Annotated in this window: 61 protein-coding genes, 4 tRNA genes and 1 pseudogene (1 of these 66 only partly in view); 31 read left to right on the top strand and 35 right to left on the bottom strand. The window is 69.4% G+C overall.

The window, feature by feature from the left end; translation table 11 throughout:
- From rpoB to ABZ833_RS42490, 10 genes are all read right to left on the bottom strand, one after another.
- Positions 1-399 carry the 5' end (the start) of a DNA-directed RNA polymerase subunit beta gene (rpoB, locus tag ABZ833_RS42535; RefSeq protein ID WP_249588337.1) on the bottom strand. 3,087 nt of this gene lie to the left of the window's left edge, so only the first 399 of its 3,486 coding nucleotides appear in the window; it begins with the start codon at positions 397-399; its stop codon lies beyond the left edge, outside the window.
- Between the two features lie 558 nt (positions 400-957).
- On the bottom strand, positions 958-1,338 hold the full coding sequence (rplL, locus tag ABZ833_RS42530) for a 50S ribosomal protein L7/L12 (RefSeq protein WP_249588338.1): 381 nt from the start codon (positions 1,336-1,338) through the stop codon (positions 958-960).
- A gap of 113 nt (positions 1,339-1,451) precedes the next feature.
- Positions 1,452-1,982 carry a 50S ribosomal protein L10 gene (gene rplJ, locus ABZ833_RS42525; RefSeq protein ID WP_361058782.1) on the bottom strand — a complete coding sequence of 177 codons (531 nt, stop codon included), beginning with the start codon at positions 1,980-1,982 and terminating at the stop codon, positions 1,452-1,454.
- A gap of 264 nt (positions 1,983-2,246) precedes the next feature.
- Entirely contained in the window at positions 2,247-3,209 is a 963-nt protein-coding gene (locus ABZ833_RS42520; protein WP_361058780.1) for a hypothetical protein, read from the bottom strand.
- Between the two features lie 65 nt (positions 3,210-3,274).
- Entirely contained in the window at positions 3,275-4,174 is a 900-nt protein-coding gene (locus ABZ833_RS42515; protein WP_361058778.1) for a hypothetical protein, read from the bottom strand.
- 156 nt (positions 4,175-4,330) lie between these two features.
- The gene (rplA, locus tag ABZ833_RS42510) at positions 4,331-5,053 is read right to left on the bottom strand and encodes a 50S ribosomal protein L1 (RefSeq protein WP_249588342.1); all 723 of its coding nucleotides are present in this window, start codon (positions 5,051-5,053) and stop codon (positions 4,331-4,333) included.
- An 86-nt stretch (positions 5,054-5,139) separates the two neighbouring features.
- Complete coding sequence (gene rplK, locus ABZ833_RS42505) at positions 5,140-5,574, bottom strand: 50S ribosomal protein L11 (protein ID WP_160506641.1); 435 nt, start codon at positions 5,572-5,574, stop codon at positions 5,140-5,142.
- Between the two features lie 175 nt (positions 5,575-5,749).
- The gene (gene nusG, locus ABZ833_RS42500; RefSeq protein WP_361058776.1) at positions 5,750-6,667 is read right to left on the bottom strand and encodes a transcription termination/antitermination protein NusG; all 918 of its coding nucleotides are present in this window, start codon (positions 6,665-6,667) and stop codon (positions 5,750-5,752) included.
- Between the two features lie 89 nt (positions 6,668-6,756).
- A complete protein-coding gene (gene secE / locus ABZ833_RS42495) occupies positions 6,757-7,044 on the bottom strand; it encodes a preprotein translocase subunit SecE (protein WP_190084400.1) in 288 nt (95 codons plus the stop codon).
- A 105-nt stretch (positions 7,045-7,149) separates the two neighbouring features.
- A tRNA-Trp gene (locus ABZ833_RS42490) sits at positions 7,150-7,222 on the bottom strand.
- A 191-nt stretch (positions 7,223-7,413) separates the two neighbouring features.
- Between ABZ833_RS42490 and ABZ833_RS42485 the strand changes: the two genes are divergently transcribed.
- Both ABZ833_RS42485 and ABZ833_RS42480 read left to right on the top strand, forming a co-directional pair.
- Positions 7,414-8,640: a pyridoxal phosphate-dependent aminotransferase gene (locus ABZ833_RS42485; protein WP_361058774.1), complete on the top strand. Its 1,227-nt coding sequence runs from the start codon at positions 7,414-7,416 to the stop codon at positions 8,638-8,640.
- A gap of 143 nt (positions 8,641-8,783) precedes the next feature.
- Positions 8,784-9,803 (top strand): adenosine deaminase, encoded by a 1,020-nt coding sequence (locus tag ABZ833_RS42480; protein ID WP_361058772.1) that lies wholly within the window; start codon positions 8,784-8,786, stop codon positions 9,801-9,803.
- Here the strand turns inward: ABZ833_RS42480 and ABZ833_RS42475 are convergent.
- A complete protein-coding gene (locus ABZ833_RS42475) occupies positions 9,793-10,392 on the bottom strand; it encodes a TetR/AcrR family transcriptional regulator (RefSeq protein ID WP_361058770.1) in 600 nt (199 codons plus the stop codon). The two genes, ABZ833_RS42480 and ABZ833_RS42475, sit on opposite strands and share 11 nt — an antisense overlap.
- A gap of 87 nt (positions 10,393-10,479) precedes the next feature.
- Between ABZ833_RS42475 and ABZ833_RS42470 the strand changes: the two genes are divergently transcribed.
- The gene (locus ABZ833_RS42470; protein ID WP_361058768.1) at positions 10,480-11,112 is read left to right on the top strand and encodes an NAD(P)H-binding protein; all 633 of its coding nucleotides are present in this window, start codon (positions 10,480-10,482) and stop codon (positions 11,110-11,112) included.
- 38 nt (positions 11,113-11,150) lie between these two features.
- On the opposite strand, the gene ABZ833_RS42465 is transcribed toward ABZ833_RS42470, so the two are convergent.
- The 8 genes from ABZ833_RS42465 to ABZ833_RS42430 all read right to left on the bottom strand — a co-directional run bounded on the left by ABZ833_RS42465 (position 11,151) and on the right by ABZ833_RS42430 (position 15,947).
- Positions 11,151-12,287 (bottom strand): UDP-N-acetylmuramate dehydrogenase, encoded by a 1,137-nt coding sequence (locus tag ABZ833_RS42465; protein WP_361058816.1) that lies wholly within the window; start codon positions 12,285-12,287, stop codon positions 11,151-11,153.
- Positions 12,284-13,729 carry a DHA2 family efflux MFS transporter permease subunit gene (locus ABZ833_RS42460; RefSeq protein ID WP_361058766.1) on the bottom strand — a complete coding sequence of 482 codons (1,446 nt, stop codon included), beginning with the start codon at positions 13,727-13,729 and terminating at the stop codon, positions 12,284-12,286. Before ABZ833_RS42460 ends, ABZ833_RS42465 begins: the two co-directional genes overlap by 4 nt.
- Positions 13,730-13,805: 76 nt before the next feature.
- Entirely contained in the window at positions 13,806-14,363 is a 558-nt protein-coding gene (locus ABZ833_RS42455) for a TetR/AcrR family transcriptional regulator (RefSeq protein ID WP_361058764.1), read from the bottom strand.
- A 152-nt stretch (positions 14,364-14,515) separates the two neighbouring features.
- Positions 14,516-14,944 carry a MaoC family dehydratase gene (locus ABZ833_RS42450; RefSeq protein WP_361058762.1) on the bottom strand — a complete coding sequence of 143 codons (429 nt, stop codon included), beginning with the start codon at positions 14,942-14,944 and terminating at the stop codon, positions 14,516-14,518.
- A gap of 4 nt (positions 14,945-14,948) precedes the next feature.
- Positions 14,949-15,413: a MaoC family dehydratase N-terminal domain-containing protein gene (locus ABZ833_RS42445; RefSeq protein ID WP_249588352.1), complete on the bottom strand. Its 465-nt coding sequence runs from the start codon at positions 15,411-15,413 to the stop codon at positions 14,949-14,951.
- Between the two features lie 84 nt (positions 15,414-15,497).
- A complete protein-coding gene (rpmG, locus tag ABZ833_RS42440) occupies positions 15,498-15,662 on the bottom strand; it encodes a 50S ribosomal protein L33 (protein ID WP_004571794.1) in 165 nt (54 codons plus the stop codon).
- Positions 15,663-15,753: 91 nt separating this feature from the next.
- Positions 15,754-15,826: transfer RNA gene (locus ABZ833_RS42435), tRNA-Met, on the bottom strand.
- A gap of 48 nt (positions 15,827-15,874) precedes the next feature.
- Positions 15,875-15,947: transfer RNA gene (locus tag ABZ833_RS42430), tRNA-Thr, on the bottom strand.
- Positions 15,948-16,289: 342 nt separating this feature from the next.
- Between ABZ833_RS42430 and ABZ833_RS42425 the strand changes: the two genes are divergently transcribed.
- The 3 genes from ABZ833_RS42425 to ABZ833_RS42415 all read left to right on the top strand — a co-directional run bounded on the left by ABZ833_RS42425 (position 16,290) and on the right by ABZ833_RS42415 (position 18,838).
- Positions 16,290-17,594: an amidohydrolase family protein gene (locus tag ABZ833_RS42425; RefSeq protein WP_361058760.1), complete on the top strand. Its 1,305-nt coding sequence runs from the start codon at positions 16,290-16,292 to the stop codon at positions 17,592-17,594.
- Between the two features lie 122 nt (positions 17,595-17,716).
- Positions 17,717-18,373: an SDR family oxidoreductase gene (locus ABZ833_RS42420; protein ID WP_361058758.1), complete on the top strand. Its 657-nt coding sequence runs from the start codon at positions 17,717-17,719 to the stop codon at positions 18,371-18,373.
- Positions 18,374-18,427: 54 nt separating this feature from the next.
- A complete protein-coding gene (locus ABZ833_RS42415; RefSeq protein WP_361058756.1) occupies positions 18,428-18,838 on the top strand; it encodes a nuclear transport factor 2 family protein in 411 nt (136 codons plus the stop codon).
- 58 nt (positions 18,839-18,896) lie between these two features.
- On the opposite strand, the gene ABZ833_RS42410 is transcribed toward ABZ833_RS42415, so the two are convergent.
- Entirely contained in the window at positions 18,897-19,133 is a 237-nt protein-coding gene (locus ABZ833_RS42410) for a hypothetical protein (protein ID WP_361058754.1), read from the bottom strand.
- 315 nt (positions 19,134-19,448) lie between these two features.
- Here ABZ833_RS42410 and ABZ833_RS42405 point away from each other — a divergent pair, with 315 nt between their 5' ends.
- Entirely contained in the window at positions 19,449-20,237 is a 789-nt protein-coding gene (locus tag ABZ833_RS42405) for an NUDIX domain-containing protein (RefSeq protein WP_266863224.1), read from the top strand.
- Here the strand turns inward: ABZ833_RS42405 and ABZ833_RS42400 are convergent.
- Positions 20,221-21,351 (bottom strand): helix-turn-helix transcriptional regulator, encoded by a 1,131-nt coding sequence (locus ABZ833_RS42400; RefSeq protein WP_266863226.1) that lies wholly within the window; start codon positions 21,349-21,351, stop codon positions 20,221-20,223. The two genes, ABZ833_RS42405 and ABZ833_RS42400, sit on opposite strands and share 17 nt — an antisense overlap.
- A gap of 700 nt (positions 21,352-22,051) precedes the next feature.
- Between ABZ833_RS42400 and ABZ833_RS42395 the strand changes: the two genes are divergently transcribed.
- The 18 genes from ABZ833_RS42395 (at position 22,052) to ABZ833_RS42310 (ending at position 35,810) form a co-directional block, all read left to right on the top strand.
- A complete protein-coding gene (locus ABZ833_RS42395; RefSeq protein WP_266863228.1) occupies positions 22,052-22,195 on the top strand; it encodes a hypothetical protein in 144 nt (47 codons plus the stop codon).
- Positions 22,192-22,440, top strand: coding sequence for a hypothetical protein (locus ABZ833_RS42390; protein ID WP_361058752.1), 249 nt, complete (start codon positions 22,192-22,194; stop codon positions 22,438-22,440). The genes ABZ833_RS42395 and ABZ833_RS42390 overlap by 4 nt, the downstream gene beginning before the upstream one ends.
- Before the next feature lie 218 nt (positions 22,441-22,658).
- The gene (locus ABZ833_RS42385) at positions 22,659-22,985 is read left to right on the top strand and encodes a hypothetical protein (RefSeq protein ID WP_361058750.1); all 327 of its coding nucleotides are present in this window, start codon (positions 22,659-22,661) and stop codon (positions 22,983-22,985) included.
- Positions 22,982-23,323: a hypothetical protein gene (locus ABZ833_RS42380; protein ID WP_266863234.1), complete on the top strand. Its 342-nt coding sequence runs from the start codon at positions 22,982-22,984 to the stop codon at positions 23,321-23,323. Before ABZ833_RS42385 ends, ABZ833_RS42380 begins: the two co-directional genes overlap by 4 nt.
- Entirely contained in the window at positions 23,313-24,167 is an 855-nt protein-coding gene (locus ABZ833_RS42375; protein ID WP_266863236.1) for a hypothetical protein, read from the top strand. Before ABZ833_RS42380 ends, ABZ833_RS42375 begins: the two co-directional genes overlap by 11 nt.
- Positions 24,167-24,550 carry an RRQRL motif-containing zinc-binding protein gene (locus ABZ833_RS42370; RefSeq protein WP_266863238.1) on the top strand — a complete coding sequence of 128 codons (384 nt, stop codon included), beginning with the start codon at positions 24,167-24,169 and terminating at the stop codon, positions 24,548-24,550. Before ABZ833_RS42375 ends, ABZ833_RS42370 begins: the two co-directional genes overlap by 1 nt.
- A gap of 24 nt (positions 24,551-24,574) precedes the next feature.
- Positions 24,575-24,886, top strand: coding sequence for a hypothetical protein (locus ABZ833_RS42365; RefSeq protein WP_266863240.1), 312 nt, complete (start codon positions 24,575-24,577; stop codon positions 24,884-24,886).
- A gap of 28 nt (positions 24,887-24,914) precedes the next feature.
- The gene (locus ABZ833_RS42360; RefSeq protein WP_266863241.1) at positions 24,915-25,148 is read left to right on the top strand and encodes a hypothetical protein; all 234 of its coding nucleotides are present in this window, start codon (positions 24,915-24,917) and stop codon (positions 25,146-25,148) included.
- Positions 25,149-25,241: 93 nt separating this feature from the next.
- Positions 25,242-26,918, top strand: a complete 1,677-nt coding sequence (locus ABZ833_RS42355; RefSeq protein ID WP_361058746.1) for a hypothetical protein — start codon at positions 25,242-25,244, stop codon at positions 26,916-26,918.
- Positions 26,919-26,920: 2 nt separating this feature from the next.
- The gene (locus ABZ833_RS42350) at positions 26,921-29,104 is read left to right on the top strand and encodes a hypothetical protein (protein WP_266863245.1); all 2,184 of its coding nucleotides are present in this window, start codon (positions 26,921-26,923) and stop codon (positions 29,102-29,104) included.
- A gap of 225 nt (positions 29,105-29,329) precedes the next feature.
- On the top strand, positions 29,330-29,521 hold the full coding sequence (locus ABZ833_RS42345) for a hypothetical protein (protein ID WP_266863247.1): 192 nt from the start codon (positions 29,330-29,332) through the stop codon (positions 29,519-29,521).
- Between the two features lie 31 nt (positions 29,522-29,552).
- On the top strand, positions 29,553-29,867 hold the full coding sequence (locus ABZ833_RS42340; protein ID WP_266863249.1) for a hypothetical protein: 315 nt from the start codon (positions 29,553-29,555) through the stop codon (positions 29,865-29,867).
- 17 nt (positions 29,868-29,884) lie between these two features.
- Positions 29,885-30,337, top strand: coding sequence for a single-stranded DNA-binding protein (ssb, locus tag ABZ833_RS42335; protein ID WP_266863251.1), 453 nt, complete (start codon positions 29,885-29,887; stop codon positions 30,335-30,337).
- 86 nt (positions 30,338-30,423) lie between these two features.
- Entirely contained in the window at positions 30,424-31,470 is a 1,047-nt protein-coding gene (locus tag ABZ833_RS42330; protein ID WP_266863253.1) for a DNA cytosine methyltransferase, read from the top strand.
- An 87-nt stretch (positions 31,471-31,557) separates the two neighbouring features.
- A complete protein-coding gene (locus ABZ833_RS42325; RefSeq protein WP_266863254.1) occupies positions 31,558-32,463 on the top strand; it encodes a bifunctional DNA primase/polymerase in 906 nt (301 codons plus the stop codon).
- Between the two features lie 364 nt (positions 32,464-32,827).
- Positions 32,828-34,084 carry a DUF3631 domain-containing protein gene (locus ABZ833_RS42320; protein ID WP_266863258.1) on the top strand — a complete coding sequence of 419 codons (1,257 nt, stop codon included), beginning with the start codon at positions 32,828-32,830 and terminating at the stop codon, positions 34,082-34,084.
- A 155-nt stretch (positions 34,085-34,239) separates the two neighbouring features.
- Positions 34,240-34,449, top strand: coding sequence for a helix-turn-helix domain-containing protein (locus tag ABZ833_RS42315; protein WP_266863259.1), 210 nt, complete (start codon positions 34,240-34,242; stop codon positions 34,447-34,449).
- Positions 34,446-35,810: a site-specific integrase gene (locus tag ABZ833_RS42310; RefSeq protein WP_361058742.1), complete on the top strand. Its 1,365-nt coding sequence runs from the start codon at positions 34,446-34,448 to the stop codon at positions 35,808-35,810. The genes ABZ833_RS42315 and ABZ833_RS42310 overlap by 4 nt, the downstream gene beginning before the upstream one ends.
- A gap of 154 nt (positions 35,811-35,964) precedes the next feature.
- Here the strand turns inward: ABZ833_RS42310 and ABZ833_RS42305 are convergent.
- A tRNA-Tyr gene (locus tag ABZ833_RS42305) sits at positions 35,965-36,046 on the bottom strand.
- Positions 36,047-36,247: 201 nt separating this feature from the next.
- Here ABZ833_RS42305 and ABZ833_RS42300 point away from each other — a divergent pair.
- Positions 36,248-36,736 carry a YajQ family cyclic di-GMP-binding protein gene (locus tag ABZ833_RS42300; RefSeq protein ID WP_249588357.1) on the top strand — a complete coding sequence of 163 codons (489 nt, stop codon included), beginning with the start codon at positions 36,248-36,250 and terminating at the stop codon, positions 36,734-36,736.
- Between the two features lie 132 nt (positions 36,737-36,868).
- Here ABZ833_RS42300 and ABZ833_RS42295 read toward each other — a convergent pair whose 3' ends face one another.
- The 13 genes from ABZ833_RS42295 to ABZ833_RS42235 form a co-directional block, all read right to left on the bottom strand.
- Positions 36,869-37,135 (bottom strand): GlsB/YeaQ/YmgE family stress response membrane protein, encoded by a 267-nt coding sequence (locus ABZ833_RS42295; RefSeq protein WP_361058740.1) that lies wholly within the window; start codon positions 37,133-37,135, stop codon positions 36,869-36,871.
- A 130-nt stretch (positions 37,136-37,265) separates the two neighbouring features.
- Positions 37,266-37,658, bottom strand: a complete 393-nt coding sequence (locus ABZ833_RS42290; RefSeq protein ID WP_361058738.1) for a YccF domain-containing protein — start codon at positions 37,656-37,658, stop codon at positions 37,266-37,268.
- Positions 37,655-38,518, bottom strand: a complete 864-nt coding sequence (gene htpX, locus ABZ833_RS42285) for a zinc metalloprotease HtpX (RefSeq protein WP_249588360.1) — start codon at positions 38,516-38,518, stop codon at positions 37,655-37,657. Before htpX ends, ABZ833_RS42290 begins: the two co-directional genes overlap by 4 nt.
- A gap of 187 nt (positions 38,519-38,705) precedes the next feature.
- The gene (locus ABZ833_RS42280) at positions 38,706-40,244 is read right to left on the bottom strand and encodes an NADH-quinone oxidoreductase subunit N (protein WP_361058736.1); all 1,539 of its coding nucleotides are present in this window, start codon (positions 40,242-40,244) and stop codon (positions 38,706-38,708) included.
- Positions 40,241-41,830 (bottom strand): NADH-quinone oxidoreductase subunit M, encoded by a 1,590-nt coding sequence (locus ABZ833_RS42275; protein ID WP_361058734.1) that lies wholly within the window; start codon positions 41,828-41,830, stop codon positions 40,241-40,243. Before ABZ833_RS42275 ends, ABZ833_RS42280 begins: the two co-directional genes overlap by 4 nt.
- 6 nt (positions 41,831-41,836) lie before the next feature.
- Positions 41,837-43,831, bottom strand: a complete 1,995-nt coding sequence (locus tag ABZ833_RS42270; RefSeq protein WP_361058732.1) for an NADH-quinone oxidoreductase subunit L — start codon at positions 43,829-43,831, stop codon at positions 41,837-41,839.
- Complete coding sequence (nuoK, locus tag ABZ833_RS42265; RefSeq protein ID WP_361058730.1) at positions 43,828-44,199, bottom strand: NADH-quinone oxidoreductase subunit NuoK; 372 nt, start codon at positions 44,197-44,199, stop codon at positions 43,828-43,830. Before nuoK ends, ABZ833_RS42270 begins: the two co-directional genes overlap by 4 nt.
- Positions 44,199-44,864 (bottom strand): NADH-quinone oxidoreductase subunit J, encoded by a 666-nt coding sequence (locus ABZ833_RS42260; protein ID WP_361058728.1) that lies wholly within the window; start codon positions 44,862-44,864, stop codon positions 44,199-44,201. Before ABZ833_RS42260 ends, nuoK begins: the two co-directional genes overlap by 1 nt.
- On the bottom strand, positions 44,861-45,421 hold the full coding sequence (locus ABZ833_RS42255) for an NADH-quinone oxidoreductase subunit I (protein WP_361058726.1): 561 nt from the start codon (positions 45,419-45,421) through the stop codon (positions 44,861-44,863). Before ABZ833_RS42255 ends, ABZ833_RS42260 begins: the two co-directional genes overlap by 4 nt.
- A complete protein-coding gene (locus tag ABZ833_RS42250) occupies positions 45,421-46,389 on the bottom strand; it encodes a complex I subunit 1 family protein (protein ID WP_361058724.1) in 969 nt (322 codons plus the stop codon). The genes ABZ833_RS42255 and ABZ833_RS42250 overlap by 1 nt, the downstream gene beginning before the upstream one ends.
- Positions 46,386-47,465, bottom strand: a complete 1,080-nt coding sequence (locus ABZ833_RS42245) for an NADH-quinone oxidoreductase subunit C (protein ID WP_361058722.1) — start codon at positions 47,463-47,465, stop codon at positions 46,386-46,388. The genes ABZ833_RS42250 and ABZ833_RS42245 overlap by 4 nt, the downstream gene beginning before the upstream one ends.
- Positions 47,462-48,112, bottom strand: a complete 651-nt coding sequence (locus ABZ833_RS42240) for an NADH-quinone oxidoreductase subunit B family protein (RefSeq protein WP_361058720.1) — start codon at positions 48,110-48,112, stop codon at positions 47,462-47,464. Before ABZ833_RS42240 ends, ABZ833_RS42245 begins: the two co-directional genes overlap by 4 nt.
- On the bottom strand, positions 48,103-48,486 hold the full coding sequence (locus tag ABZ833_RS42235) for an NADH-quinone oxidoreductase subunit A (RefSeq protein WP_361058814.1): 384 nt from the start codon (positions 48,484-48,486) through the stop codon (positions 48,103-48,105). The genes ABZ833_RS42240 and ABZ833_RS42235 overlap by 10 nt, the downstream gene beginning before the upstream one ends.
- 258 nt (positions 48,487-48,744) lie before the next feature.
- Here ABZ833_RS42235 and ABZ833_RS42230 point away from each other — a divergent pair, with 258 nt between their 5' ends.
- The 5 genes and pseudogenes from ABZ833_RS42230 to ABZ833_RS42210 form a co-directional block, all read left to right on the top strand.
- Complete coding sequence (locus ABZ833_RS42230) at positions 48,745-49,935, top strand: sensor domain-containing protein (protein ID WP_361058718.1); 1,191 nt, start codon at positions 48,745-48,747, stop codon at positions 49,933-49,935.
- Between the two features lie 162 nt (positions 49,936-50,097).
- Positions 50,098-51,453 carry a sensor domain-containing protein gene (locus tag ABZ833_RS42225; protein WP_361058716.1) on the top strand — a complete coding sequence of 452 codons (1,356 nt, stop codon included), beginning with the start codon at positions 50,098-50,100 and terminating at the stop codon, positions 51,451-51,453.
- 217 nt (positions 51,454-51,670) lie between these two features.
- Positions 51,671-52,330 (top strand): response regulator transcription factor, encoded by a 660-nt coding sequence (locus ABZ833_RS42220; protein WP_361058812.1) that lies wholly within the window; start codon positions 51,671-51,673, stop codon positions 52,328-52,330.
- A 308-nt stretch (positions 52,331-52,638) separates the two neighbouring features.
- Positions 52,639-54,570 (top strand): 2-oxoacid:acceptor oxidoreductase subunit alpha, encoded by a 1,932-nt coding sequence (locus tag ABZ833_RS42215; RefSeq protein ID WP_361058714.1) that lies wholly within the window; start codon positions 52,639-52,641, stop codon positions 54,568-54,570.
- Positions 54,563-54,711, top strand: a pseudogene (locus ABZ833_RS42210) (2-oxoacid:ferredoxin oxidoreductase subunit beta); the annotation flags it as partial. The gene ABZ833_RS42215 and the pseudogene ABZ833_RS42210, both read left to right, overlap by 8 nt.

Here is a 54,711-nt window from a genome sequence, read left to right as displayed (position 1 = left end):
GCCGGTCTCGTTGTTGGTGAACTCAGCGGTGACGAAGAGCGGGGCGGCGAACGTGAAGTCGCGCTCCTTGCACTCGTCGATGGAGTTCTTCGGAGGCTCAAAACGGTGGTCGCGGAACGTCAAGGACATCGACCCGGAGAAGTCCTCGATCGGAGAGATCTCCTCGAAGATCTCCTCCAGACCGGACTTGGTGGGGACGTCCTGTCCACTGTCGAGAGCCGCCTCGACACGAGCCTTCCACGCTTCATTGCCGAGCAGCCAGTCAAAGCTCTCGGTCTGCAGCGCAAGAAGGTTCGGAACCTCGAGGGGCTCCCTGATCTTTGCAAAGGAGATGCGCAGCGGGGCGGTGCTGGCGCCGTTGTTCGTATTCGCGGTCGAGGCAGTGCGCGAGGCGGCCAAGAGGGGGTCCTTCCGAGGGCTCGGACTCACTACGCGCGTACCGGTCCCAGGCTGGACACAGAGACAGAAATCCCCGGTCAGGGAAGTTTCGTTCCACAGTGCTCAAGCATGGGCATGCCCCTGGTGACGGGCAGGAGGCAGCTAACAGGCAGCGCAAAGGGTCAGTGTAGCCACTAGGCCCACTGATGTCCAGTGCGGGTTTTTGAAGACCCTCGTTGTTCTCAACCCCTGCTGCAAGCCACGCCCTCGATGCACATCGATACTGCCCTCTTCGCCGTCGATCCATGCCTCGGATGCGGATCGATGTGACGACGCGTCCTGAGAATTGCGCGCTGCGTGCGGTTCGTCAAGGCCCCCCTGCCCCGACTTGGCTCTCAGAGGTCGCCGTCACGGCTGTTCCGAGGCACAACGAAGATCACCATACTCGTCGCGGCGGGCTGCGCAAGGCAGCCGTCGGGGTGCGTTGGAGAACGCCGAAGGGCGACCACCCAGATGGGTGATCGCCCTTGGCAGGCGTCGCGTGAACGACGCTCAAAAGGAGTCAGACGACTCGCGAGGTTACTTGACCTCGACCGAGGCGCCGGCAGCCTTGAGGGACTCGGCAGCCTTCTCGGCGGCCTCCTTGGCGACCTTCTCGAGGACCGGCTTCGGGGTGCCGTCGACGAGGTCCTTGGCCTCCTTGAGACCCAGCGAGGTCAGCTCACGCACGACCTTGATGACCTGGATCTTCTTCTCGCCGGCGCCGGTGAGGATGACGTCGAACTCGTCCTGCTCCTCGACGGCCTCGGCGACGGCGCCCGGGCCGGCCGGGGCAGCGGCGACCGCGGCGGCGGCGGTGACGTCGAACTTCTCCTCGAAGGCCTTCACGAACTCGGAGAGCTCGATGAGGGTGAGCTCCTCGAACTGAGCAAGCAGGTCTTCCTGGCTGAGCTTCGCCATGATGGGCGATCCTTCCACTAATTCGGCTGGTGCCGGGTGTACATGAAGGCGGGCGTACGTTGGGCCCGCTGCGACCGTCGCCCTATCGGACGTCGATCAATGCGCGAGCCGAATTACTCGGCACCGCCCTGCTCGGCCTTCTTGGCACGAAGCGCCTCCGCGGTGCGGACGAACTTCGACGGCAGAGCCTGGAAGAGCTGCGCAGTCTGCGTCTGCTTGCCCTTCATGGCACCGGCCAGCTTGGCGAGCAGAACCTCGCGGGACTCGAGGTCCGCGAGCTTCTTGATCTCATCGGCGGACAGCGCCTTACCGTCAAGGACACCGCCCTTGATGATGAGGTTCGGGTTGTCCTTGGCGAAGTCACGAAGACCCTTCGCCGACACCACCGGGTCACCGGTGACGAAGGCAACAGCGGTCGGACCCGAGAACAGGTCGTCCAGCTGGTTGATCCCGGCCTCATTGGCCGCGATCTTGGTCAGCGTGTTCTTCACCACGGCGTACTCGGAGTTCTCACCGAGGGAGCGGCGCAGCTGCTTGAGCTGGGCCACGGTGAGACCCCGGTACTCGGTCAGCACGGCGGCGTTCGAGCTGCGGAACTTGTCCGTGAGCTCGGCTACCGCGGCAGCCTTGTCGGGCGTCGGCATAGAGCGTCGGCCTCCTTCCGGGTGATGAGGACCGCTCAAAAGGGGCTGACAAAACAAAACGCCCCGGCGCAGGCGCCGGGGCATGAGCTCGACCTGACGGAATTCCGTCCGGGAGCACTCACTTCCACAGTCACCTACGCGGGTCGTCCGCAGTTTCAGCGGATCCTTCGGCCACCGCATCCTCTTGCGAGCACACGGCAACGACCAGCGGTCTTTGGCTTCTGGGGAAGAGTACGCGAACGGGTTCGCGTCAAGCAAATCGGGTCAGATACCGCTGTCCGCGCCAGCACCGGCACCGGCACCGGCACCGGCACCGCTCTTCTCGAGCTCCTTGAACATGTCCATCAGGTCGAAGGTCTTACCCGCGGGCGGTGCGGTCACCTTGGCAGCGGCGCCGTACTCGGAGAACTTCTGGGACGTCTTCACCGTGCCCTCGGGGGACTTGATGTCGATGTCCATACGGACGGGGTAGTCGTCCTCGTTGACCCAGACCTCGGTGTCGTACCCCTTGATGCCCGACTTCTCGATGTTCTTGAACAGCTCCTCGCGCTCGCTCTTGCCGAGCACCTCGTCGAGGCCCTTGTTCGACTCCATCATTTCCTTGACGGAGAGGCGGCCCTTGTAGCGCTGAGTCTGAACGCCGTCGACCTTGGCCGGACCGGCGTGCTTCAGGTTCGGCGAGTCGAGGAGCATCGCGAGCTGCTGCGCCGGGTCCTGGTTCATGCTGTCCAGGCCGCCGGTCATCTGCTTGGCGAGCTTCTCGTCACCGGCCTGCTCGGCGATGGAGTTCAGGTCCATCTTGACCCACTGCTTGCCGTCCATGTCCTTGGCGGCGGCCGCCCCCATGTCCATGTACATGACATTGTCGAGCCAGAGCATCCGGATCTTCTCCGGAGCCTCGGGGTCGCCCTCGGTGAGCGCCGAGCCCGTCATCGTCATATCCATGACGGTCGGGTCCCAGCCCATGACGCCGGACATCTTCATCTCGCCGGCGTCGGCACCCATCGACTTCGGCGCCGTCATCGTCATCTCGACCTTGGCCGACTTGGCCTTCGCGGTCTTCTCGTACGCCGCCGTGATGACCTCGGTCACCTGCGACCGGGACTGGGTCTCCCCCGAGCCCGCCCCCTTGGCCTTCTTGCCGTCGTCCGAGCCTCCACAAGCCACCGCACCCGTACACAGCAGCGCGGTGGCGAGCACGGCGCCCGCAGCTCTCTTCACAGTCATGACCCCACCCCTAGGAACACATGATCGACACAATTCGGTCCGGCGAGAATACCTGACGTCCGAGGTCAGGCCTGCGGCTGCTGGTTCATGAGGTCCTTGAAGCTCATGGTGTCCCCGGCCGGCGGCTTCTCGGCGGAGACCGGGGTGCCGTAGTCGCTGTAGTAGACCGTCTGGGAGAAGGAGCCGGTCTTCATGTCGGCCTTCTCGGTCTTCTTGACCAGCAGGTCGTCGCCGTTGACCCAGATGTCGATCTTCTCGGTGCTCATGCCGGCCTGCTTGAACTGCTTCTTCAGCTCGTCCATCTGCTCGGCGTCGAGGTCCGTGTTCTTGCCGGTGAGGTCCGCGACGTCGACGGTCCCCGAGTAGTGGGTCGCCTTCGTGCCACGGACGCTCTCCTCGCCCACGCGCTTCACGTCGCCGGACGCGAGGAGCATCTTCACCGAGGAGTTGGGCGTGGTGTTCTGCATCTGGTCCTTGAAGGCCTCGCCCGCGGCGCCGCCCATCTCGGCCAGCGTGGCGTAGTCGTACTCGATCCAGTGCTTGCCGCCGGACTGGGACGCGAACTTGTCGCCCATGTTCGCGTAGTACGCGTCGGGCAGATAGCGGTAGTCGATCGTGGACTGGCCGAGCTGTTCCATCTGCTGGGCCGCGGTGCCGCCGGTGAGGGTCGCCGTCACCTCGCCGGTCACGCCGTCCTTCCAGCCCATGACGCCCTTCATGTCCATCGACATCTGGGCGCCCATGACCGTCTTGCCCTCGACCTTGGCCGAGTCGGCGTTGTCGGTCTTGTTCTCGATGGTGCGCAGGGCGGCTATCGGGCTGAGGGCCACAGAGCCCTTGTCCTTGCCCTTCCCGACGCCGTCGCCTCCTCCGGAGCCGCCGGAGGAGCCACAGGCCGCGACCCCGGACAGCGCGGCGGCCACCGCGATCGAAAGGCCCGCGCGTCGCATGGTCGTGCTGTTCATGACATCCCACCCCTTGCACTCGTGTGAATCCTGCACGCTAGCGCAGTCCCCCGACAGCTCTGACGGACATGCACGAATACGAGGACGGGCCCCGCACCTCGAAAGGTTGCGGGGCCCGTCATCACAAACGCGTACGCGACGCGACTGCCGTCAGATTCAGACGGCGGCCGGGTCCTCCTCGACGAGGAGGTTGCGGGTGCGGTTGCTGTCCAGCGGAATGCCGGGGCCCATCGTGGTGGCCAGCGCGGCCTTCTTGATGTAGCGACCCTTGGCGGCCGACGGCTTCAGACGAAGGATCTCGTCCAGCGCGGCGGCGTAGTTCTCCACCAGCTTGGTGTCGTCGAAGGACACCTTGCCGATGATGAAGTGCAGGTTCGAGTGCTTGTCGACGCGGAACTCGATCTTGCCGCCCTTGATGTCGTTGACAGCCTTCACGACATCGGGGGTCACGGTGCCGGTCTTCGGGTTCGGCATCAGACCACGCGGACCGAGCACGCGGCCGAGGCGGCCGACCTTGCCCATGAGGTCCGGGGTGGCGACGACGGCGTCGAAGTCCAGGCGGCCCTTCGCGACCTCGTCGATCAGCTCGTCGGCGCCGACGATGTCGGCCCCAGCGGCTTCCGCGGCCGCAGCACGGTCACCGGTCGCGAAGACCAGGACCCGGGCGGTCTTGCCGGTGCCGTGCGGGAGGTTCACGGTGCCACGGACCATCTGGTCGGCCTTGCGCGGGTCGACACCCAGGCGGAAGGCGACCTCGACGGTGCCGTCGAACTTGGTCGAGGAGGTCTCCTTGGCGAGACGGACGGCCTCGAGCGGGGCGTAGAGCTTGTCCCGGTCGATCTTGGCGTCCGCAGCGCGGAGAGTCTTGCTGCGCTTCACTTCTGCTCCTGTGGTTTCAGGTGTGGAGTCGTGGTGCGGACCAGCGCTTGGCCCTACCACTGAGAAAGGTCAGACGGGGAAAGCTCTTAGCCCTCGACCGTGATGCCCATGGAACGGGCGGTGCCGGCGATGATCTTCGACGCGGCGTCCAGGTCGTTGGCGTTGAGGTCTTCCATCTTGGTGGTGGCGATCTCGCGGACCTGCGCCTCGGTAATCTTGGCGACCTTGGTCTTGTGCGGCTCGCCGGAGCCCTTCTCGACACCCGCGGCCTTGAGGATCATCTTGGCGGCCGGCGGAGTCTTGGTCACGAAGGTGAAGGAGCGGTCTTCGTAGACCGTGATCTCCACCGGGATGACCCAGCCACGCTGCGACTCGGTCGCGGCGTTGTAGGCCTTGCAGAACTCCATGATGTTGACGCCGTGCTGGCCCAGCGCGGGGCCGACCGGCGGGGCCGGGTTGGCTGCGCCGGCCTGGATCTGGAGCTTGATAAGCCCCGTGACCTTCTTCTTCTTGGGAGGCATTGCTCTCTCCGGGTCCTAGTGAGAGTTTCCAGCCACCATCCAGTCATCCGGATGGAGGCATACCGCACCACGATAACGGGTATAGTCGCGCGGCCAAAAACCGAGCAGGTCAGACAGGCTTTGAGAGCCCGTCTGACCTGGTCGGAGGCGTATGTTCCAGAGGAAGCCGCGGAGGCTAGTTCTTCTGGATCTGGTCGAAGCTGAGCTCGACCGGGGTCTCGCGGCCGAAGATCTCGACGAGACCCTTGACCTTCTTCGAGTCTGCGTTGATCTCGTTGATCGTCGCCTGCAGCGTCGCGAACGGGCCGTCGGTGACGGTGACCGAGTCGCCCACCTCGAAGTCCAGGACCTGGACCTCGACCTTGCGGGACGGAGCCGGCTTGCCCTCGGCCTCGGCGGCCTCGCGGGCTGCCTTCTCCTCGGCCTCGGGGGCGAGCATCTTGACGATCTCGTCCAGGGTCAGCGGGTACGGGTCGTAGGCGTTGCCCACGAAGCCGGTGACGCCGGGGGTGTTGCGGACGACGCCCCAGGACTCGTTCGTCAGGTCCATGCGCACCAGGACGTATCCGGGGAGCTTGTTCTGACGGACCGTCTTGCGCTCGCCGTTCTTGATCTGCGCGACCTCTTCCTGCGGCACCTCGGCCTGGAAGATGAAGTCCTCGACGTTCAGCGAGACGGCACGCTGCTCGAGGTTGGTCTTCACGCGGTTCTCGTAACCGGCGTACGTGTGGATGACGTACCACTCGCCGGGGAGGGTGCGGAGCTCTTCGCGCAGCGCCACGATCGGGTCGACCGGCTCGGCCTCCTCCTCGTCCTCGGCGGACTCAGCGGCCTCGTCGGACTCGACGGCCTCAGCCTCGGCGTCCTCGTCGGACTCCGCGTCGGCGACGGCTTCGGCATCCTCGTCGGACTCGACGACAGCCTCGGCCTCGCCCTCGACGTGCAGAGCGGCCTCTTCGGCGGGCTCACCGGCGACGGCGTCGGCAGCCTCGGCCTGGTCCGGGTCCTCGGCGTCCGACGCCTCGACGATGTCGAGCTGGTCCTCCACGGACTCCGCCGACTCGATGGCGTCGTTCAGGTTCGGGTCAGACACGGTGGCTGCTTCTTCCTGGATACAGAGGGGTGGAACGCGCGAAACGGGCGCCGGGTACGGCGCCCTTCGCTCTCGGCTCAGCCATCGGCTCAGCCGAAGACGTACTTGACGGCCTGGTTGAACCCATAGTCAATCACGGTCACAAGGCCGATCATGATGACGACGAAGACAATCACCACGGTGGTGTACGTCGTGAGCTGACTGCGAGTCGGCCAGACGACCTTGCGGAGTTCCGCGACGATCTGGCGGTAGAAGAGCGCGAGACGGCCGAAGGGGCCCTTCTTGCCGCGCTTGCCGCCCTTGCGGGCCTTCTTCTTGGACTCCGGCGCCTCGTCCTGGGCATCAGGCATGTCGATGGAGCCCACGGCGTCCGTCACTCGTCCTCACCTGATTCCGGGTCGTGGCCGTGCCGCGCCCGGTATGAGCCGCACGGCGGTGCAATGCAGTACGTACATGCGCACACATCCGAGAGGAGTGTGTAGCAGGGCCGGAGGGACTTGAACCCCCAACCGCTGGTTTTGGAGACCAGTGCTCTACCAATTGAGCTACGACCCTTTGATTTCCCCCAACCTACCGCATCCGCCCGGGTGCACAGAGTGCGATGAGAGGGTGCGGCCGGTGAGGGCCAACGAGCAGTGAGTGTACGTGCTTCGCGGCCCTCCGTCGAACAGAATCGGCTCCGGCGGTGCCCGGCAAACACCGAAACCCCTGTGCCGGGGGCGTTTCGGGTCTGGAACGATGGGGCGATGAGCGCTTCCACTTCTCCCACCGAGCGCCGGGTCTCCGCCCGCATCGGCGCGATCTCCGAGTCCGCGACCCTCGCCGTCGACGCCAAGGCGAAGGCCCTCAAGGCCGCCGGGCGGCCGGTGATCGGTTTCGGCGCGGGTGAGCCCGACTTCCCGACGCCCGACTACATCGTCGAAGCCGCCATCGAGGCCTGCAGGAACCCGAAGTACCACCGCTACACCCCGGCCGGCGGGCTCCCCGAGCTCAAGGCCGCGATCGCCGCGAAGACGCTGCGCGACTCGGGCTACGAGGTCGACGCCTCGCAGGTCCTGGTGACCAACGGCGGCAAGCAGGCGATCTACCAGGCGTTCGCCGCGATCCTCGACCCGGGCGACGAGGTCATCGTCCCGGCTCCCTACTGGACGACGTACCCGGAGTCGATCCGTCTCGCGGGCGGCGTGCCGGTCGAGGTTGTCGCCGACGAGACCACGGGCTACCGCGTCTCGGTGGAGCAGCTGGAGGCCGCGCGCACGGAGCGCACGAAGGTCGTCCTCTTCGTGTCGCCGTCCAACCCGACGGGTGCCGTCTACAGCGAGGCCGACGCCGAGGCAATCGGCCGCTGGGCCGTCGAGCACGGCCTGTGGGTGCTGACGGACGAGATCTACGAACACCTCGTCTACGGAGACGCGAAGTTCACCTCGCTCCCCGCAATCCTGCCCGAGCTGCGCGACAAGTGCATCGTGGTCAACGGCGTGGCCAAGACGTACGCGATGACCGGCTGGCGCGTGGGGTGGATCGTGGGCCCCAGGGACGTGGTGAAGGCCGCGACGAACCTCCAGTCGCACGCCACGTCGAACGTCTCCAACGTCGCGCAGGTCGCGGCCATCGCGGCCGTGTCCGGCGACCTGACCGCCGTCGACAAGATGCGCGAGGCCTTCGACCGGCGCCGCAAGACCATCGTGCGGATGCTGAACGACATCGACGGCGTGCTCTGCCCCGAGCCGGAGGGCGCCTTCTACGCGTACCCGTCGGTGAAGGGCCTGATCGGCAAGGAGATCCGCGGCAAGCGCCCGCAGGACTCCGTGGAGCTCGCCGCGCTGATCCTGGAGGAGGCCGAGGTCGCGGTCGTTCCGGGCGAGGCCTTCGGGACGCCGGGTTACCTGCGTCTTTCGTACGCCCTGGGTGACGAGGACCTCGTCGAGGGCGTCTCGCGGCTCCAGAAGCTCCTGGCCGAGGCCCGGGACTGACGTCTCGAGCGAGTTTCCGCGCTCCACGCGCGCGTGCGGGCCGTCTCCCTTCTCCGGGGAGGCGGCCCGTTTCTTCGTTCGGGGATGTGCACGAAGGGGAAAGTGGCTACCGGGAGGCCATGTACGTGCGGCAAGATCCTTGAATGGAGCGTGTACGGGACGTAAGAGAGCTGCCGAAGGCCCATCTGCATCTGCACTTCACCGGGTCGATGCGGCCCACGACCCTGCTGGAACTCGCCGACAAGTACGGGGTGCGGCTGCCCCCGGCTCTGACCGGCGGCGAGCCTCCGCAGCTGCGGGCGACCGATGAGCGCGGGTGGTTCCGCTTCCAGCGGCTCTACGACATGGCGCGGTCCTGCCTGCGGGAGCCGGAGGACATCCAGCGCCTGGTGCGGGAGGCCGCCGAGGAGGATCTGCGGGACGGGTCGGGGTGGCTGGAGATCCAGGTCGACCCGACGTCGTACGCACCGCGGCTCGGCGGGCTCATCCCGGCCCTGGAAATCATCCTGGACGCCGTCGAGAGCGCCTCGCGGGACACCGGCCTCGGAATGCGCGTGCTCGTCGCCGCGAACCGCATGAAGCACCCTCTGGACGCCCGCACGCTGGCCCGGCTCGCCGTGCGCTACGCCGATCGCGGCATCGTCGGCTTCGGGCTCTCCAACGACGAACGCCGGGGCTTCGCACGGGACTTCGACCGGGCCTTCGCGATCGCGCGGGACGGCGGCCTGCTCGCGGCCCCGCACGGCGGCGAGCTCAGCGGGCCCGCTTCGGTGCGGGACTGCCTCGACGACCTGCACGCGGGGCGGATCGGGCACGGGGTGCGGGCGGCCGAGGACCCCCGGCTCCTGAAGCGGCTCGCCGAGCGGGGCGTGACCTGCGAGGTGTGCCCGGCGTCCAACGTGGCGCTGGGCGTCTACGAGAAGCCCGAGGACGTGCCGCTGCGCACCTTGTACGACGCCGGGGTGCCGATGGCTCTGGGGGCCGACGACCCGCTGCTCTTCGGGTCACGGCTCGCCGCGCAGTACGAGATCGCGCGCAAGCACCACGCCTTCGACGACGGCGACCTGGCCGAGCTGGCCCGGCAGTCGGTGCGCGGCTCGGCCGCCCCGGTCGACATACAGGCGAAGCTGCTGTCGGGGATCGAGGAGTGGCTCAGCGGCTGATGCCCGCGAGGAGGGTGCGGGCGAGGGCCGCGGCGAACTCCTCGACGGGCTGCGGGGGCTGCTTGCCGACCTTGGAGTCGTAGGCGAAGGCGCGCTGCGCACAGGCGCCCAGGAGGAGCGAGGCGGCCGCGAAGGTGTCGGCTCCGGGGGCGATGCGGCCGGCGTCGCGTTCGGTGCGGAGGTAGGCGTCGAGGGCCTCGATGGGCATGTGCGGGCCCGTGCCCATCTCCTGCATGGAGTCTTCGTGGCGGCGCTTGAGCTTGGTCTCGGCGTACAGGGACGCGGCGATCGGGAAGCTCTGGGCGTAGAAGTGGCTGGCCAGGCGGGCGATCTCGGCGAGGTTCTCCTCCACGGAGCGCTCCCCCGGGTCCTCGGCGAGGCGGCGCAGGAGCGGGCCGAGGCGCGGCAGCCGCTCCTGGAGGACGGCCACGAACAGCTCCTCCTTGCTCGCGAAGTGCTTGTAGAGCGCCGCTTCGGAGCAGCCCGCCGCCTTGGCGATCTCCTTGGTGGTGGCACGGGCGAGGCCGATGGTGCGCATGAGGTCGTGGGCCGCGTCGAGGATGCGGGCCCGGGTGGGCTTCTGCTGCATGTGCTGTCCAACCAACCTTGACGAATGGGTGAGTGAATACTCACTCTAAGGGTGAGTGAATACTTACCCACCTGGGGAGGGTGCGCAATGAAGCTCACAGTGTTCGGTGCGACCGGCGGTGTCGGCGGGGAGATCGTCCGGCAGGCGCTCACGGCGGGCCACGAGGTCACGGCCGTCGTGCGCGACCCCGCACGGCTGGGCGCGACGGGAGAGGCCTTGGAGGTGGTCCGGGCCGATCTGACCGACCCGGAGTCCCTGCGCGCCGCGGTGACCGGACGGGACGCGGTCCTGTCGGGGCTCGGTGCGCGCAAGAAGGCGGACGCGGGGATCGCGGCCGCGCTCACGCGCTCGGTGGTGCACGCGATGGAGGCCGAGGGGGTGCGCAGGCTGGTGGTGGTGAGCGCGGCGCCGGTCGGCCCTCCGGCCGAGCGTCAGCCGGCGGTCGACCGGATCACGGTGGCCCTGGTCAGCAAGATCCTGAAGCCCGTGTACGACGACCTGCGGGCCATGGAGGCCGGCCTTGCGGGCAGCGCGACGGACTGGACGTCCGTGCGCCCGCCGAGGCTGCAGGACAAGCCGGTGACGGGCGTCTACCGCAAGGTCGTCGGGGGCACGCCGGCCAGCGGCCGGTTCATCGGGAGGGCCGATGTGGCGCACGCGATGCTGTCGGTGATCGACGACCTGTCGACGGTGAAGCAGGGCGTGGGCGTCGCCTACTAGTCGCCTGCCAGAGGTCGCGTACTGGCCAGAGTCGCGTACTAGAGGGTGACGCCCACCGTCACCGGCTCATTGACCAGCGTGACCCCGAAGGCGTCCCGCACCCCGGCGACGACTTCACGGGCGAGGGCCAGCAGGTCCTCCGTGGTCGCGCCGCCGCGGTTGGTGAGCGCGAGGGTGTGCTTGGTGGAGATGCGGGCCCGGCCCTCTCCGTAGCCCTTGGTGAAACCCGCCTTGTCGATGAGCCAGGCCGCGGAGGTCTTCACGCGGCCGTCGTCCGTCGGGAAGGCGGGAGGTGCCACGTCCGGGCCGAGACGGTCCACCACGCGCGCGTGGAACGCGGCGAACTCGTCCTCCGTGAGGATCGGGTTGGTGAAGAAGGACCCGGCCGACCAGCTGTCGTGGTCCTCGGGGTCGAGCACCATGCCCTTGCCCGCCCGCAGCTTCAGGACGGTCTCACGGGCGACGGCCGCCGGGACCCGGTCGCCCGCGCTCACGCCGAGGGTGCGGGCCGTCTCCGGGTACTTGAGGGGGGCGCTCATCCCCTGGGCGTCCTCGAGCTCGAAGCGGACGCGCAGCACCACGAAGCGGTCGGGGTCGGCCTTGAAACGGCTGTGGCGGTACGAGAAGTCGCACTCGGCGTTCGTGACGGAGACCGTCTCGTGCGTCTTCCTGTCGTACGCGATCACTTCGGTGATGGTCGACGAGACCTCCTGGCCGTACGCCCCCACGTTCTGGATCGGCGTCGCGCCCGCGGAGCCGGGGATCCCGGCGAGGCACTCGATGCCCGCGAGACCGGCGTCCACGACGCGGGCCACCGCGTCGGTCCACACCTCACCGGCGGCCAACTCCAGCTTCGTTCCGTCGAGTTCGAAGCCCTTCGTGGCGATGCGCAGGGCGGTGCCGTCGAAGCCCTTGTCTCCGATGACGAGGTTCGAACCACCGCCGATGAGCAGCAGCGGGGTCCCGGATTCGTCGGCTTCGCGGACGGCGGCGATCACCTCGGCGTCGGTCGTCGCGGTGATCAGACGGGCCGCGGGACCGCCGAGACGGAAGGTGGTCAGCGGGGCGAGGGGGGCATCGTGGAGTTCCTGCACGTGCTCAAGGGTACGGTCCGTGGCCCCGCCGCTCGGGCGGGGCCACGGACCGTGGGAGTGAGAGGGGCGGAACCGGTTCAGACGCCGGCGTGGGTACGCGCCTCGGTCCCGGCCGCTGCCGGTACGGCACCGGCCTGCTCCCCGGCCCCGGTCCGCCCCGGGAGCAGCGCTGCCGCCACCGCGCCCACGCCGACCAGCGCGGCGCCGACCCACAGCGCGGGCGCGAGGCCGTCCACGAAGTACTGGGCAAGGCCGTAGCCGCCCTGGGCGGAGAAGACCGAGGCGAGGATCGCGATGCCGAGGGCGCCGCCGACCTCCCGCAGGGCGTTGTTGGCGCCGGACGCGATGCCCTGCTCGGACGGGCGGACGCTGGACATCACCAGGTTCGCGGCGGGGGCGAAGTACAGCGCCATGCCGATGCCGCTGATGATCAGGGCGGGCAGCTGGGCGGCGTACGACACGCCGGGGTCCACGATGACCGCGTACCAGCCGAGGCCGACGGCCTGGAGCGCGAGGCCCGCGGTGACGACGGGGCGGCCGCCGAACCGGTCGGCGAGATAGGCCGCGACGGGAGAGACGATCATCGGCATACCGGTCCAGGGGAGCATCCGCAGGCCCGCCTCCGTGGGCGAGTAGCCGAGGACGGTCTGCAGGAACTGGCTGAGCAGGAAGATCGCGCCGAACATCCCGACGAACATCAGCAAGCTCGCGGCGTTGATCGCGGAGAACGCGCGGTTGCGGAAGAGCCGCATCGGCAGCATCGGGTTCTCGCTGCGGATGCCGTGGCGCACGAAGAGCGCCAGGAGCACGCCGCCGCCGATCAGACCGGTGAGGACGGTCGCACTGGTCCAGCCGTCGATGTTGCCGCGGATCAGCGCGTACACGATGCCGAAGAGCCCGCCGCTGGCCAGCACGGTTCCGGTGGCGTCGAGCGGTGCGCCCGTGCCGTACGACTCCGCGAGGCGCAGCCGGGCGAGCGGCAGCACCACGAGGCCGAGCGGGACGTTCAGCCAGAAGATCCACTGCCAGGACACGTGTTCGGTGAGGCTGCCGCCGATGAGCGGACCGCTGGCCACCGCGAGGCCGTTGACGGCGCCCCATATCCCGTACACCATCCCGCGCTTGGCCACCGGAACGGCCGCCGTCAGCAGGGTCAGCGTCAGCGGCATCATGACCGCGGCGCCGACGCCCTGGACCGCGCGGGCGGCGACCAGCGCCTCGATGCCGGGCGCGAGGGCCGCGGCGGCGGAGGCTCCGGTGAAGATCGAGAGGCCGACGATGAAGAGCTTGCGGCGCCCGTAGCGGTCGCCCAGGGCCGCGCCGAACATCAGCAGCACGGCGAAGGTGAGGGTGTAGGCGCTCACCGTCCATTCGAGGTCGTGCAGCGCTCCCCCGAAGTCCTCGCGGATCGCGGGCAGGGCGGTGGTGACGACGAGGTTGTCGAGGGCCGCCATGAATCCGGCGACGCTGGTGATGGCGAGGGCCCAGGCCGCTTCCCCGCGCCGTGCTGTCTGTTGTGACATTGCTTTCCCCTGTGGTTAGTTATTGATGACTAACTTTCATGGGCGCAAAAAGACGCACCCCCTGACGCACGCGACTTCAGCTCTTGGGCTGAGACGAGTCGTAGAAGCCGGCCCACACCCGGTGATCGGACTTGAACCCCATCGACACCAGGACGTTGATCAGCATCCCGTCGGCGAGGAACTGCGCCGTGTCGCCGACGTCCGGCCCCAGCGCGAGGCGGACCGTGTCGTACATCTCCATCCAGCCGGCCCGCAGCGCCTCACCGAACTCGCGGTCACCGGACGCCTCGGCGGAGGCCACGGCGACGTACATCTGCATCTGCATGAGCAGCATGTCGGGGTCGTCGGCGATGAGCGCCTGATAGGCCTCACCCATCGCATCCAGGGCCTCATTCCCGTCGAGCCCCTCGGACGCCTTCCTGAAGACCTCGGCGACCTCCTGGCAGCAACGCCCGGACGCGGCGAGGAAGATCGCCCGCTTCCCCGGGAAGAGGCGGAAGAGATACGGCTGCGAGACGCCCACCCGCTTGGCGATCACCTCGGTGGACGTGCCGTTGTAGCCACCGCGGGCGAACTCGATCATCGCCGCGCGGATGACGCTCTCGCGCCGCTCCTCTGCGCTCATCCTGACCATGCGGCAAAGTTAGTGGCCAATCACTACCCAGTCAAGAGACCCGCGGCGAAGGAGCGGCAAGCGCGCAGCGCGCACAAGAAGGGGCACGAGTACACGAGTAAGGGGCATCCGCCCACGGCGGATGCCCCTTACTGACTTCCTGCGTGCGAAGGTCAGGCGAGCTGGACCACGGCGCGGGACATGCCAAGGACCTTCTGGCCCCCGCTCATCGCCACCAGGTCCACCCGGACCCGGTTGTCGTCGAGCTTCACGGCGACCTTGGCGCTGACCTCGATCAGCGCGCCCTTGTCGTCGTTCGGGACCACGACGGGCTTGGTGAAGCGCACGCCGTACTCGACGACGGCGGCCGGGTCGCCGACCCAGTCCGTCACCACACGGATCGCCTCGGCCATGGTGAACATGCCGTGCGCGATGACGTCGGGAAGGCCGACCTCCACCGCGAACTTCTCGTTCCAGTGGATCGGGTTGAAGTCACCGGAGGCGCCCGCGTACCGCACCAGCGTGGCGCGCGTCACAGGGAAACTCTGGGCCGTCAGCTCGGTGCCGACCTCGACGCTGTCGTACGAAATCTTGGCGGTCATCGACTCACGCTCCCTCTGCCGCGGGCTCCGCCGCACGCGCGACGAGCTTGGTCCAGGCGGTGACGACGTGCTCGCCCGCCTCGTCGTGGACCTCGCCGCGGATGTCCAGGATGTCGTTGCCCGCCAGCGACTTGATGGCCTCGATGGTCGAGGTGACCGTGAGCCGGTCCCCCGCACGCACCGGCCGGGTGTACGCGAACTTCTGGTCGCCGTGCACGACGCGGCTGTAGTCGAGCCCCAGCTGCGGGTCCTCGATGACCAGACCGGCGGCCTTGAACGAGATGGCGAACACAAAAGTCGGCGGAGCGATCACATCGGGGTGCCCGAACGCCTTGGCGGCCTCCGCGTCCGTGTACGCGGGGTTGGTGTCGCCCACCGCCTCGGCGAACTCACGGATCTTCTCCCGGCCGACCTCATAGGGATCGGTGGGCGGGTAGGACCGCCCCACGAAGGACTGGTCGAGCGCCATGGACTCGGTACCTCCTGCAGGTATGGGTAAACGACGCGAGGCCGCCCCCAGAAATCGGGGACGGCCTCGTGTACGAGCCTGTATCTAGCGCGTTTCGCGGTGCGCAGTGTGCGCGTTGCAGCGCGGGCAGTGCTTCTTCATCTCAAGACGGTCCGGGTCGTTACGCCGGTTCTTCTTGGTGATGTAGTTCCGCTCCTTGCACTCCACGCAGGCCAGCGTGATCTTCGGGCGGACGTCTGTGGCAGCCACGTGAGTGCTCCTTGACGGACGGATGGACGGATGAACGCAAAAAAAGAGTAGCCGATCGAAGGTCCGACCCCACAATCGGCTACCAATTGAGTAGCGGTGACCGGACTTGAACCGGTGACACAGCGATTATGAGCCGCTTGCTCTACCGACTGAGCTACACCGCTGTAGATGCCGGATCCCCTCGCCCGAAGGCGAGGATCACTCGACATCAGAGCCCCAATACGGAATCGAACCGTAGACCTTCTCCTTACCATGGAGACGCTCTACCGACTGAGCTATTGGGGCGAGCGATGAAGACATTACACGGTTGGTCGCCGATCGCCCAAATCCGTTTCGCCGGGGCTGTCCAGGGGCATCTCGGCAAGCGTCACGGGCGCCTCACCACGTCACTTCGACGCCATGCGCCACACCGGTTCGGCCCCTCCCGCCGTGCCCGTCCGGAGCCCGGCAGCACGCTTCTCCGGAGCCCCGCACCACGCCGGTACGACTATTTCGCTCCTCCTCGAAGAGGGCCGGTCGTCGCCCTAGGCTCGACCCACGCTGCGTGATCTTGGACGCCTTGGATCCGGACACCTCGGTGCCGCACGACGCCACGCCCCGCAGCCGCCCCCGAACCTCAGGAGCGCGATGCCCGACAGTCAGCCGCAGCCCCACTCCTCCGGCTCCTCAGGCTCTTCCGGCTCCTCAGGTGATGACGCCGACGCCACCGCGCTGCTCCTGAGCGGCGCCCGGCTGACCGACGGCAGGACCGTGGACGTGCGGCTCGGCTCCGGGCGCATCGAAGCGGTCGGCACGGCGGGCAGCCTGACCGCGCACGCCGCGCGCGTGGACCTCGGCGGCTACCTCCTGCTGCCGGCCGCGGCCGAACCGCACGCGCACAGCGACACGGCGCTCTCCGCCGACGCGGAGGGCCCGGTCTCGTACGAACTCGCCGACGTCCAGCGCCGGACCACCGAGGCCGCCCTGCTCCAGCTCGGGCACGGCGCGACGGCGCTGCGCTCGCACGTGCGGATCGGTGACGTCCCGGGGCTCACGTCGATGGAGGCGGTGCTGCAGGCGCGGCGTTCGCTGCGCGGCCTGGTCGACCTGACGACCGTGGCCGTGCCGCGGCTTCTGACCGGAGTGGCCGGCGCCGACGGGCTCGCGATGCTGCGGGACGCGGTGAAGATGGGCGCCTCCGTGGTGGGCGGCTGCCCCGACCTGGACCCCGATCCGACCGGGTACGTGGAGGCGGTGCTCGAGGTCGCCGCCGAGCACGGCTGCCCCGTCGATCTGCACACCGACGGCAGCGATCCGGCGCGGCTCGGGCGGCTCGCGGCGATGGCGGGCGGGCTGCGGCCGGGGGTGACGATCGGGCCGTGCGGCGGGCTCGGGCGGCTGCCGTCGGACGTGGCCGCGCGGACCGCGGAACAGCTGGCGGCGGCCGGAGTGACGGTGGTGTGCCTGCCGCAGGGCGGGTGCGGAAGCGTGGACCGACGGGGCGCCGTGGCGCCGGTCCGGCTGCTGCGGGCGGCCGGGGTGCGGGTGGCCGCGGGCAGCGGGGCCATGCGGGACGTGTCGAACCCCGTGGGGCGCGGGGATCCGCTGGAGGCCGCCTATCTGCTGGCCTCGCGGTGCGGGCTGCGCCCCGAGGACGCGTACGGAGCGGTGAGCGCGGCGGCGCGGGCCGCGATGGGGCTTCCCCAGGTGCGGGTGGAGGCGGGCTTCCCCGCCGAGCTGCTCGCGGTGCGCGGCGACCATCTCGCGGGGGCTCTCTCGCTCGCCTACAGCCGCATTGTGGTGCACCGGGGGCGCGTGGTGGCACGGACGAGCGCGGTGCGGGAGTACTGCGACTCGGCTGCCGCCGTGGCGCTCGACCTGCCGCGGCAGGGCCGCTCGAAGAAGGGCGGTCCTGGCGGCCCTGGGCGGTCGAAGGGCGCGGAACCGTCGTGAGGGCGGGCTTGAGAAGGGGATCGCAGAAGGGCTCGCAGAAGGGCTTGAGGGCGGGCGGCGGTTCCTGACGCGCCCCCGCGTGCGCGGGGCGATCTTGCGGGGGCTGCCGTACGGTCGGAGGCATGCGCATTGTCATCGCTGGAGGTCATGGTCAGATCGCGCTGCGGCTCGAGCGGTTGCTCGCCGCGCGGGGTGACGAGGTCGTCGGGCTCGTCCGCAGAAGCGGGCAGGAAGCCGATCTGCGGGACGCGGGTGCCGAAGCCGCGCTGTGCGACCTGGAGTCGGCGTCCGTCGACGAGGTCGCCGGGCTTCTGGAGGGCGCCGACGCGGCCGTCTTCGCCGCGGGCGCGGGGCCGGGCAGCGGGGCCGACCGCAAGAACACCGTGGACCGCGACGCCGCCGTGCTCTTCGCGGACGCCGCGGAGCGCGCCGGAGTGCGGCGCTATGTGGTCGTGTCGTCGATGGGCGCGGATCCCGCGCACAAGGGCGACGAGATCTTCGACGCCTATCTGCGGGCCAAGGGCGAGGCCGACGCATCCGTACGCGGCCGCAGGGCCCTGGACTGGACGATCCTGCGCCCCGGCATGCTGACGGACGACGCGGGCACCGGACTCGTGCGCCTGGAGGCCTCGACCGGACGCGGGCCGATCCCGCGTGACGACGTGGCCGCGGTGCTCGCGGAGCTCGTCGACTCGTCGGCGACGGCGGGCCTGACGCTGGAGCTGGTCAGCGGGTCCACACCGGTGTCCGTGGCGGTCAAGTCCGTTGCGGGGAACTGACGTCCGTACGGCGAAGTCGGTCTCCTGAGGGATGTCCCGCGCGGGGGGCGGTGCTTGGCTGTAGGCACCGCCTACGTGAGGAACACCATGCCCGCCGCCGATGTGCCCGCCGCGCACGAAGCTCTCCTGCGGCGGATGTACGCCGTCTTCAGTACCGAAGAGCGCGACGCGTTCATCCCCCGCTCCCTGGCACCCGACGTGGACTGGCCGAACCTCCTGGACAACACCCGCGCCCGCGGCATCCCGGCGGTCCGCGCCTACTGGGCACGGCAGTTCGCGGTGATGCACCCCCTGGTGCACCTGGAGCGGCTGCGGCTCGACGACGACGGACGGCGGGTCGTGGCGACCGTGCGGCCAGGGCTGCGGGACGGGACGGGCGACCACTGGGCACCGACGACGGTCGAGCACGTCTACACGTTCCGCGACGACGGCCTGGTGAGCCGGATGGACGTACGGCAGCCGTAGCCGCCCCACAGATGCCCCACAGATGCCCCAGGACGCCCTGGAGGGCCGTCACAGCGCCTCAGAACAGCGGGAGCTGGCCGGGGAAGTCCGGGACCGTGTAGCCGTCCAGAGCGGGCTGTGCGGCGCCCAGCAGGGCCTGCCTGCGCGAACCCGGACAGGAGACGAGGTCGCCGCTGCCGCGCTGCCCCGGCGGATCGTGACGGGCGAACCGGCCACCGACGACGGCGATTTCCCGGCGGCACTCGGGGCAGTTCCTGCGGCGCGATGAGGAAGGCATGGATGACATGGACGACATGGCCTCAGCGTACGAAAAGACCCCCTCCAGCTTGCGTTTCCGCAAGACCGGAGAGGGTCTCCTTCGTGTGGCGGCGCCAGGATTCGAACCTGGGAAGGCTGAGCCGGCAGATTTACAGTCCACCCAAGGTCACTCGTGCTCGAAAGTCCTGACCAGGCACTTTGGGTTCGGTGGACGACTCGTGGTCGAATCCCGTCCGCGTCTCGTCCTGATCTTGAAATCCTCAGGGGGTTTCCCATAGATACGGCCGAAGGTAGAGCGACCCTCCCCCGTTACGCTGGTACGCACCACCTCAGAATGGAGAGTGCGCCGCGGATGGGGCCGAAGACAGCCAAGGTTTACGAGACGATTCGTGCGCGGCTCGCGTCTGGCGAGTACGCCCCCGGCGACAAGATGCCCTCGGAGCGAACGCTTTCGGAGGAACTCAGCATCGGCCGGACGGCGCTTCGTCAAGTGCTGGCCCGGCTTGTGTCGGAAGGCGCATTGGAGGTTCGGGGCAGGAGTTCGTACCGAGTGCCCGGCTCGGTGAGTGTCGAGACTCCCGAAGGGCTGGAGCCGTGGCGCATCCACGGCGAACGGGACCTCTATGACAACCGTTGGGTCAAGCTCCAGCTTTGGGACGTAGAGCCTCCTGGCTTGAAGCGTTTCGAGCATCACGTGGTGAAACTCCATCACGTGGCTATCACCGCAGTTCTGGACGACCAGGACCGCGTCCTGATGCTGTGGCGGTACCGCTTTGTTCCCCAGCAGTGGGGTTGGGAACTGCCGGGCGGCATCGTGGACGAGGGAGAGGACCCCGCGACCACGGCACTCCGAGAAGTCGAAGAAGAGACCGGTTGGCGACCGAAGTCGGTGGAGCACGTCGTCAGCTATCAACCCATGGTGGGCATGGTCGACTCCCCCCACGAGATCTTCGTGGGGCACCAGGCGAAGCGGGTCGGCCCGCCGACGGACCTGGAAGAGGCAGGGCACATCGAGTGGGTGCCGCTCGCTGACATTCCGGGGCTGATGGCTCGTGGTGAGCTGATGGGATCCGGCACGCTCGTTGCCCTGCTTCACATTCTGGCAAGCCGCGGGCGACAGGGAGCTACAACCGCGCGCTGAGGAGATCAACGCGGCGACGCTGGCGTACTGAGCCGGTGCGGCTGGCCAACAGCCGCGCCTGCCTCAGGTGGGTGTTCGCATCGTCGTATTCAGCGCGCGCCAAGTGGGCCTGTGCGAGGTCGGTATGCAGGCCGCCTTGCGCGCGGACAAAGGTCGGGTCCACGGCCTCCAAGGCGCCGTACAGGCTGGTCACTGCCTCATCATCCCCGAGCAAGGCAAGGACGTTGCCGCGCCATCGGGTGAGGTGGGCGCCGTTCAGGAAGATGCTCAGCATGTCCGGGTCTCGATCTCCGGATTCGGAAGGGATGGTCGCCCCGGCTGCATCAAGTGCACGCCGGCAGTCATCCGGCATTCCGGCATGGGCACACATCTCGGCTTCAGCCGCATACAGCCACGCCCGGAGGCGGGGAGACCCGTCTCCGGCGAGGGTGCGTTGCGCGTCGCGGACCAATTCAACGGCGAGGGACGGCCGACCGGCCTCACAGAGTACGTACGCCTGCTCTGCCATCGCGTGAGCCAGGTACATCGGAGCCTCAGCGTCTCGCGCCGCACGCTTGGCGAGTTCGTAGTGACGCCAGGCGCGTTGGACCGCCCCGGAGTCAATCGCCTGCCATGCCGCGAGGGTCGACGCCCCCGCAAGCGCGAGAGCGACAGGCCGACGCGCGCTGGGGAGCACGGTGAAGTTCAGTGCGTCTTCAAGGGCCGAGAGATGCCCCGCCATCTGATCCACGAGACCAGCCGCGCCCATCTGCCGGTCCATCGTGCGCAGTAACTCGGTCTGGTCGTTGAACGCTTTCACCATTGGTTCACTGACGCTGCTGGCCGAATCGATCCGGTTCAGCAGTTCGTCGTATCCGTCGGCAGTTGCTGGAGCCGCCGCGACAGGGCCACCTCGCAACTCCGCGTCCGTGGCGCCGAGGAGCTGCCGCAGGATCACCGCGTAGCGGTCCGAGATGGTGCGCTTCCCGTTCTCCCACTCCGACACGTAGACGCGCAAACTCGCGGTCGAAGCGACATCGGTGACATGCCGTCGGGCGTACTGCTCGATCTCGCGAACCAGTCGCTCCTGAGACCAGCCCCGTGCCGTTCGCGCGCTCCGCAGTCCTGTGCTCACAGGCCACCGTCCGGTTAGTCCATGCACTGACTTCCCCAGGATGCCTCACATCACCGCAGGTCAACAGGGGTTAACAGGACGGGAGTTAAGTCCTGTTGGCTACCGACCCACCCACCCCAGCCGGTCTTCTAGAGATGCACCGGAGAGGACGAGTGCGGCTCGACTCTCCACAAGCCCTTGACTCTGGTGCGCACCAGATGCTTCTCTACTGGTGCGCACCAGATGGCGGAGTCGCCTCCGATCCAAGGTGCGCAGGCAGAGGGCGGGGACGCTGCAATCCCGCTAAAGGCCAGAAATCAGGGCTCCGGCCCGACTGGCGAGGTGGCCCGGTGACCGCGAGCAACGGCCGGAGGGTGGGGACTTGGTCCCCCTTGCAGTGCACATCCCCTGTTCAGCGGTCTGAAGGAGTGGCAGTGAGTCGACGAAAGCGTTGGGCGCGGCCGTGATTTGACCGGCATGGCGGCGCCGTTCCATCCCCAGCCCGCAAGCACCGTGGCGGGCGACCGGTCACTTCCACCGACGCGCGGCGAACAGCGCTGCGCCGGTTGCTCGCCCTGCCCGTCCGGGCGTTCTGCGGAGCGGTCCGTACGGGCGGGGTTGAGAGGAGCCGGAGTCGAGATCGGTTGGAGTTCGCATGCTTGAGATGCCGCACGTGCAACAGCGGATCCTCGTTCGCGCTGCTCAGCGCGATGACCACAGGGTGACGTCGAAGAATGCCGACGCCCTGATGAGCCTGTACGCGGCCGACCTGGTCGACCGCGAGCACCTCACCCCGTCCGGGCTCGCCCTCGCGAAGGCCCTGGTGCAGTCCGGAACGACGTCACGACTGGAGGCCGCCGCATGACGGAAGCCGAGTACGACCAGCACAAGGCCGAGTTGGAACAGATGAACGCCGGCTACGAGGCGCTGGACCAGGCCGAGTACGCGGCGTACATGCACGAGCTGCTGGCCAAGGCGATCGAGGAAGACAACCGGCGGGAAGCCGCGGGGATGCACGGCGACGACCGCCGGACGTGCTGGACGCATCAGTGCTGGGCCGATGAGTGCGCCGAACACCCGCTGCACACGCACCCGCTGTCCGCCAACTAAGCCCGGTACAGCCCTTCCAAGGGCTGGCCGCTCGCTGCATCACAGCCCCGGCGATCTGCCGCGAGGGTGCCGGATCGAATCCGGCCCGGGGCTCTCTGGTCGCCGTCGGCGGCCGTGCCGCTGTCATGGCGGCTTTCCCCTTCCACGGCGGGCGCCCCCGGAGCGGCTACTCCGAGGGCGCTGTTCGGGCCGTTGCACCGACTAAGGAGACACGACCCATGAAGTGCATCGTTGCTGGTCATATCGCTGTTACCGCAGGCGAGTTCGCGGAGCTGGCGTTGGGCTTCGCTGAGCGTTCGGCGGGGTTCGATGTGGAGCTGTTCATCGGCACGGCCACGGAGTCCGCGAAGGATCGTGCGGCCCGGTTGGACGTGGCCCGCGAAGTGCTCGCGGAGCTGCGGGAGGCGGACCCGATCGCCGCCGCGTACGCCAGGGAGCTGCTGACGGTGAGCGACCTCCCCAAGCGGGCGCCGCGGCCCCGCAGGTCCCGCAAGGGACGTCGGCCCTCCGTGTGCGCCTCGCAGGGCCTGGCGGTGGCGGCATGAGGTACGCCGACACGATGGATGGCCTGTCGCCCGCGCTGACGGCGCTGCGGGTCCTGTCCGTGGACTTCCCCGAGATGCCAGCGCCCACCGTGCGCGTCACGCCGATTTACCCGACGGTGCTGGATCTCGCCCTGCACGACGACTTGGGGGCGTTCGAGCCGTGGCGGATCGCACTGCGGATCGCCCGTGAGGACATCGACTTCCACACGCAGAGCGACGGCCGTACGTGGGTCCTGTGCGCCAGCACCGACTACGCCGGCGCCCGCGTGAAGCTGATCGCCTACGGCGACGTGCTGCGTCGCCCCCTCACCGTGGTGGGGGGCTGTGATGCGGCGTAAGACATCGCCCGAGGAACAGATCCAGGCGTTGCAGGACCTTCAGTCGAACCTGACGCGCGTCCTGGTCACGGTCGCGGTGGTGGCGATGGCCTTCACAGCGACGAACGTGACGCTGTTCGCCATCGAGCACCACATCCCCGCCGTGATCGCCTGGCTCCTGGATCCGATAGTGGCCGTCGCCCTGGGCGCCGTCCTGATCGTGGACGGCAGGCTCTCGGAGCACGGGGTGCACCCCTCGGGGTGGGCCACTGGGCTGCGCTGGTTCACCGGCCTGAGCACGTGGCTCATGAACTGCTGGTCCTCGCTGTGGCCCTCCGGGGCCCCGTTCGGGGTACCGCGGCAGGTCGACCCGGCCGGGCTGGTGCTGCACTCGATTCCGCCTGTCCTGCTGATCGTTCTGGCGGAAGCCATCACGTTCTACCGGCGCGCGATCCTTGACCGCATCGCCGTCCTGCGTGACCAGGTGGACACCCCGCACCCGACGGTGGACACCCCCGCCGGACACCCGGTGTCCGCCCCGTCCACCCCGCCCGCACCCGCTCCGGTGGAGCGGACGGCTCCGGCCGCATCTGCGCTGGTCATCTGCGGGGCACAGAACGTGTACACGCTGCCTGTCCCCCCGCGCACGGACGAAGAGTCCGACGGCGGGCGGGAGGTGGAGCGGCTGTCCACTGAACAGGCCCTGGACGTCATCCGCGTGTGCTGGATGCAGGGGGAGTCCATCCGGGCGGCTGCTCGGCAGTCCACCCGTTCACCGTCCTACGTCCAGACCGTCTACGCCCGGCTGAACGCCTCGCAGGAAGAGCCCGCGCAACTGGCTCTGACCGTCGGCGGTGGGGGCTGATGTCGGCGGCCTGGGGCAAGTGCTACGACCCCACCGGCGCCCGCTACGGCATCCCCACCTTCCTGTGGCGGCTGGCTCCCGATGGCCTGGCCACCCGGCGGCAGTTACGGGCCCGGGGCCTGCGGCCCGGCGGACAGCCGATCGCCGCACAGGTCATGGTCCAAAACCGTCGCGCCGGCGGAGTCCGGGTCGCCTACCTCTACCGCATCGACCGCGCGGCCAAAGTCCGTCCGATGACCTCGCGCAAGTGGGGTGCACTGGCGCTGGCGATGCTCGCTCGCCGCACCTGCCCGCGCTGCGAGCTGGATGTCGGCTACTGCATCCCGCGCTCGAAAGGCATCTGCGGCCTGTGCATCGCCACCGAGGAACAGCGCATCGCCTGAACCCACTTCACCTGGGAGTTTCCCGTGAAAACCACGTCTGTGCGCCGTCGCGTCATCTCGCTGCTCATCATCGGCATGGCCCTGACGGTCGCCGTCTCCATCGGTGTCCGGCTCGCCTCCTACGGCGTGCCGCTCGCCCTGATCATCCCGTGCGTGCTCGCGGTCCTGTCGTCCTCCGTGTGGCTGCTGATCCGCGTGGAAGAGGCCATCGGCGCGACGGTGCACCGCTGCACCGCGCACGGCTGCACCTTCCAGGTCCGCCTGCAGAACGCGGATGCGGTCGAGGAACGGCGTTGGCAGGAGATCGCCGCCGCGCACCCCGCCCACCGTGTCTGACCGGCCGATGCCCGTGAGGAGTCCCGCCGTGACCGCTCCGACCGCTGCTGACACTGCCGTTGGGCTGGTCAGCTTCCACTACATCCTGACCGCGCAGCTCCGTGACGGCGATCGGGCGACGCTCTCCGACGTCATCCAGGCCGACCCGGCGCGCGTTTCCCGCGCGGACCTGTACCAGCACATCCGCGAGTTCGCGGCCCGCAAGTTCGGCTACGGCGCCTTCCTCGTTCTGTTCTTCTCGCTCGAACGCAACGCGCTCTGACCTGCACGTTCCCGAAGCCATGCGCAGGGCCCGGCCGCCTCCCTTCGACCGGTGCGACCGGGCCCTGCCTCCTCCCGAAGGAGTGCACACAGCATGACCGACCTGAGTACCGAACCGGTAGTGGCCCCGGCCGCTCCCGAAGCACCCCCCGACACCCCACCCACTCCCGACACTGCCCCGGCAGACGACACGACGGGCGAGTTGGCGCACACACCGGGCGGCTACCCGGTGCTGCCCCTGGCCTTGTCCGGTGCGAACACCACCGCGGGCGTCATCGGCGCAGGTGGCTTGGCCGGTGGCCCGATCGGCGCCGCCGCTGCGGCTGGCGGAGTGGCGCTGCTCGGCAGCATCGCCGCCCTGACTCGGGCGCGCCGTCTGGCCGCCGAGGAGCGGAAGGCGGATCCGCGCGCGGCCACCACCGGCCGCACTACTACCCCCGCCAAAGGCGCTGGTACTGGCAGCGGTGCCCGCAAGCCCGCCTCGCCCGCCCCCTCGCAGGGCCGCGGCTCGCGTGCGGGCGGCACGAGCAGCAACGGCTCGCGCACCGGCGGCCCCGCTGGCCGGGGGAAGACAGGCAATGCGCGTACGGCGTCGCCCAGTTCGGGCCGCAGCGGTCCGTCCAAGGCGGGCGGGCGCACCGGCTCCGGACGGGGCGGCCTGGGCAAGCACAAGGCGCCCGCAGGCCGAACCGACCGTGCGGGCGGCGCCCACAAGGCCCCCAAGGGGCTGGGAGCCCGTTCCGGGACGGCCGGAGGCGGTGCGGGGAAGCTGAGCCAGGCGCGCGCGGCGCGCGCGGCCAACACCCGGCAGAACCCAACCCGTTCGGCCGCCCGCAACCAGGCCAAACAGGACCGGCGGGCGGTCGCCGATGCCCGCCGGGACGCCAAGACGGCTGCTCGGCAGGCCAAGGACGACCAGGGCCGCGGGCGGCTTGGCCGCGCCGCTGCCTGGGGTGGCCGCAAGGCCGCCTCCGGAGCGCGTGCACTGATCAACCGGGCGCGCGATCGCCGCGATCGGGCCACCGACGCCAAGCTCGCCGACCAGCGAGCCGCCGCGAGGAAGGCGCCTGCACGCAGGAAGGCCCGGTGGGCGCTGTGGCGCTCCGCGGCCCGGATGTTCGGCCGACGGGTGCTGGCCGGGGTCCTGGGCGGTGCGCTGGGACTGGTCGGCTTCGTGACCAGCCCGATCGGCCGCAAGCTCGGCATTCCCTGGCTCATCCACCCCGGCCGTCGCCTGTACCGGCGGATGGTCGATGCGGCCCGCATGGATCGCGCCCTGCGGGACGCGCAGATCCGCAAGACCCGTGGCGAGGAAGAGGCCAAGGCCGACGCCGACGCTGCGGGCCACGACGCGATCGGGGATCGCGTCGAACGCCCCGCCCGCCTCATCCCGGTGTCCTACCCGACTGCTTCGGAGGTTGTGAACGTGTCTGGTTTCAAGTTCGAAGAGGCCGCGAGCGAGATGCAGAACGCCGCGGCGACGTACGACCCGGACACCAACATGGAGGTCGTCGAGATGATCGACAACCTTCCCGCCGCGCTGGAGTGCGTCGCCAAGACCTTCCTGATCCTCGCGGAGCGCTCAGATCAGGAGTTCGCCTTCGAGAAGCAGGTCGCCGACGGCTTCGACGACATCTACAAGACCCTGCTCAACGCCGTGGACTCTGCGGTCGAGCTGGGCCCGTTCTTCCGCCAGGTCCACGAGCAGGACATCGCCCGCCACGAAGACCCCCGCAACGGGTCCGAGGCCGAGAAGAAGTGGAACGTCTGACCATGTCGACACACACCGAGGCCAGCGTGACCAGGAAGAACTCCAAGACCACGAAGGCCGATTCCGCGGTGGACCTGCCTACTGGCCCGGTGTGGGACTGGGCGGCCGGTCACGGACCTGTGACCGGCGCCCTGTCCGCCACCACCGGCGCCTTCGCGGTGGCCACCTGCGGCACCGCCACCGGCATGCCGCCCGGCTGGGCCCTGGCCGTCGGCACCGCCGGCGCACTGGGCCATGCTGCGGCCGGGATCCGGCTGCGCAACGCGGGACGCACCATCGCCGCCCGCGCCGCCTCCTGGCTCGTAGGAGGCGGCTGGACCACGTGGGCGATGACGCAGGGCCCGCTCACCTGGCAGGCCCTGGGCTCCCTGGCCGCTATCGGCGTGGGCATGGGCGCGGCCACCCGCTCAACCAACCTCTACGAAGAGGCCCGCGAGGAAGAAGCCCTCGCGGCCGGACAGCGGCAGGTCGTCGCGGAGTTGTCCGCCGAGCGCCGTGCGGTCGCTGAGGAGTGGGCGGCCCGCATCGAGCGCGTCTGTGGTCTGCGTATCCGGATCCTGGCCATCGAGAAGTGGGCGGCCGGGACCGGGTTCACCATCGACGCGGAGCTGCCCGGCGGTGCCACCTACGACGCGATCGCCAAGAAGTCCGCGGCCCTGTCTGCCGACGCGCAACTCCCGCACGGCTGCACCGTCACCTCCGGACCTGGTGTCCACCAGGGCCGCACCCTCATCGACGTGGGCACCGTCAACGTCCTGATGAAGGAATCCACCTACCCCACCGGGTATGGGCCGCTGTCCATCCACACCGGCATCCCGTGGGGGTATCGTTCCAACGCGGAGGAGATCCTCACCTACCTGCGCGAGCAGTGCGCGCTGGTGGTCGGTCCGACCGGGTCGGGCAAGACGAACATGGTGCACGTCATCCTGGCCGGGTTCGCCCGCGCCACCGACGTCCTGACGTGGGTGATCGACCTGAACGCCGGGTCGGCGGGCCTGCCTTGGGTGCTGCCCGCGCTCGAATCGAGCGGGTCCGGGCGTCCGGTGCGGCCGGGCATTGACTGGCTCGCCTCCACCTACGACGAAGCCCTCACGATGCTCGAGACCGCGCTCGCGGTGGCCCGGCATCGCAAGGTGGCCTACCAGGAGCTGCTCGCGCGGGAGAACACCGACCTGCTGCCGATCAGCCCGTCGATTCCGCAGATCGAGCTGGTCATCGACGAGGGCGCGGAGATCCTGGTCAGCACCGACCGCCAGATGCGCAAGCTCGCCGAGAAGATCCTGGAGACGATCCGGATCGCCCGCGCGATGGGCCTGCGCACCGTGCTCACCGCGCTGGGGGCCACCGGCTCCGTGCTCGGCAACCTGATGATCCGCCGGGAAGCCAAGGTGCGCGCCGCGCTCACCGGCGGCGAGACCGAGGGCATGGACCTCTCCAAGATGTTCCCCGGATCGCGCGGCCTGCGTCCCGAGCAGGCGCCGTACAAGGGCTCGGGGTTCATGGCCACTCCGGAATCACCGGCCGGGCTGTTCAAGGTGTGGCGGATCCTGCCTCAGCAGATCAGCGAGATCGTCACGGCCACCTCGGAACGGCACCCGCGCATGGATGCCGTGTCCGCCAAGGCCGCCGGAGAGGCATACGCGCGGCGCTGGGACGCCGACCGCATCGCCTGGATGCGCTCGCCCGACGCCGCCCCCGCCGACACCGGGCAAGGCCCGGCGGTGCCCGGTGTCGAGACACCGGGTGAGCGGCGCGGACTGAACCTGTCCGCGCTGCGCGAGCCGGACCAGAGCGCCGGATCCGAACCGAGCGCGGAGGACGAACTCGCCGCCCGCTTCCTGGAACAGATCGACAAGCAGTTCGGCACCACCGAAGAACCCCGCCCCAAGCGCGAGCCGCGCCCGGAGCGGCCGGGCCTGAACCTGTCCGCCTTCCGCAAGACCGACAACGACCAGCCCGCCGAGAAGGCCGCTGGAAGCGAGAGCGGCCCGGAGTGGCTCGGGGAGGCGATCGACGCGATCGAATCGGCCGGCGCGATGGGCATGCGGCCCTCCGCCGTCGCGGACCTGGTCCGCAAGGACCGCAAGACGGTCCGCGCCGCCCTGCAAGAGGCGGTCGCCCGCGGTGAGTTGGTCTACCGCGAGAACGGCCCGCATTCCGCCTACATCCACCCCGACCACGCCTGAAGCCGGTCACTCACCGCTACCGGGTAGTGGGTAGTGGGGCACACCCCACTACCCACTAGAACACCCCACTAGCGGGCCACATCCCGTGAACAGGCGTATTTCTACTCGGGACCCCACTACCCACTACCCAGTATCCCCACCCCACTACAACCACACACAGTAACCATCCGGCAGGCGGCATCACCTCAGTGATGCCGCCTGTTCTGCGTTCCCGGGAGGCCGCTTGTGCTCGTGACTCTGTCCGCCGTCGCCCTCTTTGGGGTGCTGACCTTCGTCCTGATGCGCGGTCGCTACGTCGGCCCGCTCGCCGCACTCGTGCTCTTCCTGTTCGGCTTCTTCACCGCCGACACCGGCGCGGCCGATGCCGTCCGCGCCATCTGCCGCGCGTTGGTCGGCGCCCTCAGCTCCGTCTCCTGACAACCCGGCACGGTCCGGAAGGGAGCACCCTATGCACCACACCGAACCGCCCGGAATCCTCGCCCCGCACATCCCCGCCGATGCCTACCGGCGCGCGGAAGCCACCGGGCAGCCCGTCGTCATCGTTGTCCAGTCCACCCCGCAGACCGGACGCCCGCTGCGCCACTACCTCTACCCCATCGCCGTCGCCACCGCCGGATCCATCGGCCTGCTCGGCACCGTCGCCATGTTCCTGGCCCTGATCGACTTCGCCGCCCACACCGCCGAACTCCTCGCCGGAAGCGCAGCGGGCTCCCTCGGCATCGGCGGGATCACCCTCAAACTCGCCCGCACCAAGGGCGAATGACACCAAGGAGAATCAGCATGTCGCTCGGAGAAACCCCGATCAGCATCGTCGGCAACCTGACCGCCGACCCCGAGATCAAGTTCACCACCGGCGGGGCCGCGCTCGCCAAGTTCACCATCGCCGCCACCCCGCGCGTCTTCGACCGCGAGAGCAATCAGTGGAAGGACGGCACGTCCACGTTCTTCCGCTGCTCGGCCTGGCGCCGCCTTGCTGAACACATCGCGGAGTCCCTGACCAAGGGCTCCCACGTCGTCGCCTTCGGGCGCATCCGACAGCACAACTGGGAGACCCCCGAGGGCGAGAACCGCTCGATGCTTGCCGTCGAGGTCGACGAGATCGGCGCCTCGCTGCGCTTCACCACCGTCGCCATCAACGGCAAGACCGCAGCCAAGGCCGGTGCGTCCAGCGACGCGTGGGCCACCGACGGCGCCTCTGCCGACGCGAAGTTCAGCGAGAAGCCCCCGTTCTAGATCCGCCCGGGGCGGGCCGCCCATCTCGCCAAAGACTTCGCGGCTCGCCCCGGTCTCCCGTTCTGATCACACAAGAGGAGACCCGTGTGGTGAACACTCCCGCCTTACCGCGGCTCGGTTCGCTGTGCACCGGCTACGGCGGCCTGGACATGGCCGTACAGCAGACCTTCGGCGGCTCCCTCGCCTGGGTCGCGGACAACGACGCCGGAGCCGCCCGCATCCTGGCCCACCGCTACCCGGACGTACCCAACCTGGGCGACATCACCGCCGTCCGCTGGGCCGCCCTGGAGCCGGTCGACATCGTCACCGGCGGCTACCCGTGCCAGCCCTTCAGCTCCGCCGGCCATCGGAAGGGAACCAAAGATGCCCGCCACATCTGGCCCGACATTGCCCGTGCCCTTGGCGTTCTACGACCCCGGCTCGCGGTCTTTGAAAACGTCGCAGGGCACCTTTCTCTCGGATTCGACACTGTCCTCGCTGACCTTGCCCGCATCCGGTTCGATGCGGACTGGATCTGTGTACGCGCGTCCGACATCGGCGCCGCCCACCAGCGCAACCGGCTCTTCCTGCTCGCCTGGCCTGCCGACCCCGGCCGCCAGGGACTGGCGCGGTGGCGGGCAGAGCGGACAGCTCCCCACCGCGGTCTCCCTGCTGCCGACGCCTTCTACATCCGAGAACACCGGTCCGGGGCACGCGGCGCAGGGCGGGATGAACCTGCGGCACGTCGTCTCCCTGCTGCCCACCCCCAGGGCGTCGGAGAGCGAGAACCGGCAGACCAAGCGCAGCCCGTCACAGGAAGCCGGGACACACGGCAAATGCCTGGCCGCAGAGGTGGCCAGCCTGCCGGTCCCGGCGGCGCCGACTGGGCCGAGTACGGCCCCGCCATCGCCCGCTGGGAAGCCGCCTGCGGACGCCCCGCTCCCCGGCCAACTGACGCTGTGGGACGCCTGAACCCGCCGTTCGTGGAATGGCTCATGGGCCTGCCCGCCGGGCACGTCACCGACGTGCCGGGACTCTCCCGCAGCGCACAGCTCAAGGCACTCGGCAACGGTGTGCTGCCGCACCAGGCCGTGCACGCCCTGCGGCTGCTGCTCGCACCTGCACGGGCCGAGCACTTCACGTCCGCCGCATAGACGCCCGGAGCGGGCCGCCCATCTCGCCAAAGACTTCGCGGCCCGCCCCGGTCTCCCGTCCTCATCACAGAAGAGGAGACCCCCAGCATGACCCATCCACCCGCCCCCACGCTGCTCTCCGCAGCGCTCAATGCCGCCGCCCGCGGCTGGCCCGTCCACCCGCTGCGCCCTCGCGCCAAGGGTTCGGCCCTGCACGGCGAACGCGCTTGCACCGGCCGCGGACCCTGCACCAACGGGCATGTGAAGTGGGAGCAGCGCGCCACCTGTGACCCCGAGCGCATCCGCCGAACCTGGCAGACCGGTGCGTTCAACGTCGGCATCGCCCCCGGCCCTGCCCGCCTCTTGGTCGTCGATCTCGACATTCCCAAGGGGAAGGACGGTTCGGACGCGCCTTGCGGCGCGACGAACTTCCAGGCGCTCTGCGAGCGCGCCGACGCCCGGTGGCCTGCCACCTACACGGTGCGGACCCCCAGCGGCGGCCTGCACCTGTACTTCCACACCCGCCACCACCTGCCGAGCACAGCGGGAACCCTCGCCGACCACATCGACACCCGCGCCTGGGGCGGCAACATCGTCGCCGCCGGAAGCCACACCCCCCAGGGTGCGTACGCGGTCGACGTCGACGGCCCCGTCGCAGAGTTGCCCGGCTGGCTCCACACACTCCTCCAGGCCCCGGCCGCGGCATCCGGTCCGGCGCGGCTCGCGCCGCTGCTCGTACCCGGCACGGCAAGTCGTCGCGCGAAAGCCGCCCTGGATCGGGAGGCCGACCAGGTCGCCCGGACCGGTGAAGGGGGCCGCAATCAGCGGCTGTTGGAGGGCGCCCGCGCGCTGGGTCGCTTCGTGGCCTGGGGCGAGATCCCCCGGCACGTGGTGGAGGAGGCTTTTCAGGCGGCCGGGGAGGCGGCCGGACTGTCCGTGTCCGAGTGCAGGGCCACCATTCGCAGCGCCCTGAACTGGTCGATTCGCACCGCCCGCCCGCGGGAGGCCGCATGACCACCTCACCCCGCGCGCGCCTGAAAAGCCTCCCCAGCACGCCATCCCCGCTCGACTCCGCGGACAGCGCCGGAGCCCCGGATCGGGTGGGCGGCCGAAAGGAAGTCGCCCGTCAGGGCGTCCTTTCAGCCCTTCCCCACGAACAGCACCGAAGCGGCCCGTCTGCCGGTGATGGGCGCTATCCCGTGGCCTGGCTGAGTGTCCGCGCGCCCCGCGGCGCCACCCCCACCGCCACTTCCAAGTGCCTGTGCGGCTGGGACCGCAGTGCCGTCGGCCACCGCAAGGTTCTCGCCCTCATTGACCACCACACCGCCCACCGCGACCACTGCCCGCTCCGCACCACTCAGGAAGGGAGGAACGCCGCATGACCAGCACCCCCGAGGCCGCGCCGTCCATCGACGGAGCCGCCCTGCTCGACGAGGTCGAAGCGTTCCACCGACGCTTCAACGTCTTTCCCCGTGAGGCCGCCTACGTCGCCGTCGCGCTCTGGGACGCGCACGCCCACCTGATCGACGCGTTCGACTCCACTCCGCGCATCGCCTTCCTTTCCCCGGAGCCCGGCTCCGGGAAGAGCAGGGCGCTGGAGATCGTGGAAACGCTCGTGCCCAACCGCATGGTTGCCGCACAGGCTTCTGCCTCAGCCATGTTCCGCTCGGTCGCCGGCGATGCCCGTCCCACGATCCTCTTTGACGAGGTCGACACGGTGTTCGGCCCCAAGGCAGGGGACAACGAACCCCTGCGGGGATTCCTGAACGCCGGGCACCGCCGCGGCGTTGGGATGTGGCGCTGCGTCGGTGACGGGGCCAACCAGACCGTGCAGGAGTTCTCCTCCTACTGCGCCGTCGCCATGGCCGGGCTCGGCTCGCTGCCGGACACGATCCTGACGCGCTCGATCATCGTCCGGATGCGCAAGCGCGCCCCCAACGAAACGATCGAGCCCTACCGGCGGCGCGTGCACGAGCAGCAGGGCAACGCGCTGCGTGACTCTCTCGCGCAGTGGGCCGACACCGTGCGCGAGAGCCTCCAAGATGCCTGGCCGGCCATGCCCGAGGGCGTGACCGACCGCCCCGCCGATGTGTGGGAGCCCCTGCTCGCCGTCGCCGACGCGGCAGGAGGCGACTGGCCCGAGCGGGCACGGGCCGCCTGCATCGATCTCGTCATCACCGCCAGAGAAGAGGACAAAGCCTCTCTCGGGGTGCAGCTCCTGACGGACCTGCGCGACCGCGTGTTCTGCGGCGCCGACCGGTTGGCCACCGCCGAGATCATCAAGGCGCTCTGCGCGATCGACGACGCCCCCTGGGCCGATCTGGACGGCAACGGCAAGGTCCTCACGCCGCGCGTGCTGTCCAAGATGCTCGGGGAGTACGTCACGGCCGACAACAAGGCCATCCGGCCCCGCTCGATCCGCACTCCACTGGGCGTCCCGAAGGGCTACTACGCCGAAGATCTCGCCGACGCGTGGCTCCGCTACTGCCCCCCACCCCCCGAGAAGTCCGCTACACCCGCTACATCCGCTACACCGCAGGTCAGCGGGGGTGAAAACGTAGCGGAAGAGCTTCCCGGCATCCGCTACATCTCCGCAGAAGCCGCTACATCCGCCGCAGCTCACCGCAGCGCGTAGCGCCACCTATCCGCTACATCCCGCCCATCCGCTACAGGAAACAGGCCCCTGACCTGCCCTGTAGCGGATGTAGCGGATGTAGCGGACCTGGGAGGGAGGGGCCCGAGCTCCTCCCTCCCTTCGTCTGTCCCTCCTTCTGTCCAAGGAGATCCCGCATGGCAACCGCTACCCGCCGGCGACGCGCCCCCATCGACGAATGGGTGCCCCTCACCGACGCGCTCGAAGAAATCGGCATAAGCCGCGCCACTTGGTACCGCTGGCGCGATCGGGGCTACGGCCCCCTGGCGAAACACACACCGACCGGCCGCGTACGGATGCGCCGCAGCGTTCTGGACGCCTTCCTGGAAGAACTGGACGCCGCGTGACCGAGTGGAGCTACACCGTCAAGATCTGGGCCATCCGGAAGCGCGACTACCGGAAGCCGTACCAACTCCGCTGGAAGGTGGGCCTACGCCCTCACTCGGAGTCGTTCCTGACGCTGGGCCTGGCGGAGAGCCGCCGGGCCCAGCTCATCACCGCAGCCCGCGAGGGAGAGCCGTTCGATGTCACCAGCGGGCTGCCTAAATCCCTGGTCGTAAAGGAACGGGACATCTCTTGGTACGAGCACGCCCGCCGGTACATCGAGATGAAGTGGACCCACTCCCCCGGCTCCACCCGGCGGACCCTGGCCGAAGCGATGGCGACCGTCACGCCCGCTCTGGTGAAGGACACGAAGGGCATGGCCGATGCCAGAGCCGTACGCACCGCCCTCTATAGCTGGGCGTTCAACAAGAACCGCTGGGACGAAGAGCCGCCGCCCGAGGTCGCCAAGGTTCTCGCCTGGTTCGAGCGGAAGTCCCTCCCCGCGTCGGCACTCTCAGACCGCCTGGTCGCGCGGGCCGCCCTCGATGCTGCCTCGAAGAAACTGGACGGCAAGACTGCGGCCGCCGGAACGATCCGCAGGAAGAGGGCGATCTTCTACAACGCTCTGGAGTACGCGGTAGAGGCCGATCTCATCTCGGAGAACCCGCTCCCCCGGCTCAATTGGAAGGCTCCCGAGCAAGTCGAAGAGGAGGTCGACCCGGCCTGCGTGCCGGACCCCGGGCAGGCTGCGAAGCTCCTGGCGGCCGTACGGGACCAGAGTCCCCGCGGTCGTCGTCTGGTGGGGTTCTTCGGTTGCATGTACTACGCCGCAGCACGGCCGGCGGAAGTCATCGGGCTCCGGCTCCAAGACTGCGACCTGCCGCGCCGTGGGTGGGGCATGCTGCGGATCCGCGAGACACGCCCACGTTCGGGTTCAGCGTGGACGGACAGCGGCGAATCCCACGAGAAGCGGGGACTGAAGCACCGCCCGCGCAAGGCGGTCCGGCCGGTCCCCATCCCGCCCGACCTGGTCGCTCTGCTCCGGTGGCACGTCACGGCGTACGGCGTGGCCCCTGACGGCCGCCTGTTCCGCACCCAGCGCGGCGGACTGATCCAGGACACCGGATACGGCGAAGTCTGGGCAGAAGCCCGATCACGGGCGCTCACGCCCGGACAACGTGAGTCGTCGCTGGCCAAGCGGCCGTATGACCTTCGTCACGCTGCCGTGTCCACCTGGCTCAGCTCAGGCGTGGAGCCTCAGCTCGTGGCCAAGCGCGCCGGCCACAGCATCGCCGTGCTGTTCCGCGTCTACGCCAAGTTCCTCAGCGGCGGAGACGAGGCCGCTAACGCCAAAATCTCCGCTCGCCTGGAGCTGCACGGCTGACCAGCCGCCCAAGTTCGTCCACGGCCCGTCCACACACTTCGAGACGGGGCGTTCGAATGCGAGACAGAGTGAGACAGAAAGCCTGTCGCAGGGAGACATGACGAAGGGCCCGTGACCTGGATTTCTCGCAGGTCACGGGCCCTTCGTTCCCGTGTGGCGGCGCCAGGATTCGAACCTGGGAAGGCTGAGCCGGCAGATTTACAGTCTGCTCCCTTTGGCCGCTCGGGCACACCGCCTGGGTCGCTGCCTGGAATCGTTCGCTTTGCGCGGCGCTCCGTGGCAACGACGTAAACGATACCTGATGCACAGGGGTGCTTCGCCACCCGATTGATCAGTACCCGGCGCTGGGGCGGTGGCTAGGCTTTGCGGATGCGGCCAGGGACCGAAGGCCGTGCACCAGCTGAGTACGCAGACCCCGATACAAGGAGCCACAGGACATGGCCGACTCCAGTTTCGACATCGTCTCGAAGGTCGAGCGGCAGGAGGTCGACAACGCCCTCAACCAGGCCGCCAAGGAGATCTCGCAGCGCTACGACTTCAAGGGCACGGGTGCCTCGATCGCCTGGTCCGGCGAGAAGATCCTGATGGAGGCGAACGGCGAGGAGCGGGTCAAGGCGATCCTCGACATCTTCCAGTCCAAGCTGATCAAGCGCGGCATCTCGCTCAAGTCGCTGGACGCGGGCGAGCCGCAGCTGTCCGGCAAGGAGTACAAGATCTTCGCCTCGATCGAGGAGGGCATCTCCCAGGAGAACGCGAAGAAGGTCGCCAAGATCATCCGCGATGAGGGCCCGAAGGGCGTCAAGGCGCAGGTCCAGGGCGACGAGCTGCGGGTCAGCTCGAAGAGCCGTGACGACCTGCAGGCCGTGCAGGCGCTGCTCAAGGGGCAGGACTTCGACTTCGCGGTGCAGTTCGCCAACTACCGGTAGTCGCCAGTAAGTACTGGTGATTTCTCGTCGTACGACGCCGAAGGGCGGGCACCCGGTTCGGGTGCCCGCCCTTGCTGCTGGCCGCAGATCGGGGGATCGGCGCCTCAGGGGGCGCGGAGCGTGCGGGCGGCCTCAGCGGCGCGAGTGGCCGAAGAAGATGCGGTAGGCGACGAGCAGGACGAGCGAGCCGCCGATCGCCGCCGCCCAGGTCGCGCCGTCGTAGAAGTCGTTGGCTATCGGGCGGTCGAGATAACGGGCGGAGATCCATCCGCCGATGAAGGCGCCTGCGATGCCGATGACGGTCGTGCCGATGAAGCCGCCCGGGTCGCGGCCCGGCAGCAGGACCTTGGCCACGGCACCGGCGAGCAGCCCCAGAACGATCCAGCTGATGATGCCCATGCGGTGTACCTGCCCCTCGTTGTGCTGTCCTCCTGGAAGACGTCACAGGGGCGGGGCGCGGTTGCGGTGATCGGCTCGGTGCGGTGTATGACACACGCTTACCGGGCCGCGCCGCGGCCCGGACGGCGCGCTAGCGCTGCGCGAACGGCTGGTCCGTGCGCACGATTTCGCGGCCGAGCGGCATCAAGGACACGGGGATCAGCTTGAAGTTGGCGACGCCCAGCGGGATGCCGATGATCGTGACGCACAGGAGGAAGCCCGTGACGATGTGGCCGAGCGCGAGCCACCAGCCCGCCAGGACCAGCCACAGGACGTTGCCGACGCAGGACGGCGCGCCCGCGTCGCGGCGCTCAACTGTCGTGTACCCGAAGGGCCACAGGGCATAGCGGCCGATGCGGAAGCTGGCGAGGCCGAACGGGATGCCGATGATCGTGATGCACAGGATCAGCCCCGCCACGAGATAGCCGAGGAACATCCAGAAGCCGCACAGGACGAGCCAAATGACGTTGAGGATTGTCTTCACTGGTGGCGACCTGCCATCTGCTCGAGCCGGGCAATGCGCTCCGCCATCGGCGGGTGCGTGGAAAACATCTTGGACATGCCCTGCCCCGGACGGAAAGGGTTCGCAATCATCATGTGACTTGCCGTCTCAAGGCGTGGCTCGGGCGGCAGCGGAAGCTGCTTGGTGCCCGCGTCGAGCTTACGCAGGGCGCTCGCGAGGGCCAGTGGGTCCCCCGTCAGCTGCGCGCCGGACGCGTCGGCCTCGTACTCCCTGGAGCGGCTGATCGCGAGTTGGATGACGGAGGCGGCCAGGGGTCCCAGGAGCATGATCAGGAGCATGCCGAAGATGCCGGGGCCTTCGTTGTCGTTCGACCTGCCGATCGGGATCAGCCAGGCGAAGTTGACCAGGAACATGATCACCGAGGCGAGTGCACCGGCGACCGACGAGATCAGGATGTCGCGGTTGTAGACGTGGCTGAGCTCGTGGCCGATGACGCCGCGCAGCTCGCGCTCGTCCAGGAGGCGCAGGATGCCGTCGGTGCAGCACACCGCCGCGTTGCGCGGATTGCGGCCCGTCGCGAACGCGTTCGGTGCCTCGGTGGGCGAGATGTAGAGACGGGGCATGGGCTGGCGGGCCTGGGTCGAGAGCTCGCGGACCATGCGGTACAGCTCGGGTGCCTCGAATTCGCTCACCGGGCGCGCGCGCATGGCACGCAGGGCCAGCTTGTCGCTGTTCCAGTACGCGTACGCGTTGGTGCCGAGCGCCACGAAGAGCGCGACGATCAAGCCCGTACGTCCGAAGAAACTGCCGATGACGAGGATGAGAGCGGACAGTCCCCCGAGGAGTACGGCGGTCTTCAGCCCGTTGTGCCGGCGGTGCACGGTACGCCCTCCTGTGGTGCGTGGGGGAACCCTCTGTCTACTGGTGCTTCCACTCTTCAGTGGACCCTCCCGTACTGGTCAACGCCAGGCGGGGAGCACTAGTTCCCTTGTGCGCGCAGGAGCGATGTGGGCCGCTCGGGTGATGCCCGAGCGGCCCTGTGGAGACCTTGTGGAGAAGGCGAACGCGTCAGAAGAGGCCGGTGTCGGAGAACCTCAGGACGAGCTGCGGCGCGCCGGAGAGCGCGATGCCGAGGACCGCGGTCAGGGCGATGGCCGCCGTCAGGGGCGCGGGGACGCGGTGCTTGACCGGCTCGCCCTCGGGGGCGCGGAAGAGCAGCGCGGTCCACTGGAGGTAGTAGAAGAGGGCGATCACCACGTTCACGGCCATCACCACGGTGAGCCAGCCCAGGCCCGCGTCGACCGCCGCCGAGAAGACGGTGACCTTCGCGAAGAGGCCGATGATGCCCGGCGGCAGGCCCGCGAGGCAGAGCAGGAAGAAGCCGAGCACCAGGGCCGCGAGGGGGCTCCTCGCGTACAGGCCCCGGTAGTCGCTGACGCGGTTCAGGCGCTGGGTGCGGCCGACGAGCGCGGCGACGGCGAAGGCTCCGAGGTTCACGGCCGCGTACATCAGGGCGTACGCGACGGTGGAGCCGATGGCCTTCTCGGCCTCGGCGGGGTTGTCGGCGTATCCGGCGGCGGCGATCGGCACCAGGAGGTATCCCGCCTGGCCGACCGATGACCAGGCGAGCAGCCGGACCGCGCTGTACGCGCGCGTGGACTGCTGGCGCAGCGCCGCCACGTTGCCCGCGGTCATGGTGAGGGCGGCGAGCACGGCCAGTGCGGGGCCCCACACGTCCGCGTACGAGGGGAAGGCGACGACGGTGACGAGGATCAGGCCGGTGAAGCCGACCGCCTTGCCGACCACGGAGAGGTAGGCCGCCACCGGCAAGGGGGCGCCCACGTAGGTGTCGGGCACCCAGAAGTGGAAGGGCACGGCGGCCACCTTGAAGGCGAAGCCGACCAGGGTGAGGGCGACGCCGGTCTGGGCGAGCGTGTCCAGCTGTCCGTCGACGTGCTGGAGCTCTTCGGCGATCTCCGTGAGGTGCAGGGTGCCGGTGGCGGCGTACACGAAGCTGACGCCCATCAGCGTCACGGCGGTCGCGGTGACCGAGGAGAGGAAGAACTTCAGGGCCGCTTCGGAGGACCGCTTGTCGCCGTGCCGCAGGCCCACGAGCGCGAAGGCGGGCAGCGAGGCGACTTCGAGGGCGACGATCAGGGTCGCCAGGTCACGCGACGCCGGCAGCAGTGCGGCACCCGCGGCGGAGGAGAGCAGCAGGAACCAGAACTCCCCTTCGGGGAGTTCCTTCTCCGTGCCGTTCGCGTCCTTGAGCGCGGTCATCGAGAGCAGCGCGGCCAGCAGGGCGCCGCCGAGTACGAGCAGCTGGATGACGAGCGTGAAGCGGTCGGCGGTGTAGCTGCAGGCGTCCGCGCCGCCGGTCAGGCAGAACGTCGAACGGTCGTCGTTCAGGATCGGCAGCAGGGAGAGCGCGGCGACGGCGAGGCCCGCCACGGAGATCCAGCCGAGCAGCGCCTTCTTCTTGTCGCCCACGAAGAGGTCGGCGACGAGCACGAGGAGACCGACGACGGCCGCGATGGTGGGCGGAGCGATCGCGAGCCAGTCGACGGACTGGACGACGCCGGCGGCGCTTTCGGCGGCCACGGTCACGACTTGCCTCCTGAGAGGAGCTGCTGCACGGCCGGGTCGGTGAGGCCGAGCAGAGCGGCGGGCCAGAGTCCGGCGAGGACGGTGAGGGCGACGAGCGGGGTCCAGGCGGCGAACTCATAGCCCTGGACGTCGGCGAGCGCCGGAGTATCGGTCGTGGCGGCGCCCTGGGGCATCGGGCCCATGCAGACGCGGCGTACGACGATGAGCATGTACGCGGCGGTGAGCAGGGTGCCGAAGGCGGCGATCGCCATGAAGGTGAGGAAGGCGGGGCGGCTGAGGTCGTCGGCGGGCTTGAACGCGCCGAACAGGGCGAGCATTTCGCCCCAGAACCCGGCCAGGCCCGGCAGGCCGAGCGAGGCGACGGCGCCGAAGGCGAGGAGGCCGCCGAGGCGGGGTGCCTTGCCGTAGAGCGCGGCGCCCGATTCCTGCGCGAGGGTGTCGAGGTCGCTGGTGCCGGTGCGGTCCTTGAGGGCGCCGACGAGGAAGAACAGCAGGCCGGTGATGAGGCCGTGCGCGATGTTGGCGAACAGCGCGCCGTTCACGCCGGTCGGGCTCATCGTCGAGATGCCGAGCAGGACGAAGCCCATGTGGCCCACGGACGAGTACGCGATGAGGCGCTTGAGGTCGCCCTTCGCGCCCTGCTTGGCGAGGGCGAGGCAGGCGAGCGAGCCGTAGATGATCCCGACGACCGCGAAGGCGGCGAGGTACGGCGCGAAGGTGTGCATCCCGTCGGGCGTGACCGGCAGCAGGATCCGGACGAAGCCGTACGTGCCCATCTTCAGCATCACACCGGCCAGCAGGACCGAGCCGACGGTGGGCGCGGCGGTGTGCGCGTCCGGCAGCCAGCTGTGCAGCGGCCACATCGGCGTCTTGACCGCGAGCCCGATCCCGATCGCCAGAACGGCGATGACCTGCACGGATGTGGTCAGCCCGCGGCCGTTGTCAGTGGCGAGTGCCACCATGTCGAATGTGCCGGACTTGAGGCCGATGAGAAGGAGACCGAGCAGCATCACGACGGAGCCGAGAAGCGTGTAGAGGATGAACTTCCAAGCCGCCTGCGTGCGTTGGGCGCCGCCCCAGCGGGCGATGAGGAAGTACATCGGGATGAGGACCATCTCGAACGCCAGGAAGAACAGCAGCAGATCGAGGACGGCGAAGGTCGCGAGGGTGCCGGACTCGAGCACGAGGATCAGCGCGACGAATGCCTTGGGAGACGGGCCCGACGGCATTTTGAAGTAGGAGTACAGCGCGCAGAGGAAGGTCAGCAGCGCGGTCAGGACCAGGAGGGGGAGCGAGATGCCGTCGATGCCGAGGTGGATGCGCACGTCGAGTGCGGGGATCCAGCTGATATCGGTCGTGGCCTGCATCTTTGACGGGTGGTCATGGTCGAAGCCGAGCGCCAGGACGATCGCCGCGATGAGGATCACGCCGGTCACGACCACGCCGTGGCGCAGCACCGCCTGGTCGGGCGACTTCCCCTTCAGTCCGGGCGGGGCCGGGAGCAGGGCGGCCACGGCGCCGATGAGCGGGCCGACCACGATCAACGCCAGAAGAAGCTGCATCACGGATTCACTGATATCGATCACGGCTGCTCACGCTCCGACGGTGGCGACGAGGACGGCGGCGACAGCCAGGACGACGGTGCCTGCGAGCAGCGCGCTCAGGTAGGTCTGCACGTTGCCGGTCTGCGCGCGGCGGACGGCCGCGCCGAGCCAGCGGGGTGCGGTGCCCGCGCCGCGTACGTACGTGTCGACAACCTCGCGGTCGAGGAACCGGACGAGGCGCGCGGCGGCCTGGACGGGGCGCACGAACAGCGCGGCGTAGAGGGCGTCGAGGTGGAAGCCGACGGCGGCGTGCCGGTGCAGCGGGCCGAGCAGGAGGCGGCCCGGGTCGGCCGGGTCGTGGGCTGCGGCCACGTCTCCGTAGGCCGGTTCGTGCGAGGCGATGGCCTCGGCCTCGACCAGGCCTCCGTCGGCACCCGCGTCGGCGGCGACCGCGCCCATCGGGTGGCGGACGGCGAGCGCCGTGGTGTGCCGCCACGCGCCGTACGTGACGAGCCCGCCGACGAGGGCGAGTCCCGTGCCGAGGACGGAGGTGGTGAGGGTCGGGGTGAGCGAGTGGCCGTCGAACCAGTCCGGCAGGACGCCGACGGTGAGGCCGAAGGCGAGTGAGGGCACGGCGAGCACCCAGAGCACGGCGGTCATCGTGACGGGCTGGCGGCCGTGGTCCGGGGCTTCTGGACCCTGGCCGTTGAAGGCGAGGAGCCACAGGCGCGTCGCGTAGGCCGCGGTGAGCAGGGCGGTGACGAGACCGGCGACGAGGACGATCCAGCCCGCCGCGGTGGGGGCGGTCTCGGAGTGTCCGGTGGCCGCGTGCTCGGCGGCGCCCAGGACGGCTTCCTTGGAGAAGAAGCCGCTGAACGGCGGGATCGCGGCGAGCGCGAGGAGCGCCACGGTCATCGTCCAGAAGGCGTCGGGCACCCGGTCGCGCAGGCCCTTCATGCGGGACATCGCGGCGAGGGAGTTGGTGCCGGCGGCGTGGATGATCACGCCCGCGCCGAGGAAGAGGAGCGCCTTGAAGGCGCCGTGCGACAGGAGGTGGAAGACGGCGGCGCCGCGGTCGCCGACGGCGAGGGCGCCGGTCAGATAGCCGAGCTGGCCGATCGTCGAGTAGGCGAGGACCCGCTTGATGTCGTCCTGGGCGAGCGCGGCCAGGGCCGATCCCGCCATCGTGACGGCGGCCATGACGGCGAGGACGACCAGGGCTGCCGACGAGGCGGCGAAGACCGGGAGGAGCCGGGCCACGAAGTAGACACCGGCGGCGACCATCGTCGCGGCGTGGATGAGCGCGGAGACGGGGGTCGGGCCGGCCATCGCGTCGGGCAGCCAGGTGTGCAGCGGGAACTGCGCGGACTTGCCCGCCACACCGGCGAGGAGCAGCAGGGCGATCAGCGTCGGGTGGTCGAGTCCGCCGTCGGCGACCTTCGCGAGGATCGTCGTGATGCGGAACGACCCGGCGTCGACGGCGAGCGCGAACAGGCCGATCAGGAAGGGGACGTCGCCGAGCTTGGTGACCAGGAAGGCCTTGAGGGAGGCGGCGCGGGCTTCGGGCGTCTCCCAGTAGTGGCCGACGAGGAAGTACGAGCAGATGCCCATGATCTCCCAGCCGACCAGGAGCACCATCAGGTCGCCGGAGTAGACGACGAGCAGCATCGCGGAGGTGAAGAGGGAGACGAGAGCGGCGTACGAGGGGTAGCGCGGGTCGTCGCGCAGGTAGCCCGTCGAGTAGATCTGCACGCAGGAGGCGACGACGCCGACCAGGACGGCGACCAGGGCGGCGAAGCCGTCGATGTGCAGGGCGAGTTCGATGGGGACCGAGCCGGTCGGGGTGAGCTCGGTGGCGGAGTCGATGTCGGCGCCGCCGCCGTGACGGGCCGCGGCCAGGACGGCGATGACCAGCGCCACCAGGGTGGGCAGCACCGCGAGGGGGCGTACGAGACCCGGGACGGTGCGGCCGAGCAGCAGTCCTGCGACCGCGCCGAGGAACGGCAGGAGGGGGACGAGTACGGCGAGGGTGGTCGTGGTCACGCGGTGGCCTCAGCCTTCTGTGCCGGGGCGGGCTCTTCGCCGACGGCGTCCTCGACGTCAGGGCCCTCGGCGGTGTCGCGGAGTTCGTCGACGGCGGAGGAGCCGCGGTTGCGGTAGACCGCAAGGACGATCGCGAGGCCGATGCCGATCTCCGCCGCGGCGATGGCGATGGTGAAGAGGGTCAGGGCCTGGCCGGAGTGGAGGGCGTCGCGGAGCCAGACGTCGAAGGCGACCAGGTTGAGGTTGACGGCGTTGAGCATCAGCTCGACGGACATCAGGACCAGGATCGCGTTGCGGCGTGCGAGGACTCCGTACAGGCCTACGCAGAAGAGGAGGACGGCCAGGACGGCGGGATAGGCGAGGTGCATCAGCGCTGCTCCTTGTCGCTGGGGGCACCGGTCGTGGGGCTGTCGCCGGGGGCGCCGTTCTGACGGGTCTGGCGAGGCAGGCGGGTCATGCGGGCGTTCCTGCGGGAGAGGACGATCGCGCCGACCAGGGCGGCGAGGAGCAGGACCGAGAGGGCCTCGAAGGGCAGCACCCAGTGCCGGAAGAGGAACTGTCCGGTCACGGCGGTGGAGCCCTGGGCCTCGTCGGCGGCGCGGTCGAGGTCGATCCAGGTCGTCCGGAAGGCGTCGACGACGACCCAGACCAGGGCGGCCGCCGCGAGGACGGCCACCGCGAGCGCGACGGGGCGGTTGCCCGAATCGGCGTCCGGGGAGCGGCCGATGGGGGCCCGCGTCAGCATCAGACCGAAGAGGAGGAGGACGACGACGGAGCCGACGTAGATGAGGACCTGCACCCAGGCGATGAACTCTGCGGTGAGCAGGAGGTACTCGACGGCCAGGCCGCCGAGCGTCGCCACCAGCCACAGGGCGGCGTGCACCAGCTGCTTGGTGGTGACGGTGACGATCGCCGAGCCGAGGGTGACGAGGCCGACCAGGAGGAAGGCGATCTCCACTCCCGTCGGGGAGAGGAAGCCCTGGGGGGCGTTGGCGGCCAGAGGGGCCAGAGGGGCGGTTGCTGCGAGGGTCACGCGTCTCCCTCCGGTCCGGCTGCTTCGGCTTCCTGGGCGGCGGCCAGCTTCTCCGCCGTCTTGCGGGCGGTGGCGATCTCCTTGGGCTCCTCGGCCGCGGGGTCAAGGGCCGGCGGGGCGGGGACCGTCCACATCCAGTCGCGGAGCTTGTCGCGCTCGTGGGTGAGTTCGTGGATGTCGGTCTCGGCGTACTCGAACTCCGGGGACCAGAACAGTGCGTCGAAGGGGCAGACCTCGATGCAGATGCCGCAGTACATGCAGAGGGAGAAGTCGATGGCGAAGCGGTCGAGGACGTTGCGGCTGCGCTCGCGGCCGCCTTCGACGGCCGGCGGGACCGTCTCCTTGTGGGAGTCGATGTAGATGCACCAGTCCGGGCACTCCCGGGCGCAGAGCATGCAGACCGTGCAGTTCTCCTCGAAGAGACCGATGACGCCCCGGGTGCGGGGCGGGAGTTCGGGCTGGTGCTCCGGGTACTGCTCGGTGACGGTCTTCTTCGTCATCGTGCGGAGGGTGACGGCGAGGCCCTTGGCCAGGCCGCTGCCAGGGATCGGAGGCATTAGTTGATCGCCACCTTCACGATTCCGGTGAGCGCGATCTGCGCGAGGGCGAGCGGGACGAGGAGGGTCCAGGAGAGCTTCTGGAGCTGGTCCTCGCGGAGACGGGGGTAGCTGACGCGCAGCCAGATCACGAGGAAGGCGAGTACGCCCGTCTTCAGGAGGGTCCAGACCCAGCCGAGGCCGTCGGCGCCCCAGGGGCCGTGCCAGCCGCCGAGGAAGAGGACGGTGGTGAGACCGCACAGGACGACGATTCCGGCGTACTCGGCGAGGAGGAAGAGGGCGAAGCGCAGGCCCGTGTACTCGGTGTACGCACCGAAGATGATCTCTGAGTCGGCGACCGGCATGTCGAAGGGCGGGCGCTGGAGTTCGGCGAGGCCCGCGACGAAGAAGACGAGGGCGCCGACGATCTGCCAGGGCAGCCACCACCACTCGAAGGCGTTGAGGATGCCGGGCAGCGACACCGTCCCCGCCGCCATCGCGACCGAGGCCGCGGCGAGCAGCATCGGGAGTTCGTACGCGAGGAGCTGGGCGGCGGTGCGCAGGCCGCCGAGGAGGGAGAACTTGTTGGCGCTTGCCCAGCCCGCCATGAGCGAGCCGAGTACGCCGACGCCCATGACCGCGAGCACGAAGAAGATGCCCGCGTCGACGAGTTGACCGACGGCGCCTTCGCTCGGGCCGATGGGGATGGCCACCAGGACGAGGAGGTAGGGCAGCAGGGCGACGGCGGGGGCGAGCTGGAAGATGCGGCGGTCGGCCTCGGCCGGTACGACGTCTTCCTTCTGCGCGAACTTGACTCCGTCGGCGACGAGCTGGGCCCAGCCGTGGAAGCCGCCCGCGTACATGGGGCCGAGGCGGCCCTGCATGTGGGCCATCACCTTGTGCTCGGTCTGGCCGATGACCAGGGGCAGGACGAGGAAGACGGCGAAGACGATGAGGAGACGCAGGGCGACGTCGAGCGCGTCGGTCACTCCGTGCCTCCTGGGCGGTCGTTGTCCTCGGGCTGGTCGTTGGCTTCGGGGCTGCTGTCTTCGGGACCGCTGTCTTCGGGACCGCTGTCTTCGGGACCGCTGTCTTCGGCGGTGTCGGCGGGCTTCTTGGTGTCCTCGAACGCCGGGCGGGCCTGGTGCCATGGGGCGTCGGAACTGGCTGAGGGTGCCTCGGGCTTGGCCTCGGCATCCGGTGCGGCCTCTGGCTTCGGCTCGGGTGCCGAAGCAGCCTCAGGCTCAGGCTTCGGCTCGGGCTTCGGCTCGGGCTTCGGCGTTGCCTCCGTCGCCGGTCGCTGTGACGCCGAGCCCTGGCTCACGCTGCGCGACCTGCGCGGAGCAGGCGCCTCCGGCTGCGCGCCCTCGGGCTGACCGGTGGCCGGCTGTGCACCCGCCGCCTGGCTCGCCGAGCCCTCGCCCGCCGTGCGTGCCCTGCGGACCGGGCGGTCGCCTGCCGCGCGGGCGGCGCCGCGGGCCGGGCGGGCCGGGGCCGCGGGGAGTTGGCCCTTCAGGGGGCCCCATTCGTTCGGGTCGGGTACGCCGGGAGGCAGCATCTGGCGGCGCTTGGGACCGCCGTGCTCCGACTCCCCCGGCTCCTTCGCGCCGGGCCACGCCTTCGCGACCCGCGCCGCCAGGACGAAGTCCTTGCGCAGGGGGTGGCCTTCGAAGGTGTCCGGCAGGAGCAGCGGCACCAGGTGCGGGTGGCCCTCGAAAGCGACGCCGAACATCTCGTGCGTCTCGCGCTCGTGCCACGCCGCGCCCGCGTAGACGTCGACCGCGGTCGGCAGGACCGGGGCGTCGTGCGGGACGGTCGTACGGATGAGGAGGCGACGTACCGGAGAGAGGGCGACGACGTGGGCCGAGACGAGAAAGCCCGTGCCCGGTTCGTCGACGGCGCTCAGCCAGTCGAAGTAGGTGCAGGTCAGGGTCGTGCGCGCGGTTTCGAGCGCCGCGATCCACGAGCTCGGCGGGACGTCGACCGTCAGGAGGTCGTACGACTCGTCCGCCGTGGCCTCCGTGCCGAAGAGCTCCTCGACGGGGCTCGGCAGCCAGCCGGTCATGCCTTCCCCTCCCCTGCCACGGACCCGGACGCGGACTCGGACGCACCCGGCACCGGCGGCTTCACGAGTCCGCTCTGCAGAGCCGCCGCCGAAGGGCGTCCACCATTGCCGTACCGCTCCGCAAGCGACTCCCGAGCGATCTTCTCCTGGAGCTTGAGGATGCCCTGGAGCAGCGCCTCGGGACGGGGCGGGCAGCCGGGTACGTACACATCGACCGGAATGATCTGGTCGACGCCCTTGGTCACCGCGTACGAATCCCAGTACGGACCGCCGCAGTTGGAGCAGGCGCCGAAGGAGATGACGTACTTGGGCTCGGGCATCTGCTCGTACAGACGCTTCACGGCCGGGGCCATCTTGTCCGTGACCGTGCCCGACACCACCATCAGGTCGGCCTGGCGCGGGCCGGGCGCGAACGGGATCACGCCGAGCCGGATGAAGTCGTGCCGGGCCATGGAGGCGGCGATGAACTCGATGGCGCAACAGGCGAGGCCGAAGTTGAAGACCCACAGCGAGTACCGGCGGCCCCAGTTGAGGACCACCTTCATCGGCTCGGGTGCCAGGCGCGAGAGCACGCCCAGCTTCTGCGGCTCGGGCGTGGGGAGCAGGGTCGGCTCGGGCAGGAGCACGGGCTCCGGGGTCACGTCCATGTCAGGACGCCCTTCTTGTATGCGTACAGCAGGCCCACGGTCAGGAAGCCGAGGAAGATGAACATCTCCACCAGCGTCGTCGCACCGTAGCCGGGCGCGGCGAATACCGTCGCCCAGGGGAAGAGGAAGATCGAGTCGACGGCGAAGATGACATAGAGGAACGCGTAGACGTAGTAGCGGACCTGGGTGTGGGCCCAGCCGTCGCCGACCGGGTCGACGCCGCACTCGTACGTCAGGAGCTTCTCGGGCGTCGGCACGACGGGCCGCAGCAGCCGCCCCGCGCCGAAGGCGACGGCGACGAACAGCACGCCGACGACGGCGAGCAGTCCGACGACGGAGTACGACTGGTAGTAGCTCGCCGCGACGTCTCTCACGTGCACGTCAGCCCCTCACTCCCTGACCGCCTCTGACACTCATCACTGTTCGACGATCTGTACGCACGGGAGTCTAGGGCCTGCTAAAGACGAGGTAAGCAGAGCGTCACGCATCGGCAAGGACTGATCGGCCGTGATGGGGCACCTCGGGTGAACCGCGAGTGCACCGCGGGTGCACCGACGGGTGGGGTTATCCCCCGGGAGTCCGGGCGGCCCTCCTCATGGCATCGCGGCGACAAGCCGTGCACTCTGGCGCGTATGACCGCAAGCACCAGGCCCTCGTCCACGCCACCGCCACCGCCCGCGCGCTTCGCGGCGTACGACCGGCAGACCTGGAAGGAGATCGCGCACCTCCTCGCCAACCTGCCGCTGGGCGTGGCCGGTTTCGTCTATGTGGTCGTGACGCTCGCGGCCGGCGGCGGTCTCGCCGTGACGGTCGTCGGCCTGCCGCTGCTCGCGGGCGCGCTGCTCGGTGCGCGCCTCATCGGCACGTGGGAGCGGGCGCGGGCGCGGAAGCTGCTCGGGCTGCGGATCGACGAGCCGAGTCCGATGCCGAGGCAGCGGGGGCACGGCTTCTTCAGCTGGCTGTGGACGAGCCTGAAGGATCCGGTCGGCTGGCGCACGATGCTGTACTCGTTCATGCGGCTGCCCTGGGGCGTGGTGACCTTCACCGTCAGCATGGTCGGGCTCTTCGTGCTGTGGCCGGTGCTCCCTTACATCGTGCGCGGACTGACCAACGCCGATCGCGCGATGGTGCGCGGACTTCTCTCGCCCTCCGACGAACTGGAGCGGCGCATCGTCGAGTTGGAGTCGGACCGCGGAGTCGTGGTCGACACGGCGGCGGCCGACCTGCGCCGCATCGAGCGCGACCTGCACGACGGGGCACAGGCCCGCCTGGTGGCGCTCGCCATGGGGCTCGGTCTGGCCAAGGAGAAACTCCTGGAGGGGCAGGCCGACGACACGGTGGCGGCGATGGTCGACGAGGCGCACGGCGAGGTGAAGCTCGCCCTCCAGGAGCTGCGCGACCTCGCCCGCGGCATCCACCCCGCGGTCCTCACCGACCGCGGCCTGGACGCGGCGCTGTCCTCGCTGGCCGCCCGGTGCACGGTCCCGGTGAAGGTGACGGCCGATCTGCCGTCGCGCCCGGCCGCGGCGATCGAGGGCAGCGCGTACTTCACGGTCTCCGAGCTCCTGCAGAACGTCAGCAAGCACAGCGGGGCGCGTACGGCGTCCGTGGAGGTGTGGCGCGCCGATCAGCGCCTCCTCATCCAGGTGTGGGACGACGGCCGGGGCGGCGCGAGTCTGGACGGGGGCACGGGCATGGCGGGGCTCGCGGACCGGCTCGGCGCGGTCGACGGCCTGTTCGTGATCGACTCCCCGGAGGGCGGGCCCACGACGATCACGGCGGAGCTGCCGTGGCGGGACCGGGACCACGCAGCCCAGGGGTGACGCCCGGGATGATGGCCGGGGTAGGGAAAACCCCCGGTCCAAGACACCTACGCACCACATGGTCCGGATCAGCCTCGGCCAGCACTCTGGAGATACCGCGGGAACCGCGGACCGCAGACCACGAACCGCGAACCGCAGACCGAGCAGAAACGGACGACACCGATGGCCACGGAGTACGGACAGGAGTACGGACGCATGGACCGTTCGGAGTTCCGGGGATCCGACCTCGACGAGCGGCGGCCCCGCGTCCCCGCCGGGCTGCGCGCGCCGATCGAGGCCCGTGCCTGGAAGGAATTCGGCTATGTGCTCCTGAGCCTGCCGATCAGCATCGTCACATTCACGTTCGCGGTCACGATGCTGTCGCTCGGCGTCGGCCTGCTGATCACGTTCATCGGCATCCCGGTGCTCGCCGCCGGGCTCGCCGCCTGCCGCGGCTTCGGCTCCCTGGAGCGGGTGCGGGCACGGGCGCTGCTCGACGTGGAGGTGGCGAACCCGGAGCCGCTGCGGCCCAAGGGCGGCGGCCCGATGGCGTGGATGGGCGCCGTGCTCAAGAGCGGCGTCTCCTGGCGGCACGTCCTCTACTCCGTCCTCCACATGCCGTGGGCGGTCTTCTCCTTCACCGTGTCGGTGGCCTTCTGGACGTACGGCTGGGCGATGCTCACGTACCCGCTGTGGCAGTGGCTCTTCCCGCTGTACGGCGGCCAGGGCGGCATCCAGCTCTACGGCGACGACAACCACCGCATCTATCTGGACAACCCCTTCGAGATCGGCGTCACCGCCCTCACCGGCCTGCTGATCACGCTGGCCACGCCCTGGATCATCCGGGCCCTGACCACCGTCGACCGCGTCATGGTCGTCGGTCTGCTCGGCCCCTCCAGCCTGGCGACGCGCGTCGTCGAGCTGGAGTCGGACCGCGGAGTCGTCGTCGACACGGCGGCGGCCGACCTGCGCCGCATCGAGCGCGACCTGCACGACGGCGCACAGGCCCGCCTGGTGGCGCTCGCCATGGACCTGGGTCTCGCCAAGGAGAAGCTGACGGAGGACCCGGAGGCCGCGGCCCGCATGGTGGGCGAGGCGCACGGCGAGGTGAAGGTCGCCCTCCAGGAGCTGCGCGACCTCGCCCGCGGCATCCACCCCGCGGTCCTGACCGACCGCGGCCTGGACGCGGCGCTGTCCTCGCTGGCCGCCCGGTGCACGGTCCCGGTCCAGGTCGAGGTGGACCTGCCCGCGCGGCCCGCCGCCGCGATCGAGGGCATCGCGTACTTCACGGTCTCCGAGCTCCTGCAGAACATCAGCAAGCACGCGCGGGCGACCCGTGGCTCGGTCGACGTCTGGCAGGTCGAGGACCGGCTGATGCTCCAGGTCTCCGACGACGGGGCCGGGGGCGCGGATGTGACCGGTGGCTCCGGTCTCGGCGGCCTGGCTGAGCGCCTCGACGCCGTCGACGGGATTCTGGTCGTGGACTCCCCCGTGGGCGGGCCCACGACCGTGACGGCGGAGCTGCCCTGGCGGGCGTAGACCGTCCCGCCGCCTCGCGGCGGATCTTTCCCACTCACCCACCCGATTGCCCCGCAGCACAGGGCCATCGGGTGGGTTCCGCCGCGTCGGCCGCGAGTGAACACAGGCAAGCGGTATCTCCTCGAACCCCGTAACGCCCCTTCGTACGCGCGATACTGAGGTGCCGGGGGACAACCAGAATCGAATATGCCGGGGGGCCGTGAACGTGGAGGACAAAGTGCGGGTCGTCATCGCCGAGGATTCAGTGCTGCTGAGGGAGGGCCTGACCCGGTTGCTGACCGACCGCGGGCACGACGTCGTCGCGGGGGTGGGCGACGCGGAGGCGCTGATCAAGACGGTCAACGAACTCTCCGCGGAGGGCGCGCTGCCCGATGTGGTCGTCGCCGACGTGCGGATGCCGCCGACCCACACCGACGAGGGGGTGCGGGCCGCGGTGCATCTGCGCCACCAGTTCCCCGGGCTCGGGGTGCTCGTCCTCTCGCAGTACGTCGAGGAGCAGTACGCCACCGAACTCCTCGCCGGATCCAGCCGTGGCGTCGGCTATCTGCTCAAGGACCGTGTCGCCGAGGTACGCGAGTTCGTGGACGCGGTGGTGCGTGTCGCGCAGGGCGGCACCGCGCTCGACCCGGAGGTCGTGGCGCAGCTGCTCGGCCGCAGCCGCAAGCAGGACGTCCTCGCGGGGCTTACACCGCGCGAACGCGAGGTACTCGGTCTGATGGCCGAGGGGCGGACGAACTCCGCGGTCGCCCGGCAGTTGGTGGTGAGTGACGGGGCCGTCGAGAAGCACGTCAGCAACATCTTCCTGAAGCTGGGTCTCTCCCAGAGCGACGGGGACCACCGGCGCGTACTGGCGGTTCTCACCTACCTCAACTCCTAGCAATCTGACACCCTGTCAGATATTCGTTGCGGCGAGAGCCGGAGCGGGAGCCGGAGCAACGACAGCGCAAGCGCACGGAGAGCGAGTACGGAGAACAGTCCTAGAACCAAAGGATGAGTGGGGGGCGTCTTCCATGTCGGGCCGGGGGGCGAGGCACACCATGGCAAAACGGGGCATATGCACGTCTCAAAAGTGCGTCCGTCATGCGATCTACCCCGGGAAGGCGACCCTTACAGACGTAGGGTGGGCCTTGGGAAGGCCGGTCGCCCAGCCCTTCCCGCTCAGCCGCCCGAGGGAGGTCCAGTTCAGTGACCAGCCAGGTCAGTAGCCCAGCCGAGCAGGCCGATGGGGCAGTCGTCGGAGAGCAGCGCAAGCCTGCTGGTGAGAAGGACGTACGCCGTCTGGACCGGGTGATCATCCGCTTCGCGGGTGACTCCGGTGACGGTATGCAACTCACCGGTGACCGGTTCACTTCGGAGACGGCGTCCTTCGGGAACGACCTCTCGACACTGCCGAACTTCCCCGCCGAGATCCGTGCTCCTGCCGGGACCCTGCCGGGCGTCTCGTCCTTTCAGTTGCACTTCGCCGACCACGACATCCTCACGCCGGGCGACGCGCCGAACGTCCTCGTCGCGATGAACCCGGCGGCGCTGAAGGCGAACATCGCCGATGTGCCGCGGGGCGCGGAGATCATCGTCAACACGGACGAGTTCTCCAAACGGGCGATGCAGAAAGTCGGCTACGAGGTCTCGCCGCTGGAGGACGGCTCACTGGACGGCTACAGCGTCCACCCGGTGCCGCTGACGACACTCACGGTCGAGGCGCTCAAGGAGTTCGACCTCTCGCGCAAGGACGCGGGGCGCAGCAAGAACATGTTCGCCCTGGGGCTGCTGTCGTGGATGTACCACCGTCCGACCGAGGGCACCGAGAAGTTCCTGCGGGCGAAGTTCGCCAAGAAGCCGGACATCGCCGAGGCCAACATCACGGCCTTCCACGCCGGCTGGAACTTCGGCGAGACGACGGAGGACTTCGCGGTCTCGTACGAGGTGGCTCCGGCGACCAAGGCCTTCCCGGCGGGCACGTACCGCAACATCTCGGGGAACCTCGCCCTGTCGTACGGGCTGATCGCCGCGGGCCAACAGGCCGATCTGCCGCTCTACTTGGGCTCGTATCCGATCACTCCGGCCTCGGACATCCTGCACGAGCTGTCCAAGCACAAGAACTTCGGTGTCCGGACCTTCCAGGCCGAGGACGAGATCGCGGGCATCGGCGCCGCGCTCGGTGCGGCGTTCGGCGGCTCGCTCGCGGTGACGACGACGTCCGGGCCCGGTGTGGCGCTGAAGTCGGAGACCATCGGGCTCGCGGTCTCGCTCGAACTGCCGCTGCTGATCGTGGACATCCAGCGCGGTGGGCCTTCCACCGGCCTTCCGACCAAGACCGAGCAGGCGGATCTGCTCCAGGCCATGTTCGGGCGCAACGGCGAGGCACCGGTGCCGATCGTGGCACCGAAGACTCCCGCCGACTGCTTCGACGCCGCGATCGAGGCGGCCCGCATCGCGGTCACCTACCGCACGCCGGTCTTCCTCTTGAGCGACGGCTATCTGGCCAATGGCTCGGAGCCGTGGCGCATCCCCGACACCGATGAACTCCCGGACCTGCGCGTGCAGTTCGCCTCGGGGACCAACCACACCGAGGACGACGGCACCGAGGTGTTCTGGCCCTTCAAGCGCGACCCGCAGACACTGGCCCGTCCGTGGGCTATCCCCGGCACGCCCGGTCTCGAACACCGCATCGGCGGCATCGAGAAACAGGACGGTACCGGCAACATCTCGTACGACCCGGCCAACCACGACTTCATGGTCCGCACCCGCCAGGCCAAGGTCGACGGCATCGAGGTCCCGGACCTGGAGGTCGACGACGCGACCGGTGACGCCAAGTTGCTCGTCCTCGGCTGGGGTTCGACCTACGGCCCCATCACCGCGGCGGTACGCCGTCTGCGCGCGGTCGGCGAGAGCGTCGCGCAGGCCCATCTGCGCCACCTCAACCCGTTCCCGCGGAATCTGGGCGAGGTCCTGAAGCGTTACGACAAGGTGGTGATTCCCGAGATGAACCTCGGGCAGCTCGCCACACTGCTCCGCGCCAAGTACCTCGTGGACGCGGTCTCGTACAACCAGGTCAATGGAATGCCGTTCAAGGCCGAGCAGCTCGCCACGGCTCTCAAGGAGGCCATCAATGGCTGACACGAAGACCGAAGGCACCGGGAGCACGATCGAAGCGCTTTCCCTGGTGCCCAAGGCCGAGGCCAAGCAGTCCATGAAGGACTTCAAGTCCGACCAGGAGGTGCGCTGGTGCCCCGGCTGCGGTGACTACGCGGTCCTGGC

It is taken from the genome of Streptomyces sp. NPDC047525, from assembly GCF_040643025.1.
Lineage (GTDB): Bacteria > Actinomycetota > Actinomycetes > Streptomycetales > Streptomycetaceae > Streptomyces > Streptomyces durmitorensis.
Note: the sequence above shows the minus strand (reverse complement) of the source record. Positions and strands in the feature narration are given on the sequence as shown.

What these genes read in the sequence shown, in the direction of transcription:
- rplL (WP_249588338.1), bottom strand. Translation starts at nt 1,338, where the DNA reads ATGGCGAAGCTCAGCCAGGAAGACCTGCTTGCTCAGTTCGAGGAGCTC.
- rplJ (WP_361058782.1), bottom strand. Translation starts at nt 1,982, where the DNA reads ATGCCGACGCCCGACAAGGCTGCCGCGGTAGCCGAGCTCACGGACAAG.
- ABZ833_RS42520 (WP_361058780.1), bottom strand. Translation starts at nt 3,209, where the DNA reads ATGACTGTGAAGAGAGCTGCGGGCGCCGTGCTCGCCACCGCGCTGCTG.
- ABZ833_RS42515 (WP_361058778.1), bottom strand. Translation starts at nt 4,174, where the DNA reads ATGAACAGCACGACCATGCGACGCGCGGGCCTTTCGATCGCGGTGGCC.
- rplK (WP_160506641.1), bottom strand. Translation starts at nt 5,574, where the DNA reads ATGCCTCCCAAGAAGAAGAAGGTCACGGGGCTTATCAAGCTCCAGATC.
- ABZ833_RS42485 (WP_361058774.1), top strand. Translation starts at nt 7,414, where the DNA reads ATGAGCGCTTCCACTTCTCCCACCGAGCGCCGGGTCTCCGCCCGCATC.
- ABZ833_RS42480 (WP_361058772.1), top strand. Translation starts at nt 8,784, where the DNA reads ATGGAGCGTGTACGGGACGTAAGAGAGCTGCCGAAGGCCCATCTGCAT.
- ABZ833_RS42475 (WP_361058770.1), bottom strand. Translation starts at nt 10,392, where the DNA reads ATGCAGCAGAAGCCCACCCGGGCCCGCATCCTCGACGCGGCCCACGAC.
- ABZ833_RS42470 (WP_361058768.1), top strand. Translation starts at nt 10,480, where the DNA reads ATGAAGCTCACAGTGTTCGGTGCGACCGGCGGTGTCGGCGGGGAGATC.
- ABZ833_RS42460 (WP_361058766.1), bottom strand. Translation starts at nt 13,729, where the DNA reads ATGTCACAACAGACAGCACGGCGCGGGGAAGCGGCCTGGGCCCTCGCC.
- ABZ833_RS42455 (WP_361058764.1), bottom strand. Translation starts at nt 14,363, where the DNA reads ATGGTCAGGATGAGCGCAGAGGAGCGGCGCGAGAGCGTCATCCGCGCG.
- ABZ833_RS42450 (WP_361058762.1), bottom strand. Translation starts at nt 14,944, where the DNA reads ATGACCGCCAAGATTTCGTACGACAGCGTCGAGGTCGGCACCGAGCTG.
- ABZ833_RS42445 (WP_249588352.1), bottom strand. Translation starts at nt 15,413, where the DNA reads ATGGCGCTCGACCAGTCCTTCGTGGGGCGGTCCTACCCGCCCACCGAT.
- ABZ833_RS42425 (WP_361058760.1), top strand. Translation starts at nt 16,290, where the DNA reads ATGCCCGACAGTCAGCCGCAGCCCCACTCCTCCGGCTCCTCAGGCTCT.
- ABZ833_RS42420 (WP_361058758.1), top strand. Translation starts at nt 17,717, where the DNA reads ATGCGCATTGTCATCGCTGGAGGTCATGGTCAGATCGCGCTGCGGCTC.
- ABZ833_RS42410 (WP_361058754.1), bottom strand. Translation starts at nt 19,133, where the DNA reads ATGTCGTCCATGTCATCCATGCCTTCCTCATCGCGCCGCAGGAACTGC.
- ABZ833_RS42405 (WP_266863224.1), top strand. Translation starts at nt 19,449, where the DNA reads ATGGGGCCGAAGACAGCCAAGGTTTACGAGACGATTCGTGCGCGGCTC.
- ABZ833_RS42390 (WP_361058752.1), top strand. Translation starts at nt 22,192, where the DNA reads ATGACGGAAGCCGAGTACGACCAGCACAAGGCCGAGTTGGAACAGATG.
- ABZ833_RS42385 (WP_361058750.1), top strand. Translation starts at nt 22,659, where the DNA reads ATGAAGTGCATCGTTGCTGGTCATATCGCTGTTACCGCAGGCGAGTTC.
- ABZ833_RS42380 (WP_266863234.1), top strand. Translation starts at nt 22,982, where the DNA reads ATGAGGTACGCCGACACGATGGATGGCCTGTCGCCCGCGCTGACGGCG.
- ABZ833_RS42375 (WP_266863236.1), top strand. Translation starts at nt 23,313, where the DNA reads ATGCGGCGTAAGACATCGCCCGAGGAACAGATCCAGGCGTTGCAGGAC.
- ABZ833_RS42370 (WP_266863238.1), top strand. Translation starts at nt 24,167, where the DNA reads ATGTCGGCGGCCTGGGGCAAGTGCTACGACCCCACCGGCGCCCGCTAC.
- ABZ833_RS42355 (WP_361058746.1), top strand. Translation starts at nt 25,242, where the DNA reads ATGACCGACCTGAGTACCGAACCGGTAGTGGCCCCGGCCGCTCCCGAA.
- ABZ833_RS42350 (WP_266863245.1), top strand. Translation starts at nt 26,921, where the DNA reads ATGTCGACACACACCGAGGCCAGCGTGACCAGGAAGAACTCCAAGACC.
- ABZ833_RS42340 (WP_266863249.1), top strand. Translation starts at nt 29,553, where the DNA reads ATGCACCACACCGAACCGCCCGGAATCCTCGCCCCGCACATCCCCGCC.
- ssb (WP_266863251.1), top strand. Translation starts at nt 29,885, where the DNA reads ATGTCGCTCGGAGAAACCCCGATCAGCATCGTCGGCAACCTGACCGCC.
- ABZ833_RS42325 (WP_266863254.1), top strand. Translation starts at nt 31,558, where the DNA reads ATGACCCATCCACCCGCCCCCACGCTGCTCTCCGCAGCGCTCAATGCC.
- ABZ833_RS42320 (WP_266863258.1), top strand. Translation starts at nt 32,828, where the DNA reads ATGACCAGCACCCCCGAGGCCGCGCCGTCCATCGACGGAGCCGCCCTG.
- ABZ833_RS42315 (WP_266863259.1), top strand. Translation starts at nt 34,240, where the DNA reads ATGGCAACCGCTACCCGCCGGCGACGCGCCCCCATCGACGAATGGGTG.
- ABZ833_RS42300 (WP_249588357.1), top strand. Translation starts at nt 36,248, where the DNA reads ATGGCCGACTCCAGTTTCGACATCGTCTCGAAGGTCGAGCGGCAGGAG.
- ABZ833_RS42295 (WP_361058740.1), bottom strand. Translation starts at nt 37,135, where the DNA reads ATGGGCATCATCAGCTGGATCGTTCTGGGGCTGCTCGCCGGTGCCGTG.
- nuoK (WP_361058730.1), bottom strand. Translation starts at nt 44,199, where the DNA reads ATGCACCTCGCCTATCCCGCCGTCCTGGCCGTCCTCCTCTTCTGCGTA.
- ABZ833_RS42255 (WP_361058726.1), bottom strand. Translation starts at nt 45,421, where the DNA reads ATGCCTCCGATCCCTGGCAGCGGCCTGGCCAAGGGCCTCGCCGTCACC.
- ABZ833_RS42245 (WP_361058722.1), bottom strand. Translation starts at nt 47,465, where the DNA reads ATGACCGGCTGGCTGCCGAGCCCCGTCGAGGAGCTCTTCGGCACGGAG.
- ABZ833_RS42240 (WP_361058720.1), bottom strand. Translation starts at nt 48,112, where the DNA reads ATGGACGTGACCCCGGAGCCCGTGCTCCTGCCCGAGCCGACCCTGCTC.
- ABZ833_RS42230 (WP_361058718.1), top strand. Translation starts at nt 48,745, where the DNA reads ATGACCGCAAGCACCAGGCCCTCGTCCACGCCACCGCCACCGCCCGCG.
- ABZ833_RS42225 (WP_361058716.1), top strand. Translation starts at nt 50,098, where the DNA reads ATGGCCACGGAGTACGGACAGGAGTACGGACGCATGGACCGTTCGGAG.